A 50,050-nucleotide genomic window follows, 5' to 3' on the forward strand; every position below is an offset into this window, starting at 1 on the left:
GCGGACATCGCTCCGCTCAAGGAGCTGGGCGTGGCGGAGATCTTCACTCCGGGCGCGACGACGGCGTCCATCGTGGAGTGGGTCAACGCCAATGTCCGGCAGGTGCCGGCCTGAGCGCTCCGCTGAACGTCCGGTAGGCCGCCCGACTGCACGTCGTCGTGGCTGATCGCGCTGTTCCCCGCGCCCTTTCAAAGCGCCGCCCCACCGCACCGGACTTCACCGAGCCCGCGGGAGTGCGTAGAACCGCCGAAGGGGGAGAGGCCGGTGGCTCGGTCCGAGCGCGAGCGGGGCCGGGCCGGATCGGTCCGGGCGGCGGACCGGATGGCTGCCGGCGTGTTCGTCGACGCGCTTGGACGAGCGAGCGCCCTCGGCGCCCCGGTGCACGTACGCCACGGGCATTACGGGCCGGTGGGCGCCGCGCGGCGGTCCGGCGTGAGCTCCCGGCGCATGGTGGCGCGCAGGCGCAAGGTGCCGACCAGGCGTTGGAAAGCCTCCGACCAGTAGCCGGCCGCTCCGGGCGAACCGTTCTCGGGCTCGTCCGGCTGGGCGGTCAGCACCTCCAGCCGGTCGGCCTGGTCCGGGTCGAGGCACCGCTCGGCCAGCCCCATCACTCCGCTGAAACTCCATGGATAGCTCCCCGCGTCCCTGGCGATGTCGAGTGCGTCCACGACGGCTCTCCCCAGCGGCTCCGACCACGGCACCGCGCACACCCCGAGAAGGCGGAACGCCTCGGAGAGCCCGTGCACTGATATGAACGCCGCGACCCACGCCGCCCGTTCATCGGGCGGCAGCGCCGACAGCAGCTTCGCCGGGTCCCGCCAGGACGCCTCGGCCCCGGCGGGCGGCGAGGCCGGGGGGCCGAGCAGCGCGCGGGACCACTCGGCGTTCCGCTGCCGAGCGGCCGCCCGGCACCAGGCGGCGTGCAGGTCGGGCTGCCAGCCGTCGGCGACCGGCAGCGCCACGATCTCGGCGGCGGACCGTGCCCCGAACCGCTCGCTCCACTCGGAGAGCGGCGCGGCCTCCACCAACTGGCCGAGCCACCACGACCGTTCGCCGCGTCCTGAAGGCGGCTTCGCCACGATGCCGTCCCGCTGCATGGCGCTGTCGCACTCGTGCGGGGCTTCGACGACGATGCGCGGGGCGCTGAAGTCCAGGGCGAGGCAGGACCGTGCCCGGCCTGCCATCCGGGCGGCCAGCGCGGAGCCCGGCAGTCCGGAGAGGAGTTCGGCGGAGGTGGCCCGTACATTGCGGCTGCGATCGGCGAGGGCCTGTTCCAGGAACGGCTCGTCCTGCGCCGAAAGCCCCTCGCGCAGGGAGTCCAGGAACATCAGCCGGTCCTCGGCCCGCTCAGTGGACCACGTGGTGGCGAGCAGCGTGCGCGCGGCGTCGGGGTCGTGGCGGCGCAGGGCCGACAGCAGTGCCACGCGCTCCGCGAACAGCCCCTCCTGCCAGATCCGTTCGGCCGCTTCCGCTTCGTTGGAGCCGCGGCCTTCGTCGCTCTCTTCGCTGCCGCTGCCGCTGCTGCTGCCGCTCGGGGCGGGATGGGCGGCGGCCGGTGTCCAGTCGCCTGCCGGGCTGCCGCGCAGGGCGAACTTCCACTGCGGATTGAGCCTCGCCAGCCAGAGCGCGCGCGGCCCGGCCAGCGCCAGGGCCTCGGGGCGCAGGTCGGTACGGCCCCGGGCCGTGTCCAGCAGCGCGGGCAGCAGCGCGGCCGGGGCGCGGTAGCCGTACTGGTTGGCCGCCGTCAGCCACTGCGGAAGCAGCTCGGTCAGATCCGGCGCGGTGCCGCGCCGGCTGCCGCCTGCCGGACCGGACCGGTCGGCGAGGAGCATGGCGAGCCGCGCGCGGGCCGCGGGCGGCAGCGGGGGCCGTCGGTCCGCCGGTGCGGTGGGCGGGCGATGGCGGGCTACGGCGGGCAGCAGGCCGGCCCGCCCCCGTACCGTCTGGATCGCGGCGGCGTCCAGGAGGGCCGTCGCCGCGTCCTGGCCGGGGCGAGGTGTTACGGGCGGGGTGCGCCGCCCGGTGCCGAGCAGTGCGGCGGCGACGAGTTCGTCCCAGGCGGGTGTGGTCATGGTGGCCATGTAGGAGTCAGTCCCTTCCGTGCAAGGCCCGTCGGGGCCCGTTCGGCGGCTCCGCGTGCGGGCGGGAACCGGGGCCGTGGGGTGGGTGGGTGTGGTTGGGCGCGGCCCCAGAGCAGCGCTGAATCAGAACTGGAGCCGTCCTGGAGTAGTACCGAAGCAGTCCTGAAGCCGTCCTAGAGAGGGACCGCCTCGGGCGCCCACGTGGTCAGCGGGGTGAAGCCGGCGTGGCCGCAGTCGCCGAAGACCGTGACCGGTTCACCGCCCGAGACCGCGAGGAGCTGCCACAGGCCCGTACGGTCCGTGCAGCGCGGGTCGACGGGCAGCGCCGCCTCGGTACGTGCGTCGGCCAACTGCCAGCCCAGCTCGGCGTCCGGGGCCGGTATCACGTCGGCGAGGACGACCGGCCACACATCGAGCCATGGGTCTGCGCGCAGCGCGTCCCCGTAGCGGGCGAGGGCGGTCGCGACGTCCGTGCCGGGGGGTGGTTCGCCCGTGGTCCGAGGCGGTGCGTGGCGCGACGCGACGGCGGCCCGCAGGGGGAGGGCGGCCGGGTAGTAGACGAGGTCGGCGTCGAGAGAGAGGCCGACGGGGAGGGTGAGTTCGGGGGCTCTGCCCGCGGCTCCGTAGGACAGCAGCAGAGCCATGCGGCCGGTTTTCCGGCCGTGCAGCCAGATGCGGCGGGTGGTCAGCCGGCCGTCTTCGGCGTCCCGCTGGGCGAGGATCAGCCAGTCGTCGCGGACCGGCTCCCCGGTGGCGAGCAGTTCGGCGGTGTCTGTGGTGAGCCCGGCGCGCGAGCGGACCGTGGCGGCCAGCGGCTCCGGTAGTCCGTCGAGATGGAGAAAGCCCTGGTTGAGGGTGTGCAGCAGCGCGCACTCCGCCAGCATCCGGGACGGCCAGCCCTCGCCTGACGCGGGGGCCGCCGCCAACTCGCGTACGCGCGCGGCAAGGCCGGGGGCCTGCGCGTCGACCATGCGGGCCGCCGTCTCCTCCCACTGCCCGTAACCACCTCGGTCGGCCGAGGCCAGACCGCTTCGCAGCAGGTCGGCCAGCCGGTCCTCCAACTCCCGCGCCCCGTCCGCCATGCGCCGCGCGCGCTGCTCGGCGCGTCGGCGGGCAGCGGCCTGGCCCGCCGACGATCCGGCGGCAGCCGCGTCCCCGTCCCCCTCTGCCTCTGCCTCTGCCTCTACGGTCGAGGGGCCCGCTGTCACGGTCGCGGTGGCGGTGCGTGCGGCCCGCTGGCGCCGTCCGGTCAGCCACGTCCGAGCCCAGTCCGGCGGCTCGCCTCCGGCCCGTACGGCCTCCTCGTCCGAGGCATGCAGCAGGAGGAGCCCGAGCGCGTGCTTGCACGGGAACTTGCGGCTCGGGCAGGAGCAGTTGGACGCCGGTCCGTCCGTGCCGGACAGATCGACGACCGTGCGGTACGGCGTGCTGCCGCTGCCCGCGCACAGCCCCCACACCGCGCACTCGCCCGCCCCCGTGCCCGACCATGATCCGGGCGCCGCGAGCCTGCTGCCCGCCTTGCGTGACGCAGCGTCAGGTGCGAGCGCGAGCACCTGCTCCGCCGTCGAGAACTCCCCCTGCGAATTCATACCGACGAAACTACGGCCTGCCACTGACAATCGCCTTGACCTGCGGCTTTGTTGGCTCCAGGTCGATTGTCAGTGGTGTGGTGCAGTGTGGTTCCCGCATCCCGAAACCGCGTGATGAGGGGGGACCTGTGACCGTGCCCGGAATCGAGAACGAGCCCGCGAGCACCGCCGACGCCGCCACCGATATTGGTGCCACCACCGATATTGGTGCCGGTGCCGGTGCCGGTGCCGGTGCCGGTGCCGGTGGCCGCGCCGATGTCGGCGGTGAGCCGCTGCGGCCGCACGCCGAAGTCGTCTTCGCCGACGAGCTCAAGGCCCTGACCGCCGCCGACGACCGGCCGAGGCCCGTCAGATGGCGGCTGTCGCCGTGGGCCGTGGCGACCTATCTCCTCGGCGGAGTGCTGCCCGACGGCACCGTCATCACGCCGAAGTACGTGGGGCCGCGGCGCATCGTCGAGGTCGCCGTCACCACTCTCGCGACCGACCGGGCCCTGCTGCTGCTCGGAGTGCCCGGCACGGCCAAGACCTGGGTGTCCGAGCACCTGGCCGCCGCCGTCAGCGGCGACTCGACCCTGCTCGTGCAGGGCACGGCGGGCACGCCGGAGGAGGCCATCCGGTACGGCTGGAACTACGCGCAGTTGCTCGCGCACGGTCCGAGCCGGGACGCGCTCGTGCCCAGTCCCGTCATGCGGGCCATGGCCGACGGCATGACGGCGCGGGTCGAGGAGCTGACGCGCATCCCGGCCGACGTGCAGGACACCCTCATCACCGTGCTGTCCGAGAAGACCCTGCCCATCCCCGAGCTGGGGCAGGAGGTGCAGGCTGTCGGCGGCTTCAACCTGATCGCCACGGCCAACGACCGCGACCGGGGCGTCAACGAACTGTCGAGCGCGCTGCGCCGCCGCTTCAACACGGTCGTGCTCCCGCTCCCGGCCACCCCGGAGGCCGAGGTCGACATCGTCGCCCGGCGCGTCGACCAGATCGGCCGCTCGCTCGCCCTGCCCGCCGTGCCGGAAGGCGTCGACGAGATCCGACGAGTCGTCACAGTCTTCCGTGAACTGCGCGACGGCGTCACCGCCGACGGCCGCACCAAGCTCAAATCCCCCTCCGGCACGCTCTCCACCGCCGAAGCGATATCCGTGGTCACCGGCGGCCTGGCCCTGGCCGCCCACTTCGGCGACGGCGTGCTGAGGGCGGGCGACATCGCCGCCGGCATCCTCGGCGCGGTCGTCCGCGACCCGGCGGCGGACCGCGTCGTATGGCAGGAGTACCTGGAGACGGTGGTCCGGGAGCGGGAGGGCTGGAAGGACTTCTACCGCGCCTGCCGCGAGGTCTCGGCGTGACCAAGGGGCCGGGGTGCCTTGAGGGGAGGGGCGAGTTCGGGGGCGGCGGCCGCGACAGGGGGGCGGACGTGACGGGGGATTCGGTGGGGACACGGAGCGAGGGGGCTGTGGGTGTACGGGGGCGGAGGGGGACTGGCAGGGCTGTGCCGAGCGGCGGGGCGGGGGAGTTCGTATGACTGTGGATAAGGGGCGTCGGGGGCGGTCGGTATGAGAGGGGACAGGGGGGCGACGGGGATGGCCGGGGTACGGGGTGGTGGGCCGGTGTTGTTGGGGGTGCGGCATCACGGGCCTGGGTCCGCGCGAGCCGTACGGGCGGCGCTCGACGCGTGCGAGCCGCCGGCCGTGCTCATCGAGGGGCCGCCGGAGGCCGATGCCGTCATCGGGCTGGCGGCGGAGGAGGACATGCGGCCGCCCGTGGCGTTGCTGGCGCATGCCGTGGACGATCCGGGGCGCGCGGCGTTCTGGCCGCTGGCCGGGTTCTCCCCGGAGTGGGTGGCGATCAGGTGGGCGCTGGCCCGAGGCGTGCCGGTGCGGTTCATCGACCTGCCCGCGGCCGTATCGCTGGCCATGGACGATGGCGTCCGGGCGATGGACGAAGCCCCGCCCGAAGCGCTTCCCGACGCACCCCCCGACGCATCACCCGACGCGGCGCAATTGCGCGTCGACCCCCTGGCCGTACTCGCCGAGACGGCCGGGCACGACGACCCGGAGCGCTGGTGGGAGGACGTCGTCGAGCACCGTGGCGGCGGCACGGGCCGCCCCGGGGCCTCGGGGGCCGGTGACGCGACCATGGGGATCGCGCTCGCGCCGTTCGAGGCGCTCGCCGATGCCATGGCCGCGCTCCGGGAGGAGTACGGGCACGGCGGACACGAGAGGGACTTGGTGCGCGAGGCGCACATGCGGCTGCGGCTGCGGGAGGCGCGGCGGGAGTTCGGGGACGGCGTGGCCGTCGTCTGCGGCGCGTGGCACGTTCCGGCGCTCGCGGAGACGGTGCCGGTCGCCGCCGACCGGCAGCGGCTCAAGGGCCTCCCCAAGGTGAAGGCCGAACTGAGCTGGGTTCCCTGGACGCACCGCCGGCTCTCCCGCCACAGCGGTTACGGAGCCGGGATCGCCTCACCCGGTTGGTACGGGCACCTCTTCGACGTCCCCGACCGGCCCATAGAGCGCTGGATGACCAAGGTCGCCGGGCTGCTGCGCGACGAGGACCAGCCCGTGTCCTCCGCACACGTCATCGAGGCCGTGCGGCTCGCCGACGCCCTCGCCACGATGCGCGGACGCCCGCTCGCGGGGCTCGCCGAGACCACCGACGCCATACGGGCCGTGCTGTGCGAGGGCTCCGACGTGCCGCTCGCGCTCGTCCGGGACAGGCTCGTCGTGGGCGACGCGCTGGGCGAGGTGCCGGAGTCGGCCCCGGCCACGCCCCTGCAACGCGATCTCGGCCGGATCCAGCGCTCCCTTCGACTCAAACCGGAGGCCGCGGAGCGGAAGTTGGAGCTGGACCTGCGCAAGGAGACCGACGCTGCGCGCAGCCGTCTGCTGCACCGGCTGCGCCTCCTCGCCATCGACTGGGGCGAGGCGACCCGCTCGCGCGACGGACTCGGCACGTTCCGCGAGACCTGGCGGCTCCGCTGGGAACCGGAGCTGTCCGTCAAGGTCGCGGAGGCCGGGGTGTGGGGCACGACCGTGCTCGCCGCCGCCACCGCGAAGGCCGAGTCCCAGGCGGCCGGGGCCCAGGCACTGGCCGACGTCACCGGCCTCGCCGAACAGTGCCTGCTCGCCGGGCTCACGGACGCCCTCCCCGTGGTGCTGCGCGCCCTGGCCGACCGCGCCGCGCTCGACGCGGACGTCGGCAACCTGGCCCGGGCCCTGCCCGCTCTCGTCCGCTCGGTGCGCTACGGAGACGTACGGCGTACGGACGCGAACGCACTCGGCGAGGTGGCGGCCGGGCTCGCCGAGCGCGTCTTCGTGGGCCTGCCGCCCGCCTGCGCCGGCCTCGACGCGGACGCGTCCGCGACGATGCGCGGCCACTTGGACGGCGTCCACACGTCGGTCGGCCTGCTGGCGGAAGCGACAGAGGCGGCAGCGACTCCCCAGGTGACCGAAGCGCCCGAGCCGGCAGAAGCAACAGGAACGACAGAGGCGAAGGAGCCGACAAGTGCGCCCGTAGCGGCCGGGAAGGCGGCGGCGCCCGGAATACGGGAGCGCTGGTCCGCCGTCCTGCGCGGGCTCTCCGGCCGGGACGGCATACCGGGGCTGATACGCGGCCGCGCCGTCAGGCTGCTGCTCGACGACGGCCGACTGGCGGACGGCGAGGCGGCCCGACTCATGGGCCTCGCGCTCTCGCCGGGCACCGAGCCGCCCGATGCGGCGGCCTGGATCGAGGGGTTCGTCGGGAGCGGCGGTTCCGGCGGCATGCTCCTCGTGCACGACGAACGCCTCCTCGCCCTGGTGGACGGCTGGCTCACGCGCGTACCGGCCGACGCCTTCACGGGCGTACTGCCGCTGCTGCGGCGCACCTTCGGCTCGTACGACCCGGGGGTCCGCCGCACCCTCGGCGAGCTGGTGCGCCGGGGCGGGCCGGGCGCGCCCCCGCCGGTGCGCAGCGCCGGAGCGCCGGGCTTCGGTCCGGGGCTGGACGCCGAGCGCGCGGCGGCCGTACTGCCGACGCTGCACGCGCTGCTGGGGACGGGAACTTGAGCCACCGCACGTATCACGTATCAACTCACGGGAGGGGAAGAGCTGATGGGCGACGCGAACGGCGCATCCGACGTAATCGGGTCCGACGCCATCGGGTCCGACGCCATCGGGTCCGGTGACGAGCGGTTGCGGCGCTGGCGGCTCGTGCTCGGGGGCGAGCGCGGGGGAGAGGGGACCGGGTGCGTCCTCGCGGGAGCGGACGCCGGTATGGACGCCGCGCTCGGCGCGCTCTACGGCGGTGACGGGAAGAACGGCGACACCTCCCGTAACGACGCCTCCCGTACGGGCGGGCTCGGTGCGTCCGCGCCCGGTGTCGCGCGCTGGCTCGGGGACATCCGCACGTACTTCCCCGCCCCCGTGGTGCAGGTGATGCAGCGCGACGCGATCGACCGGCTCGGGCTGGCCGCCCTGCTGCTGGAGCCCGAGATGCTGGAGGCCGTCGAGGCGGACGTGCACCTGGTCGGGACGTTGCTGTCGCTCAACAAGGCGATGCCCGAGACGACGCGGAACACCGCGCGGGCCGTCGTGCGCAAGGTGGTCGAGGACCTGGAGAAGCGCCTGGCGACCCGTACGCGCGCCGCGCTCACCGGAGCGCTCGACCGTTCCGCCCGTATCAACCGCCCGCGCCACCACGACATCGACTGGAACCGGACCATCCGGGCCAACCTCAAGCACTACGTGCCGGAGTACCGGACCATCGTGCCGGAGCGGCTCATCGGGTACGGCCGGGCGGCGCAGGCGGTGAAGAAGGAAGTCGTCCTGTGCGTCGACCAGTCGGGTTCGATGGCGTCGTCCGTCGTCTACGCGTCCGTGTTCGGCGCGGTGCTGGCCTCGATGCGCTCCCTCGCGACCCGGCTCGTCGTCTTCGACACGGCGGTCGTCGACCTCACGGAGGAACTCGCCGACCCGGTCGACGTGTTGTTCGGCACCCAGCTCGGCGGCGGCACGGACATCAACCGCGCGCTCGCCTACTGCCAGTCGCGCATCACCCGCCCCGCGGACACCATCGTCGTGCTGATCAGCGACCTCTACGAGGGCGGCATACGGAACGAGATGCTGGCGCGGGTCGCCGCGATGCAGGCGTCGGGCGTGCGGTTCGTGACGCTGCTCGCGCTGTCGGACGAGGGCGCGCCCGCGTACGACCACGAGCACGCGGCGGCGCTCGCCGCACTCGGCGCGCCCGCCTTCGCCTGCACTCCGGACCTCTTCCCGGAGGTGATGGCGGCGGCGATAGAGAAGCGGCCGCTGCCGGTGCCGGACAAGGAGGCCGGGCGATGACGACGGACGAGGACGGGCGGCGAGAGGCTACGGACGACGAGTGGCTACGGGCGGCGAGCGGCTACGGGCGGCGGAGGGTCACGGCGGCCACGGACGAGGGCGAGGGCGAAGACGAGGGCGAAGACGACCGGCCACGGAAAATGGTGAGCAATAACGCTCGGTAGTTGGCCTCAGTGCCGAATCAGGGCATTCGGGTGAGCGCCGGCCGGCCCCGCCGTGTAGCCGCCCGTACGTATATACAAGCCGCCACGTGGCGATCTGTGAGGGTAATCACGGCTCAACTGTGATCTGTGATTTAGGGACCTACCGCCCTCGGGGATAACCTGCGAGACGGACATGCCGCGTACCCGGCGCACGTGTGCCGCCCTCGTAAAAGATCGCGTCCTCACGCTGCTCCCGCGGCACGCCCGCGCAGACAACGAACCGCGATATCCATGGAAAAGGGACGGACGCGCGTGGACCTGTTCGAGTACCAGGCGAGGGACCTCTTCGCCAAGCACGGTGTACCGGTGCTGGCCGGTGAAGTCATTGACACGCCTGAGGCGGCGCGCGAGGTGACCGAGCGTCTGGGCGGCAAGGCCGTCGTCAAGGCGCAGGTCAAGGTCGGTGGCCGCGGTAAGGCCGGTGGCGTGAAGCTTGCTTCCGGCGCCGACGACGCGGTCGAGAAGGCCGGTCAGATCCTGGGCATGGACATCAAGGGCCACACGGTCCACAAGGTGATGCTCGCCCAGACCGCGGACATCAAGGAGGAGTACTACGTCTCCTTCCTGCTGGACCGCACCAACCGCAACTTCCTCGCCATGGCGTCCGTCGAGGGCGGCGTGGAGATCGAGGTCGTCGCGGAGCAGAACCCCGACGCGCTCGCCAAGATCCCGGTGGACGCCAACGAGGGCTGCACCCCGGAGAAGGCCGCCGAGATCGTCGCGGCCGCCAAGTTCCCGGCCGAGATCGCGGACCAGGTCGCCGAGACCCTGCAGAAGCTGTGGACCGTCTTCATCAAGGAAGACGCCCTCCTCGTCGAGGTCAACCCGCTGGTCAAGACCGGTGACGGCAAGATCATCGCGCTTGACGGCAAGGTCTCGCTCGACGAGAACGCCGCCTTCCGCCAGCCCGAGCACGAGGCGCTGGAGGACAAGGCCGCGGCCAACCCGCTGGAGGCGGCGGCCAAGGCCAAGGGCCTCAACTACGTCAAGCTCGAAGGCGAGGTCGGCATCATCGGCAACGGCGCGGGTCTCGTGATGAGCACCCTGGACGTCGTCGCGTACGCCGGTGAGAAGCACGGCAACGTGAAGCCGGCCAACTTCCTCGACATCGGCGGCGGCGCGTCCGCCGAGGTGATGGCGAACGGCCTGGAGATCATCCTCGGCGACCCGGACGTCAAGTCCGTCTTCGTCAACGTCTTCGGCGGCATCACCGCCTGCGACGAGGTCGCCAACGGCATCGTCCAGGCCCTTGAGCTGCTCAAGTCCAAGGGTGAGGACGTCTCGAAGCCGCTGGTCGTCCGCCTCGACGGCAACAACGCGGAGCTGGGTCGCAAGATCCTGTCCGACGCCAACCACCCGCTGGTGCAGCGCGTGGACACCATGGACGGCGCGGCCGACAAGGCCGCCGAGCTCGCGGCTGCGAAGTAAGGGACGAGGGACTCCAACACCATGGCTATCTTCCTCACCAAGGACAGCAAGGTCATCGTCCAGGGGATGACCGGCGGCACGGGCATGAAGCACACCAAGCTCATGCTCGCCGACGGCACCAACATCGTGGGCGGCGTCAACCCGCGCAAGGCCGGCACGAGCGTCGACTTCGACGGCACCGAGGTGCCCGTCTTCGGCTCCGTCGCCGAGGCGATGGAGAAGACCGGGGCCGACGTCTCCGTCATCTTCGTTCCGGAGAAGTTCACCAAGGCCGCCGTCGTCGAGGCGATCGACGCCGAGATCCCGCTGGCCGTCGTGATCACCGAGGGCGTCGCGGTGCACGACTCCGCGTCCTTCTGGGCGTACGCCGGCGAGAAGGGCAACAAGACCCGGATCATCGGCCCGAACTGCCCCGGCCTGATCACCCCCGGCCAGTCCAACGCCGGCATCATCCCGGGCGACATCACCAAGCCCGGCCGCATCGGTCTCGTGTCGAAGTCCGGCACGCTGACCTACCAGATGATGTACGAGCTCCGTGACATCGGCTTCTCCTCGGCCGTCGGCATCGGTGGCGACCCGATCATCGGCACCACGCACATCGACGCCCTGGCCGCCTTCCAGGCCGACCCCGACACCGACCTGATCGTCATGATCGGCGAGATCGGCGGCGACGCGGAGGAGCGGGCCGCGGACTACATCAAGGCCAACGTCACCAAGCCGGTCGTCGGCTACGTGGCGGGCTTCACCGCGCCCGAGGGCAAGACGATGGGCCACGCCGGTGCGATCGTGTCCGGTTCGTCCGGTACCGCGCAGGCGAAGAAGGAGGCCCTTGAGGCCGCGGGCGTGAAGGTCGGCAAGACCCCGTCCGAGACGGCGCGCCTGGCGCGTGCCGCGCTCGCCGGCTGAGACCGGTACCGCGCCGCGGGCCCGCACCCTTCACGGGGTGCGGGCCCGCGCCTGTTTTGGGCACGGTGGCGGTGCGGGGGCTGCCGACCGTACGGGTGCCTTGGCCGGACGGGCGCGCCGCCCTCGGATAGCTCCCCGGGCGGCCGCCCCGGATGTACGCGCGCCCCTGCTCGTACAGGGCGCGCCCCTGCTCGTACAGGGCGCGTCCCGGATGTACGGGCGTCCCGGGCCGGACGTGCACGCCCCCGCCCGTACGGTCTCAGGGCGAGTACGGCCGCTCAGCGTCCGTACGGCCCCTCAGGGCTAGTCCGGTCCCTCAGCGCTCGTATGGCTGCTCGGAGCGCCTTCGGTCCCTCAGCGCGAGTCCGGTACGAGCCGGCCCGACCGGGGCAGGCCGCGCAGCTCGGCGTCGGCCTGCCGTTCGGCGGCCTTCCTGGCCTTCCCGGTGGCGGGCTGCTGCGTCGCCGGGGCGGTCGCCGCGGGCTGGACCTGCCTGGGCCGGGGCGGTACGGGGCCCTCCGAGGTGAGCAGCGTGAACGCCGTCGCCACCGCGATCACCGCCGTGATCCCGAACGCCGCCCGCGTCGACCGGCGCGTGAGGCGTTCCCCGTCGGCCCGTACGAGCCGGGCGGCCGTCACTGTGCCGGGCAGCGTCGCGGCGAGCGCGCTGAAACGTTCCCCCAGGGCCGTGCCCTGATCGGCGGGGGCCAGGTCGCGCAGCTCCGGCAGCCGCTCGGCGACGGCGGACCGGGCGTGCCTGAGCCGGTTCGCGGCGGCGGGGGTCGTCGCCTCCGTCTCGGCGGCGGTCTCCGGGAGGCCGAGCCCGACCCCGTCGTGCAGCAGCAGCGTGCGGCGGTACGAACCGGGGAGGCTCACCATCGCGCGCAGCAGCGCGGCATCCCGTTCCCGCTCCGGCTCCGCAGGCGGCTCGTCGCCGCCGGGGCGCAGCCGGTGCCACGGCGACAGCGCGTGCTCGTACGCTGCCGCGCGCACCCAACCGGCCGGGTCCCGGTCCACGGCGACGGCCGGCCACTGCTCCCACGCCAGCTGAAAGGCCCGCTCGACGGCGCGCCGACCGAGCTGGGGGCGGCCGGTGAGCAGGTAGGTCTGCCGGGCGAGCGGCGCGGCGTGCCGCTCGTAGAGGGCGTCGAAGGCGTCGGCGGGGGTGACGCGGGCAGCGGCCGCGGCCGCCGGTTCGTCGGTCGGGCGCGGGGTGCGGGGCTTGGCCTGCCGAGTCCTGGACCTGTCGGCCGCGCGGTTGTCGTCCGCACGCCTCTCGCGCGTACGGCCGGCGGCTGGGTCGCGCTCCTGGGCCCGTGCCCAGCTCGGCACGTGGCCGCGCTTCCGCTCGCGGGGCGGTCCGGTCGGCGTGCCGGTGAGCGTCAGGGCAGGGGCGGGGGCCATCTCGTCCGCTGCGGGGCCCGTCGGCTGCTTCCGCGTCCAGCTCGGCGGTCGGCGGGGCTCCTTGCGCCGGGGCGGCCCGGACCGCGTGCCGCTCGGATCGGGAGCTGGGGCGGACGCCGAGCCCGTTTTCCCGGGCGGCGGTCCGGCCTCCGCGTGACTGGGCGACGGGTCGTGCGACGGGCTCCGCGACGCGGCGCGACGATCCGTCTCGTCGGACGCCCGGCCCGGCTCGGTCTGTATGCCCATGGGGCTCGGGCCGGGGGGCTCGGGCTGTTCGCCGTTCGCCGGGAGGGCCGAGGCGGCGCCCGTACCGGGCGGTGCGGTGAAAGCCTCGATCAGGAGGCGTTGGACCGCGTGCGTCGCGGCGGAGGCGCCGGCCGCGGGGGTCGGCGGCGAGGGCGGCGTACCGTCGCGCCCTGTGTCTCTCGCACCTCCCACGTCCACTGCGCCCCCCACGTCTCCCGTATTTCTCGCGTCCCCCGTCGGCTCTTCCAGCGGGAGTCCTGCCTCCAAGCGGGCGAGTATCCGCGCGTACGCCGAGCGCTTGCGGCCGCGCGGGCTGGTGCGGCCGGTTTCCCAGGAGCGTACGGTCGCGGTCGTGACGCCGACCGCGGTCGCGAGCTGTTCGCGTGTCACCGAACGTGCCACGCGCAGTGCACGGCCCTTGTGTGCGGGCGGCAAGGTGGCATTGGATTCCTCAAGCCTTTCGGGGCCGGACCGCGTCATGCCTCTCGTCGCCTCTCCACTCGTCAATGCCGGTCGTCAATGCCGGTCGTCGAAGCCGGTCGTCGAAGCCAGTCGTTCATGCCCGGTCGTTCAGCTAGCGAAGCATCAAAAATGACATAAACATACATTGAGCGACACGGCGACCAAATGCCCGCTACAGGTAGGAATGGCCTGTTCTTGGCAGCATGACTACGTGACGCAATTGACCGAGCGCAGCGAGTCGTCCCCGACCGCCGGACGGGCCGCCGTCACCATCCGGCCCTCGTCCTCGGCCGGCGAACTCGCCTTCGGCGGAGCGGTCGCGGCCGGCCTCGGGCTCGGGGTGCTCGCCGTGGTCGTACTCCTGTTGTGGATCTCCTCGCCCTACCCCGGCGGCGGCCCCGGCACCGCCCTCCACCACGCCGCCGACCTGTGGCTTCTGGCGCACGGCGCGGACCTCGTACGGACCAGAACGCTGTCCGGCGGCCCCGCCCCCCTCGGCCTCACGCCGCTGCTCCTCGCGGCCCTGCCGTGCTGGCTGCTCTACCGGGCGGCGTCGCACCTGCTGGGCGACCGTGAGGACGCGGACGAGGCCGACGGTCAGGGGCAGCTCCCCACAGCCCATGGGCAGCCCCGGTTCGCCGAGCAGCAGCAGCCGCGGTTCGCCGCCGGAGCGCTGCTCGGCGGCTACCTGCTCGTCGGCGTGTGCGCGACCGTGTACTCCTCGTACGGCGATCTGCGCGCAGCGCCGCTCTCGGCGCTGTTCCACCTGCCGCTCGTGGCGGGGGCCGCCGTCGCGGCCGGGGCGTGGCGGGCCTCCTACCGGCCCGGCAACCCGCTCCCCGCGGTCGTCGACTTCGTGGCGGCCACCGTCCCACCGCGCCTATGGACCGGGCTCGCGCGCCTCCGCCACAGCCCCGCGGCCCGCCGCCACGGTCCCGCGCTCCTCCGCCGAGGCCGTGCGCTACGGGCCTGGCTCGTCCGCCTCCGCGCCGGCGCCGCCCTACGGGCCGGGGCCGCCGCCACCGCCGTACTGCTCGGGGGTGGCGCCCTGCTCGTCGCGGTGTCCCTGATCGGGCACATGGGCGCGGCGCGGGCGTCGTTCGGGCAGCTCGCGGACGTGGCGTCGGGACAGTTCGCGGTCCTGCTGGTCAGCCTGGCGCTGCTGCCGAACGCCGTCGTCTGGGGAGCCGCGTACGGGCTCGGCCCCGGTTTCACGATCGGCGCGGCCAGCGCGGTGAGCCCCCAGGGCGCCGCCGGCTACCCCGTACTGCCGCGCTTCCCGCTCCTCGCCGCCCTCCCCGACGAGGGCCCGGCCGCGCTGCTGACGTGGCTCGTGGCGGGCGCGATTCCGGTGGGCGCGGGGCTGGCGGCGGCGTGGTTCGTGGCGGGGGCGTCGATCCCGCGCCGGCGTTCGGGCGGGTCCGGCGGGTCCGGCGCGACCGGCCAGGACGGGGAGGCCGAACGAGGCGAGGAGGGCGAAGGGGCGCGGGAATCCGCCGCAACGGCAGCCTGGTCCTGGTGGGACACCGCCCTGACGGCGGTCCTCGCCGCCGTCGTCTGCGGCGTCGCGGTGGCACTCCTCACCGCCGCCGCGTCCGGCCCTCTTGGCAACGAGGCCCTGGCCCGCTTCGGCCCCGCCTGGGTGCTCACCGGCCCGGCCGCGGCGGCCTGGACAGCGGTGATCGCGCCCCCGCTCGCGCTGGTGCTCCGCTGGTGGCGGGCGCGGGAGGCGGCGCGGGCCGAGGCCCGGGCCTCGGCCCGGAGGACAGCGAGCACGCCCGCCGGCCGTCGCGGACACCGACGGCCCGGCGCCGCCGGTGCGGCGGCGGTCGTCCGTCAGGCCGTCGAGACGCGAGGCGAGGCGGGCGAGAGCGCAGCTGCCGACCGACCGCAACGCCGACGTAAAGGCAGCTCCTCGCAGAGCCTCGCGGCCGCGGGCCGCCGGCAGCTCAGGCGGGCCCGAGCGGGCGGCCGGGCGGCGGTACGGCGCTCACTGGGCGGACACGGACACGGACACGGACAGGGACACGGACAGGGACAGGGACAGGGAGACGGCCCGGCCGAGACGGCGGCTGTCCCCGCAGGTACGAAGCAGGGCGGGCCCACGCGGGCCCGGCACCGCCGACCGGCCGCGCCCGCCGCTCAGGCCGAGGCCCCCCGGTGGTGGCGGCGCGAGCGCCGCCCGCGCCCCGACCGCGAGCGCGGCCACTCCGAAGGCTGGAAGCTGACGGTACGTACGGCCTGGAGCCCGCCTCCCGCGGCGCGGCCCGAAGGGTCCTGGCACGACACCGGCGCCCGCCAGGCCCGCTGGGCGGCGCTCAAGGACTCCGGCGGCGGCTTGATGCCGGACTTCGAACCGCACGACTTCACCAAGCCCGCCGACTCCGACTAGGGCCGACGACTCCGGCTAGGGCCGCCGAGCCGGACCGACCGTTCTGCCGCCGACCGTTTCCGCGTGCTCAGTTCCGTGTACTCAGTTCCACGAGCTCAGTTCTGCGTGCTCAGCAGCGGGCGGAGCTGCTTGGGCAGGAGGTCTTCGCAGGAGTGGCGGGAGGTCTGGGTCAGGGCGTCGTCCACGCACGAGTAGTAGTCGCTGTAGACGGCCTGGAAGGCGAAGGTCGCAGCGACGATGGCCAGGGCGACGGCGCCCGCGATCAGGCCGCTGACCGCGGCCGTCGTCTGCGGCTTGCGGGCGGGGTCCTGCTGCCCGGCAGAGGGCTGTCCGGCGGCGGGCTGTCCGGCGGCGGGTTGCGCGGCACCGGCGTCGGGGGTGCGCGGCTTGGGCTTCGCCCGGAGCGAGCTGATCGCCCAGTAGACCGACAGGGCGCCGAGCAACAGCGCGACCTGCGGAATGCTGAAGAGGGCGAAGAAGAAGGCCCACATGCCGGCGAGCAGGGAGTACCGCGCGCGCCGCTGCGCCGGGTCGGTGGGGTCCCAGCGCAGGCCGCCGGGGCCGCCGCCCGGACCGCCCTGGTTGCCCGGGCCGCCCGGACCCTCCGGACCGCCGCTCGGCTTCTGCTGCTGCGGGCTGCCGCCGAAGCCGCCGCCCTGGGGGCCCGGCTGCCGGCTGCTCCACTGGCTGCCCCACGCCGGGGGCCGCTCCCCCTGCCCGCCCCGCTCGTCTTCCTTCGGGCCCTCGGTGCCGCCTTCCCCGGAGGAGCCGTCGGCGGAATCTTCCGAGGAGCCGGAAGAAGCAGGTGTACGGCGGGGCTGCCACGGCTGGTCCGCGTGCCCCTCCGGCGGCGGCGCGAAGGGGTTGTCGTCCTGCGGCGAGGACGACGACGGTGACTTCCGCTCCGACCGCTCCGACCGCTCCGACCGCTCTGAACGCTCGGACCGTTCCGATCGCTCTGACCGCACTGAACCCTCTGACATGCGGGCGTACCTCATCGCTGCCCTCCGGTGGATGCGGCGGGCAACAGGAGGCGGTGAGCCGCGGTGCGGCGTCGGTCCGGCATGTGGAGTGTGTCTTCCCCTTGTGTCGTCTTCCGGCAGGTCTCACACCAAGTGTCGTGCCACTTCATGTGTCGTGCCCGGAACCCGGCCATGGATGCGCTGTGTCCAGACGCTACCTCCCGCGTGCGCCCCCGTCCCGTGGGGGCCGTTCGGTGTGCCGGTATCGTTGCTGACGGTCGGCGGCTTCGTAGAGTTCCCTGGTTCCGAGGGTGCCGCTCACTCGTACGACCATACAAACTCGCACTGCCCGCGAGCCCGGGTCTGTCGCCAGAAAGGGTCCCGCCGTGGCCTCCCCACCCCCCGCCCGCATCGTCGCGCTCGTCTCCGGCTCCGGTACGAACCTGCAGGCCCTCCTCGACGCCATCGCCGCCGACCCGGACGGCTACGGGGCCCGGATCGTGGCCGTGGGCGCCGACCGGACCGGCATCGCGGGGCTGGAGCGCGCCGAACGCACCGGACTGCCGACCTTCGTGTGCCGGGTCAAGGACCACGCCGGGCGCGAGGAGTGGGACCGCGCGCTGGCCGAGGCCACGGCCGCGTACGAGCCGGACCTGGTGGTCTCCGCCGGGTTCATGAAGATCGTGGGCAAGGATTTCCTGGCCCGCTTCGGGGGGCGCCTGATCAATACGCACCCCGCCTTGCTGCCCAGTTTTCCGGGCACTCATGGCGTACGTGACGCACTCGCGTACGGCGCGAAGGTGACCGGCTGCACAGTCCACTTCGTCGACGACGGCGTCGACACCGGCCCGATCATCGCCCAGGGCGTGGTCGAGGTGCGGGACGAGGACGACGAATCCGCCCTGCACGAGCGGATCAAGGAAGTCGAGCGAACGCTGCTCGTCGATGTCGTGGGGCGCCTCGCGCGCGACGGCTATCGCATCGAGGGAAGAAAGGTACTGATCCCGTGACCGCCGAAGGTACGAAGCGGCCCATCCGCCGCGCTCTCATCAGCGTCTACGACAAGACGGGTCTTGAGGAGCTGGCCCAGGGCCTGCACGCAGCGGGCGTCCAGCTCGTCTCCACCGGCTCCACGGCCGGGCGGATCGCCGCCGCGGGCGTGCCGGTGACCAAGGTGGAGGAGCTGACCGGCTTCCCCGAGTGCCTCGACGGGCGCGTGAAGACCCTGCACCCCCGCGTGCACGCCGGCATCCTCGCCGACCAGCGGCTCGACGACCACCGCGCCCAGCTCGCCGAACTCGGCGTGGACCCCTTCGAGCTGGTGATCGTCAACCTCTACCCGTTCAGCGAGACCGTCGCGTCCGGCGCGTCCCCCGACGAGTGCGTGGAACAGATCGACATCGGCGGCCCGTCGATGGTCCGCGCCGCCGCCAAGAACCACCCCTCCGTCGCGGTCGTCGTCAGCCCCGCCCGCTACGACGACGTCCTCAAGGCCGTCGCCGACGGCGGGTTCGACCTCGCCGCCCGCAAGCGGCTGGCCGCCGAGGCGTTCCGGCACACCGCCGCGTACGACGTGGCCGTCGCCTCCTGGTTCGCGGCCGACTACGCGGGCGACGGCGAGGCGTTCCCCGACTTCGTCGGCGTCACGTACGAGCGCAAGAACGTCCTGCGCTACGGCGAGAACCCGCACCAGGGCGCCGCCCTCTACACCGGCGGCCGCGGGGGCCTGGCCGAGGCCGAGCAACTGCACGGCAAGGAGATGTCCTACAACAACTACACGGACACCGACGCCGCGCGCCGGGCCGCGTACGACCACGACGAGCCCTGCGTCGCGATCATCAAGCACGCCAACCCCTGCGGGATCGCGATCGGTTCGGACGTCGCCGAGGCGCACCGCAAGGCGCACGCGTGCGACTCGCTCTCCGCCTTCGGCGGCGTGATCGCCGTCAACCGGCCGGTCTCGGTCGAACTGGCCGAGCAGGTCGCGGAGATCTTCACCGAGGTCATCGTCGCGCCCGCATACGAGGACGGCGCCGTCGAGGTGCTGGCCCGCAAGAAGAACATCCGGGTGCTGCGCTGTGCCGACGCGCCGCAGGCGCCGGCCGAGTTCAAGCCGATCGACGGCGGCGGGCTCGCGCAGGTCAAGGACGTCCTCCAGGCCGACGGCGACGACCCGGCCAACTGGACGCTCGCCGCGGGCGAGGCACTGTCCGCCGACGAACTCGCCGAACTCGCCTTCGCGTGGCGCGCCTCGCGCGCCGTGAAGTCCAACGCCATTCTGCTGGCGCAGGGCGGGGCCACGGTGGGTGTCGGGATGGGGCAGGTCAACCGCGTCGACTCCGCGAAGCTGGCGGTGCAGCGGGCGGGGGAGGAGCGGGCGCGCGGTTCGTACGCCGCTTCTGACGCCTTTTTCCCGTTCCCGGATGGGTTGGAGGTGCTGCTTGAGGCGGGTGTGAAGGCAGTGGTGCAGCCGGGGGGGTCGGTGCGGGATGACGCGGTGATTTCCGCGGCCAAGGCTTCTGGCGTGACGATGTATCTGACCGGTACGCGGCACTTCTTCCACTGACGTCGGCTTGCCGACGCGGCCCGCCTGGCCCTCAAACGCCGGGCGGGCTTTTTGTCCTCAAGCGCCGGACGGGCTGGGGTGGGTGGCCCTCGCCGGCTGCGGGCTTTGCCCTCAAACGCCGGACGGGCTGGATCGGCCGGTCGTGTCGGTGTCCTCAAGCGCCGGACGGGCTTGATGGGGCGGGGCTCGTCGGGGTGTCGTCGAGTGGCGGACGGGCTTGATGGGCCGGGGGCTCGTCCGGGCGTCCTCAAACGCCGGACGGGCTGGATCGGCCGGCCGTGCCGGTGTCCTCAAGCGCCGGACGGGCTGGATGGGGCGGGACTCGTCGGGGTGTCGTCAAGTGGCGGACGGGCTTGATGGGCCGGGGGTTCGTCCGGGTGTCCTCAAGCGCCGGACGGGCTGAATTAGTGGGCCGGGCCGGGCTGGGGCTACGGGTGTTGGGGGCGAGTGGGTTGTCGGCGGGTGGCGTTGAGGGGGGCGAGTAGGGAGAGGGCCTGGGCGCTGGGGCTGGCTGGTTCGGCGTGGTAGATGACGAGTTGTTGGCCGGGGGCGTCGCGGACGTCGAAGGCCTGGTAGGTGAGGGTGAGCGGGCCGACGTCGGGGTGGTCGAGCTGCTTGGCCTCGCGGGTTTTGCCGCGCACGGTGTGGGCCTGCCACAGGGCGGCGAATTCGGGGCTCTGGTCGGTCAGTGTCTCGACGAGTTCGCGCAGCCGGGGGTTGTCGGGGTCCAGGCCGGCCGTTTGGCGCAGGTTGGCCACGACGGCTTGCGCACTCCATTCCCAGCGGACGAAGAAGTGGCGGCCGGCCGGGTCGAGGAAGGTCATCCGGGCGAGGTTGTCGGCGGGGTCGAAAGGCGAGTACAGCGCGTCGGCCAGGGCGTTGCGCGCCAGGATGTCCAGGGTGCCGTTGATGACGAACGCAGGGGTGTTGGGGTAGCCGTCCATGAGCTGCCGCAGTGACGGGCTGACCGCGTCCCGCCGTGGTGCCGGCCGGTCGGCCGGTGCGGTGCCGGCCAGGCGGTAGGCGTGCGCGAGGGCGTCGGCGTCGAGGTGCAGGGCGCGGCCGAGGGCGTCGAGGACCTGGGCGGAGGGGTGGCGCTCGCGGCCCTGTTCGAGGCGGGTGTAGTAGTCGGCGTTCACTCCGGCCAGTACCGCGACCTCCTCGCGCCGCAGTCCGGCGACCCTTCGTACGCCGTAGCTCGCCATACCGACGTCCTCGGGCCGCAGGCCGGAGCGTCGGGCGCGCAGGAAGTCTCCCAGGGCGTTCTCAGACATGTCCCCAGGTTAGGTCTCGTCGGCGCAGGGCTGCCTGGGTGCGCGGCACCCAGGCAACGTACGTCCTGGTAGGCGGCCTGCGGCGTGTCCAGACTCGGCCGGAGGGGGACGGCACGCACCGCCGCCGAGGCGCTGCCCCGCCGTCCGCCCGCCGACCTCAGCGGACCCCTGGGGAGGGAAAGGGAGAGCAGCGATGACGACAGACACGGGACGGCACATCACGCCGGATGGCGACGGCTTGCGGGACACGGTGGCGGTGGTGACCGGCGCCGCGCGCGGCGTCGGCCGGGCCGCTGTGGCGTGGCTGCACGCCCGCGGGGTGCGGGTGCTGGCCGAGGACATCCGGCCCGAGGTGGAGGACCTGACCGCGGAGTTCGACGGCGTGGCCGCCTTGGTCGGCGACGTCTCCCGGGAGGAGACGGCGCTACGGGCGGTGGAACTGGCCCGCCAGCGCTTCGGCCGGCTGGACATCCTGGTCAACAACGCGGGGCGGACGCTGAACAGTCCGTTCGTCGAGACCACCGCGGAGGACTGGGACGAGCTGATGGCCATCAACGCCCGCGGCGCGTTCCTCCACGCGCGAGAGGCGTTCCGCGCCATGCGCGAGTACGGACGCGGCGGGTCGATCGTCAACGTCGGCTCCTACACCTGCACGGTCGGGCTGCCCGAGGGCTCGGCCTACACCGCGTCGAAGGGTGCCCTGGCCCAGCTGACGAAGGTCATCGCCCTGGAGGGCGGCCCGCACGGCATCCGGGCCAACGTCGTGGCGCCGGGCGTGATCGAGACCGACATGCTCGACAACTTCCGCGACGACAGCCGCGCCTACCTGCGTTCCTTCGCCGCCGCGCATCCGCTGGGCCGGGTCGCGCAGCCGGCGGAGATCGCCGAGATCATCGGGTTTCTCGCCTCGGCGCGCTCCAGCTTCATGACCGGCGCGGTCGTCGCCGCCGACGGCGGCCTCACCGCGGCCTGAACCGAATCGAGAAAGAGAGAGCCCCACCATGACCACTGGACGACGACTCGACGGCAAGGTCGCGCTGATCACCGGCGCGACAGGCGGAATCGGCGCGGCGACCGCCGAGCTGTTCGCCCGCGAAGGCGCGCGCCTGGTCCTCGCCGACGTGGCCGAGGAGCCCCTCGGCGCGCTGGCCCGGCGGATCGAGGAGACCGGCGCGGAGGCGATGACCGCGGTGCTGGACGTCTCCTCCGCCCGCGAGTGGGAGCAGGTGATCAGCGCCGTACGCGAGCGGTTCGGCGCGCTGCACGTTCTCGTCAACCTCGCGGGCATCGTGGACTGGCCGGGCATCGAGGACACCCGGGAAGAGGCGTGGGACCGGGTCATCGACGTCAACCAGAAAGGGACCTGGCTCGGGATGCGGGCCGCCATGCCGCTGCTCCGCGCCGGCGGCAACGCCTCGGTGATCAACACGTCGTCCGTACTGGGGATCGTGGGCAGCGGGGCGGCCGCCGCCTACCAGGCGTCCAAGGGCGCCGTGCGGCTGCTGAGCAAGACCGCCGCCGTCGAGTACGCGCGTCAGGGCGTGCGGGTCAACTCCATCCACCCCGGTGTCATCGCCACGCCCATGATCCAGGAGCTCCTGGACGAGCAGGGCGACCGGCAGCCGGACATCGTGCGCACTCCTATGCGCCGCGCGGGCCGCGCCGAGGAGGTCGCCTCGGCCGTGCTGTTCCTCGCCGGCGACGAGTCGTCGTTCGTCACCGGTTCCGAGCTCGTGATCGACGGCGGGCTCACCGCCCACTGAGCGCTGACCACAGGGCGCTCGTACTCATGCGGAAGGCCGGTGCCCCCATCCACGTGGGCACCGGCCTCGCTTGTGTTCGCAGCATCGCGGCATCGCAGCGTCGTGCTGTCGCGCTCTCCCGCCACCGTTCTTCTGTTCTGCCGGCCGGACGGCCCCAGGCTCCCCCGTTATGGCCTGGGGGCGTCCGCCTTGCTCGCCTGCTTCCCCCGTTCAGCAGGCGATGGCTCTACTTTGGCCCCTCGTCCCGTCTCCGCATACCTCGCAACTCTCAGGGTGGCGAAGGCGGGAACCTCATACTTCTCAGGGTCACGAACGGGCCGTGGGGGTGTACTCCTTCAAGTAGTGCGCGATCCGGTCCGTTACGGGTCGCTGCTTGGGCGGGACGCCGCCAGCGTTGTTCACCTTCGAGAACGACGAGAGATAGGCGGCGGCGACGAGCACTCGGCGGTCGCCGGGAAGGGTGGACCACAGCTGCGGCGAGATGTAGCAGAGGTAGCGGCCGACCGCGGGGATCGAGACGGCCGGCGGGAACGGCGGCCGAGGGTTGCCCGTCTTGGGGCGCTGGGCGTCCGGCAGGTAGTAGCGCAGTACGCGCGGGGTCCAGCGGGCGATCCCGTACTCGTCCTTCGCGGGGTCGGAGAGGTTCGGGTCGAAGTCGCTCTCGACCTTGAGGAGCGCGGCGATCAGGGCCGGGGTGACGGCGGATTCGGAGCAGTCATGTGCGGAGTCCACGATCAGCTTGCGGTACTCGGCGGGGACGCCCTTGTCCGTGCGGAGTTCGCTCGCCCCGTACGAGGCGGGCGTGACGGGCTTGCTGTCTTTCCCGCCGGACGACGGTCCGGTGTCGATGAGGGTGATGCCGTAGCCGATCGAGGCGACGGCGGCCGCCGCGACGACGGCGCTGAGGATACGGCCGGGCTTGCGGCGCGGCCGCAGCCGCGGCAGGCGCGGCGCGGGTTCCGCGCCGGCCGCCGCCTCCACGCGCCGCAGCAGGGCCGTACCGCTGTGTTCGGCGCGCTCCTCGTGCGTACGGGCCAGGCAGTCGGCGATGATCTCACGCCAGGCGGCGGGGAGTTCGGGGGAGAGGCGCAGCTCCTCGTCGCCGCGCGCGTACCGCAGCAACGTGTCGCGGCGGGCGGCGCGGCCGGCGCCGGGGAGCGGGAGGGCGCCGGTGAGCAGCAGGTGGGCGACGGTGCCGAAGGCCCAGATGTCGGCGGTGGGGCGGATGAGCTGGCCGCGCTCGCCGACCTCGGACCACAGCAGCTCGGGCGGCGTGTAGTCGGGCGTGGAGAAGGCGGGGGAGTAGGCGTGGGTGCCCTCCATCTCGGCGGCGAGGTTGAAGTCGCCGAGCCGGACGCTGCCGTCGGGCATCAGCAGCACGTTCGCGGGTTTGAGGTCGCCGTGCACCCAGCCCGCGTGGTGGAGCTGCGTCAGCCCTTCGCAGATCTGGGCGAGGAGGGCCGGGGCGCCGGGGACGGGGCCGGGCGCGGAGCGTTCGACGAGTTGGTCGAGGGAGCCCTCGGCGCGTTCGAGTACGAGCACGGTGGCGCCGTCGAGCGCCGAGTCGCCCGGGTCGTCGATCGTCACGGCCTCGTACATGCGGATCAGGCGCGGGCGGCGCAGCTTGCGGTGCAGGGTCAGCTCGCGGTGGGCGAGGTCCTTGAGGTGGCGGAGCTGGCGGGGCGTGCGGGTGCCCGTCGGGAGGAATTTGAGCGCCGCGCGCTCGGGCAGGTCCTCGGGGTCGCCCGTTTCGGGCGGGCCGACGCGCCGGGCCTCGTACACGCTGCCGAACGCGCCTGTGGCGAGCGGTTCGCGCACCTCCCAGCGGCCGACCCGGTAGCCGCGGCTCACTTGGACGGTGAAGGGCCGCGGCCCCTCTTCAGTCACTGCTGCGGCCCCTTGTCGATGACGTCGAGTTCGTCTTCCCGTACGAGGTCGAAGCGTAGCGCGAGAGAGACGAGAGATTCCTTCTTGCCGTTCAACCTCGCGCCGGACAGGGCGACTTCGGGAGGTGGTTTGAGCCGCAGCTTCACGGCGAGGTAGTCGATGTTCCACTGCACGGAGGTACGGCTGATGGCCGGCCAGATCGGGCGCAGCCGGTCTATGACCTGTTCGACGGTGGGCAGCGGCGCGTGCGGTTCGCCGCGCAGGCGCGGTTCGCAGAGCGCAGCGAGGACCAGGAAGTAGCGCTTGGAGCGGTCGAGCGGGAAGGAGAGCGCGGTCGGCTCCCCGGCGTCGGCCTCGTGGTCGTCGAGATAGTCGTGGCGCGGCGCCCAGACGTCGAAGCCCAGGAGCTCGTCGCCCGCCGGTATGACCAGGCGCGAGAACTCGAACGGTACGGGCGCGTCGACCCGGCCGGGCGCGATCTTGATGTGCTCGCCCGCGCCTTCGGGGTTCTCCACCACGTACGTCTGGTGACGGCTGAGGTTGGTCAGCGTCCAGAATGTCGCGGTGGCGGTGATCTGTCCCGCGGAGCGTGAGACTCCGGGGTGTTCGATGACGAGGCCCGGCCCCGTACGGCCGAAGCGCAGGCTCTGGCCGGGTTGCAGGCGGAACTGCCCGTCCGGACCACGGCAGTCGGCGGGTACCACGATGACGCTGAACACTTGCTGTTCCTCCCCCAGGACCGACCAGAATCGACCGCGTTCAGGCTACGTACGGAATGTAGCGCTCCGCAACGGAGAGGCAACTACTACGACAACCACCGGCGCGGCCGGGGACCTGATTGGAACGAGGGCCGCCCCATCCGCGAGGATGGGCCCATGACCGCCCAGATTCTCGATGGCAAGGCCACCGCAGCCGCGATCAAGTCCGAACTCGCCGTCCGCGTGGAGGCGCTGAAGGCCAAGGGCAGCACGCCCGGCCTGGGCACTCTCCTCGTCGGCGACGACCCGGGCAGCAAGTGGTACGTCGCCGGCAAGCACCGCGACTGTGCCCAGGTCGGCATCGGCTCCATCCAGCGCGAGCTGCCCGACACCGCCACGCAGGAGGAGATCGAGGCGGTCGTACGGGAGCTCAACGACAACCCTGAGTGCACGGGGTACATCGTCCAACTGCCGCTCCCCAAGGGCATCGACACCAACCGCGTCCTGGAGCTGATGGACCCGGCCAAGGACGCCGACGGGCTGCACCCCGTGAGCCTCGGCCGCCTCGTACTGAACGAGCGCGCCCCGCTGCCCTGCACCCCGTACGGCATCATCCAGCTGCTCCGCCACCACGGCGTGGAGATCAACGGCGCGCACGTGGTCGTGGTCGGCCGCGGCATCACCGTCGGCCGCTCCATCCCGCTGCTGCTGACGCGCAAGTCCGAGAACGCCACGGTCACGCAGTGTCACACCGGCACCCGCGACCTGTCCGCGCAGCTGCGCCAGGCCGACATCATCGTGGCCGCCGCCGGCGTGCCGCACATCATCAAGCCCGAGGACGTGAAGCCGGGCGCGGCCGTCCTCGACGTGGGCGTCAGCCGGGACGAGAACGGCAAGATCGTCGGGGACGTGCACCCGGGCGTGGCCGAGGTCGCGGGCTGGCTCTCCCCGAACCCGGGCGGCGTCGGCCCGATGACGCGTGCGCAACTGCTGGTCAATGTGGTGGAGGCCGCCGAACTCGCCCTCGCCGCTGACGCCGACGCCGGCGCCGCCGCCGCTGGCTGAGCGGGCAGGGCTGTCACCCATGTCTGCGTCTGCGGGCGCCCGCGCCTGTGCCCGGGGTCACGCCCGTGGCGGTGCCGGGGCGCCCGCTCCCGTACGACCTGGGGCTGTGTTCATCACGTTCACCGAAACCCGGACCGCGGCGGCGGTCGGCGGTACCGCTTGCGAGAGGACGACTGGTCATGGGCGCTGAGACCCACTCGGGGGAGGCTTCGGGAAAGCCTTCGGGCGCGGTCTCGGAGGAGGCTACGGGCGAGGGCCCGGGGGAGACTCCGGGCGGGGGGCTGGAGGGGGAGAAGGGGCTGACGGGCTCGGAGGGTTCGAAGGCGTCGGGCAGCTCGAAGAGCCTGAAGGCTCCGGAGGGCTCGAAGGGCTCGAAGGGTTCGAAGACTCCGGAGGGCTCGGAGGGCTCGAAGGGTCGTAAGGACTCGGGGAGTGCGGCGGGCGAGGGTTCGGAGCCGGATTCGGAGCGGGCTTCGGGCCCGGATTCAGACCCGGATTCGGATCAGGCTTCGAAGTCGGGCGCGGCCGACGTTCCGGCCGACGCCACAGCCGACACCGCGGCTGACACCACGGCCGACGCCCCGGCGGGCGAGGCTTCGAGCGAGGCCGAGCAAGGCGCTGAGGCCGAGCAAGGCGCTGAGGCCGAGCAGGGCGCTGAGGCCGAGCAAGGCGCTGAGGCCGAGCAGGGCGCTGAAGCCGAGCAAGGCACCGAGGCCGAGGGGCAGGGCGCCGAGGCCGAGCAGGCCGTGGAGCCCAGGCAGGGTTCGTCGCGCGTATCGCGCGTATCGCGCGTATCGCGGCGCTTCCCCTCCCTGACGCGGGACATCGCGCGCCCCGAGGGCGGTGGGCGTGCCGCCGCCGGGGACGCTCCGGCCCCGGCGCGGCAGTGGCCGTTGCTCTCCGTGCTCGGCGGCACCGGCCTCGGGCTCCTGATCGTCGCGTTCGACGCCTTCCGGGCGGGGACGATCATCATCGGGCTGGCACTGATCGCGGGCGCGGCACTGCGCTGGGCGCTGCCGTCCGTCGGCATGCTGGCCGTACGGTCGCGCTTCACGGACATGGTGATCTACGGAGCGCTCGGCGTCGCCATCGTGCTGCTGTCGATGATGGCGCAGCCGCATCCGTGGCTGAAGATCCCGTTCTTGGAGGATTTGCTCCACTTCACGGTGAAGTAGCGCGGCCGGGCCGCCCTGGCACCCGGCCGGCTCTCACGGCTCTCTCGCAGCCCTTGTCGATCTCGCAGCCGAATATCTTGATGTCGAGAGAAATTCAGCTATCTTGATGTCGAGATACATCGGTGAGGCATGTCGCCGTCCTCTCCTGCCCGCATGCGGAGGGGAGGCTCCGATTTCGCGCGAGAGGGGCGCTTTACCTCATGGCCAAGATCAAGGCAGTCAACCCCGTCGTCGAGCTCGACGGCGACGAGATGACCCGTGTCATCTGGTCCTCCATCAAGGACAAGTTGATCCTTCCGTACCTCGATGTCGACTTGAAGTACTTCGACCTGGGCCTCGAACACCGCGACGCCACGGACGACCAGGTCACCGTGGACGCCGCCAACGCGATCAAGAAGTACGGCGTCGGCGTCAAGTGCGCCACGATCACGCCGGACGAGGGGCGCGTGGAGGAGTTCGGCCTCAAGACGATGCTCCGCTCGCCGAACGGCACCATCCGCAACATCCTCGGCGGCGTCGCCTTCCGCGAGCCGATCATCATGGCCAACGTGCCGCGTCTCATCCCCGGCTGGACCGACCCGATCATCGTCGGCCGCCACGCCTTCGGAGACCAGTACCGGGCGACCGAGATGAAGGTGCCGGGGCCGGGCACGCTCACCATGACCTTCACCCCGAAGGGCGGCGCGGAACCCGTCGAGCTGGAGGTCCACGAGTTCCCGGGCGCCGGAGTGGCGCTGTCCATGTACAACCACGACGAGTCGATCCGCGACTTCGCGCGCGCCTCGTTCCGGTACGGGCTGGCCCGTACGTACCCGGTGTACCTGTCGACGAAGAACACGGTGTTGAAGAAGTACGACGGCCGCTTCAAGGACCTCTTCCAGGAGGTCTTCGACGCCGAGTTCAAGGCCGATTTCGATGCGAAGGGCCTGACGTACGAGCACCGGCTCATCGACGACATGGTCGCCTCGGCGCTCAAGTGGTCCGGCGGCTACGTCTGGGCCTGCAAGAACTACGACGGCGACGTCCAGTCCGACATCGTCGCCCAGGGCTTCGGCTCGCCCGGCCTGATGACCTCGATCCTCATATCGCCCGACGGCCGGACCGTGGAGACCGAGGCCGCACACGGCACGGTCACCCGCCACTACCGGCAGCACCAGCAGGGCAAAGAGACCTCGACCAACCCGCTGGCCTCCATCTTCGCCTGGACCCGCGGCCTCGCCCACCGGGGCCGGCTGGACGGCACCCCGGAGGTCACGCGGTTCGCGGAGACCCTGGAGCGGGTCTGCGTCGAGACCGTGGAGAGCGGACGGATGACGAAGGACTTGGCGCGGCTCATCTCGGCGGACGCGCCTTGGCTGACGACGGAGGAGTTTCTGGGGGCGGTGGAGGACAACCTCCGTGCTGCGATGTCGAACTGACGCCCCGTCCGGTACGCAGACGTGACGGTGACCCGCCCTCTCCCCCGTGAGAGGACGGATCACCGTGAATGTGCGGCGGATCAGCGGATCGACATGGTCACTTGGGCGTCAACCCCGTTGTGCCACCCGGAACGGGCCCCGTTGACGTTGTGGTTCTTGGGGCACGCCTTGTAGGTGTGGCTCCACTTGGCGATCTTCACCTTGCCGTAGACGCACTTGCCGTCGGACTTCTTGTCGTACACCCAGATCTGGGTGCTGGCCTGCTTCTTGCCCTTGTACGTGCGGTGGCACTCGTTGTATGCGACGGCGCCCCGGTCGGAGGGGACGGTGATGCTGTGCTTCTTGCAGGTCTGGGCCACGGAGGTGGTGGCCGAACTCGCCGGAGCCGCGAAGGCTCCCGCCGCCGGTGCGAGCGCCAGGCCGGCGCCCAGGAGTGCGGTGCTCGTGGCGAGACCGATGCGCTTGTGTGCGTTCACAGTCCTCAGTCCTTCCCAGTGGATGGCGGGCGGCGCGGGGTGGACCGCGCCGCCCGTTGGTGCTGCACCACAGGTTGCTGGCGGGCCTGCCGTGGCCGCCAGAAAGATCGGGCAGTTGGGGAGACCCTGGGACGAGCCCCGCTCCGACCTGCTGGGATGCGGGAGATCGTGGGAGGTGCTGGGAGGGCGGCCGGCCCGGGGCGGCGGGAGCGGGACGCGGTACGGGCCCGTGAAGATGTCGACGAACTTCGTGAATGACCGGGAACCGGCGCCGGGGATCGGCCCATGATGGCTCCAGGGAGGCCGCAATGCCTCGGGGGACAACAGGACGCGGATGGGGTGGACATGTCGCGTTGGAAGAAGCTGCCGGAACCGCTCGACCAGCGGGTTCGGCAACTCGTCGTACAGATGCGGAGATTGAAGGATCACAGCGGGCTGAGCCTGGAGGCGCTCGCGGCGCGTACGGCGTACAGCAGCTCGTCGTGGGAGCGCTACCTCAACGGGAAGAAGCTTCCGCCGCGGCAGGCGGTGGTGGAGCTGGCGCGGATAGCGGAGACCGATCCGACGCGGTTACTGGTCCTGCATGAACTGGCGGAGGAGGCATGGGGAAAGCCGGACGCGCCCGCGGCCTCCGACGTGGTTCCCGGCGAAGCACCGGATTCGGCCGCTGATTCGCCCGTGGCCGATCCCCCGCCGCGCCGTCGCCGCCGGGCCGGGGTGCTGATCGGCGCCGGAGGCGCCCTCGTGGCCGTGCTCGCCGTGGTGGTCGCCGTCACCGAACCCTGGTCGGACGGGGGAAGTTCGCACGCGAGCGGCAGCGCCGCCTCGACCGGCCCGGCCGCCACCGAGGCCGCCCCGCACTACGACTGCAAGGTGAAGCGTGAGAACGGCCGGCTGTACGCGGGCAACAGCCGGACCAGCGTCGCCATCATCCAGCTGGGCATGGTCGGGCCGGAGGTCGCCGAGGCGCAGTGCCTGCTGAAGCACGCCGGTTATGAACTCGGCGCGGTCGACGGCAGGTTCGGCAATATGACGGAACGGTCCGTCAAGCGCGCCCAGAAGAAGGGCGACGTCGTGGCCGACGGCAAGGTCGGCCCGGACACCTGGCCGGTGCTGCGCCGATGACCGGCCCGGAGCGGGGGACCGGGACCGGATCGGGATCGGGATCGGGACCAGGGCCGGGTTCGGGATCGGGGCCTGGTTTACCGGGTCCGGACGCGCGTACAGGTGTCGGCTCCGGCGGAGGCACGGGTATCGCCCCCGGCGGTCGTACGGGTACGGGCCCCGGCGTACGCACGGACGCCGGCGGATCTACGGGCGGGGCCCCTGCCGCCGCCCCCGAATGCGCGCGGCTCGCGGAATCATTGCGGCGGCTCAAGGCGCGTACGGGCCTGAGTCTGGCCGGGCTCGCGGCGAAGACGGCGTACAGCCGTTCTTCGTGGGAGCGCTACCTCAACGGCAAGAAGCTCCCGCCCCGGCAGGCAGTGGAGGCGCTGTGCCGGCTGGCGGGCGAGCCCCTGGGGCGGACGGTCGCCTTGTGGGAGCTGGCGGAACTGGAGTGGAGCGGCCGTGCCGCGCGCGCGGAGCCGGTGGGCCGGGCCGCGCAGACAGCCCCCGGCTCGCAGTCCCCGTCCATGGGGGCCCCGGTCACGCAGCCGCCACCGTCTGCCTCGGGCCGTCGCCGCCGGAACGCGCGTCTCCTCCTGGGGGTGGCCGCCTGCGGTGTGCTCGGCTTCGCGGCCGTCGCCGCGTGGCCGACATCGCAGGAGGGGGCGAGCGGGGCGAGCGGCAAGGCGTCGTCCGCGAGCACGGCCCCGTACTCGAACGCCTTTCCCGATCCGGATACGGAGGCGAGGTGCCGCGGTGCGGAGTGCACCGGCCGGAATCCGGAGACGATGGCGTGTCTTGATCCCGGCACGATCGGCTCCTGGCGGGCCGAGAACGGCCAGCGCGTGGAGATTCGCTATAGCAAGGTGTGCGGCGCGGGGTGGGCCAAGATCTCGAAGTCACGGGTCGGGGACCGGCTCTCGATCTCCTTGGTGAACCGGCCCGCAGGACGTTCGGGGAGCCCGTCCGGGCGTCTCGCGTCGGGGCGGGCGGAGGAGAGCACTCAGCGCGCCGTGGTACGCGACGAGTTGGACTCATTGGATTATCTGTCCACTCCCATGGTCGCCACCGATGCGCCGTCCGAGCTGCGGCTCTGCCTGGAGTCTGCGGGGGGTGGGGCGAAGGAGTGTTTCGGCCGGTGAGGACGGTTCCGTAGCGGCTGGAAGTCGAGGGGGCGTGCGCGAGGGGCGCGCTCGTACCCCGGTTGCACCCATGCGCCCTCAACTCAGGAACTGACATGCTGACTTGAGGCATCCCCATGGGTAGCCGGTACTGGCCGTAGAGGGGCCGAAGAAGGGTCGTAGAGGGGCCGCAAGGGGGGCGGCGAGGTGCCGTGCCGGATAACCATGGGGGACGACCGCAGTCCGTTCGGGGGGACAGGGGGAGGCAATGCCTCGCTGGAAAGCGCTACCGGAGGAACTCGATCCACAATTACGGGAGTTCGCGAACCAGTTGCGCAGGCTGGTCGAGCGGAGCGGGCTCAGCCTGTCCGCCATCGCGGACCGTACGGGCTACAGCAAGACGTCCTGGGAACGCTATCTGAACGGGCGGCTGCTGCCGCCCCGCGGAGCCGCCGAGGCGCTGGCCGAGGCGACCGGAACCAGCGCCGTCCATCTGGGGACGATGTGGGAGCTGGCGGAACGGGCCTGGTCCCGGTCGGAGATGCGGCACGACGTGACGATGGAGGCGATGCGGGTCGCCCAGGCCCGCGCCGCGCTGGGGGAGTTCGGCCCGCCGCCTCCGAAACCGGCCAAGAACGGGGGGAGGCGGCAGACGCCGTCGCCCGGGTCGGGCGGGATATCCGGCCCGGGGGAGGGGGACTTAGGGAGCGCGGCCGTACCGCCGCCCTCGCGTCCGAAGCCGCCTACCTCGACACCCGGCCACTCAGGCTCCACGGACAAGAGCGATCGCACCGACCGCAATGACCGTACCGACCGCACCAGCTATTCAGCCCACTCCGCTCCCTCCGCCCACTCGGGATACACGCCCCGCTCGGGCACTCCCCGCCCCGGCCACTCGGACGACTCGAGCAGCCCTCCCGGCCAGCCGTCCGGCGCGAAAGCCTCGCCGTCCGGCGCCGGAGTCCCGCCGTCCGGTCCCCGCGGCGGCGGCCCGTCTCCCGCCGCCTCCGACGCGCAGCGGCGCCGCCGCCGGGTCACGATGTTCCTCGCCGGTCTGGTCGGCACGCTGCTCGTCATCGCCGCCGCCGTGCTCCTGATCGGTGTGGGCGGCGACAGCGGGGACGGTGCGAAATCCGCCGAATCCGCCTCGCCGAGCGCGAGCGCGAAGCCGAAACTGCCCGCCGGGGTGAAGTGCGTCGGCCAGGACTGCACCGGGAAGGATCCGGAGGCCATGGGGTGCGGCGGCGCGTCCGCCACCACGTCCGCCTCCGCGACGATCGGCTCCACCTACGTCGAGGTCCGCTACAGCAAGGTGTGCGGCGCGTACTGGGCCCGCATCACGCAGGCGGTACCGGGGGACACGGTGCAGGTCGCGGCGGCGGCCGGGACCGCGGGGAAAGCACGTACCGAGAACGGCAAGGTCGAGCGGGACGCCGACGCCTATACGCCCATGGTCGCCGCGAGCGCGCCGCTCCGGATCAAGGCGTGCGCGACCCTCGCCACGGGGGAGAAGGGGTGCACACCGGCGACCGCGGCACCGCCCTCACCTGCGGGTTCCCCGGTTGGGTAAAGGCTGGGCAAAGCCATAGCATGCCCGTCGCGAGGGCGGGCAAGTGAACTTCAACCCCCCACGGGTGTGGCGCACACCGGGCGGGTACCCGCGCTCCCCCTCCTAGAGCGGGTACCCGCCCGGTGCTGCGTCCGGATGCATCGCATCCGTGCCGGGTCCGCCCGCCTGCGCCCGCCCGCCTGCGCGGGCGGCGGTCACGCACGGAGCGGTGAGCAGTCACACACAGGGGCGGCGCACCGCGCCCGGGGCGGTCCGATAGCCTGACGCAGGGTCTCTTGACAACGAGAGATCTCGGATAAAAAAGGGCAGGGACGCCCACCGCCGCCTTGGGGGTCTGGGGGCCCGCCCCCGGCAAACACTGCGCAGGAGATCGCCATGACCCGCACTCCCGTCAACGTCACCGTCACCGGCGCGGCCGGCCAGATCGGCTACGCCCTGCTCTTCCGCATCGCCTCGGGCCACCTGCTCGGCGCGGATGTGCCGGTCAAGCTGCGCCTGCTGGAGATCCCGCAGGGGCTCAAGGCCGCCGAGGGCACCGCCATGGAGCTCGACGACTGTGCCTTCCCGCTGCTTCAGGGCATCGACATCTCCGACGACCCGAACGTCGCGTTCGACGGCGCGAACGTCGCACTGCTCGTAGGCGCCCGCCCCCGCACCAAGGGCATGGAGCGCGGCGACCTGCTGGAGGCCAACGGCGGCATCTTCAAGCCGCAGGGCAAGGCCATCAACGACCACGCCGCCGACGACATCAAGGTCCTCGTCGTCGGCAACCCGGCCAACACCAACGCCCGCATCGCCCAGGCCGCCGCGCCGGACGTGCCGATCGAGCGCTTCACCGCCATGACGCGCCTCGACCACAACCGCGCCGTCACGCAGCTCGCGAAGAAGACCGGCGTCACGGTCGCCGACGTCAAGAAGCTGACGATCTGGGGCAACCACTCCGCCACGCAGTACCCGGACATCTTCCACGCCGAGGTCGCGGGCAAGAACGCCGCCGAGACCGTCAACGACGAGGCCTGGCTGGCCGACACGTTCATCCCGACCGTGGCCAAGCGCGGCGCGGCCATCATCGAGGCGCGCGGCGCGTCCTCCGCGGCCTCCGCCGCCAACGCCGCCATCGACCACGTCCACACCTGGGTCAACGGCACCGCCGCCGGCGACTGGACCTCGATGGGCATCCCGTCCGACGGCTCGTACGGCGTGCCGGAGGGCATCATCTCCTCCTTCCCCGTCACCACGAAGGACGGCAAGTACGAGATCGTCCAGGGCCTGGAGATCAACGACTTCTCGCGTCAGCGCATCGACGCCACGGTCGCCGAACTGGTCGAGGAGCGCGAGGCCGTGAAGGGTCTCGGCCTCATCTGATCAGCGCCTGAGCCAGTTGGATGGGCTCCGTTCCGGCAGGTGATTCCTGCGGGGGCGGGGCCCATTTGCGTACGTACGCCACCCCGCCCGCGCCCGCTAGATGCCCCCGCGGCAGTCGCGGCAGCGGCCGGGCGAGGGCGAACGGAAGGCCCGGTCACAGCCGTTGCAGTTCTGGAGGGGCGCGGGGTGGCGGCTCGCCGTGGGCGGCGGGGCGTCGGCGGGCGAGCTGGGCGGCAGCACCGGGGGCAGCCATTGCGTGAGGCGGTAGTGCAGCACCTTCGACGGCCAGGTGATCACGCCGGGCGGGAGGGAGCCGGAGAGCGTGCAGAACACCTGCTCGGGCGGCACGCCCCGGTCGAGCCACCGCGCGACGCCGGGCACGAGGAACGCGATGTCGCGTTCGGACAGCACCAGCCGGGCGTCTTTGGCGCGCAGCCCGGCGAGGATGGCGGTGGCGGCGCGGCGGAGGCGAGGGGAGATGGCGGGGGCGGCGGTCGGTGCGGGCGGTACGGGCTTCTTCGTCAGCACCACGGGCGGGCTCACGGGCGAGTTCACGGGCGCGCTCCCGGGCGGGCCGGGGAGCGGGACTTCTCGCGGAGCTTCCGGGACCGGGGCCGGGACGGGGACCGGTTCCGGAGCCGGTACCGGTCGCGCTTTCGCGGCCCTGGCGGCCCTGGCGGCCGTCGGGTGCTCGAAGTAGGTCGTACGGGTCACGATCCGCTGTCCCACGGCCCGCTCTTTCTTACGGGCGAGGTACCCGGCCTCCTCCAACTCCTGAAGGGCCCGCGCGATGCGCCCCTCGCCCTCCGGGAACTGCGCCGCCAGGACCTTGACGCCGACCTTCGCCCCGTCCGGCAGCGACTGGATCCGTACGGCCACCCCGATCGCGACGGCGGACAGCGTGGGGTGCTGGGCGAGATGGTTGCCGACCACGGTGAACTGCGACTCGTGGCGGTGCCGGATGTGCGTCACACCGGCGAGCGGGCGACGGGTGCGCGGAGAACGGCGCGCGCTAAACTGCCGTGAGGTCATTGGGAAGGTCTTGCTTCCTGGTGATTAGGCCCTCGGATTGGGACTGCCATCCCGCCGGGGGCCGACGTATGTGCTGACGTGTGCGTGGTGCTGCTCGGCGCGACCGTACCCCGCCCGATCGCGTGTCTGCCACCTCGTCACCCGATGGTGTGACAACGGGAGTTGCGAGATCGGTCAGGTGCTTTCCCCAATCCTAAAAAGGGGATCGCGGGCCACCGCGACGCGATCCACCGGGTCGCGGCAACCGCGATCCGGCCAGATACGTTCCGTGAGGACAGCAGCGGCGATGAACGGCGACAACCCCCGTAGGACCACGTTCCTCTTCTCCCCGCCGGTGAACGATGCCCTGGCCTGGAACCTGAGGCTCGATGATCTCGCGGAGCGCATCGAGCGGGGATTTCCGGGCTCGTCCACCGACCTGGAGCACGGCCTGGGGCCGCGCGGTGCGGACGCCCTGTCGTTCGAGGTGGAGGTCGGCGAGGGGGTCTGGCTGGATGGGCTGGCCACGACGCCTTTCGAAGGGATGGGGACGGTGATGGCCCTCCTCGCCTCCGCCCGCGAAGCGGCCGTCCTCGCCGCGTGGCTGCGGGACTCCTTCATTCCGTCGCCCGAGCTGATCGAGTTCTCCAGCGAGGCCGCTATGGACGGTGGCGAGGAGGCGTCGTGGCGACTGCCGCTGTCCGGCTCGGTGGAGGAGATCGCCGAGACCCTTCAGCGGCACCTCGACTCGGCCGAAGCGCTTTGAGCGACTGCCCATTCGGGCCTATGGGTTATCGCCGATGATCTAACGGGCGTTGGATATCCACGCAGGGATCGCTCCGCGACCCGGGCGGCCGTTGACGTGGGCGGCAGGGGAACTCTTCAGTTGACGTCCACGTCCTCGAAGAGTTCCAGCATCCGCGTCAACACCCTTACACACGTGGCGACATCGGCGTCCGTGAGGTCGCCGCCGACCCGGCGCAGCAGTTCGTGTTCGCGCGTCGTCACGGCCGTGATGACGGCCTCGCCCTTTCCCGTGAGGCTGAAGAGCGGGGAGCGGCGGTGTGCCGGGTTGGGGGTGGGTTCGACCAGGTGCTGTGCGGTCGCGTCGTTGACCATGCGCTGGACGAACTGGCGGCTCAGCGCCTGGGCTCGGCCCATCTGGGGGACGGTCATGGGGCCGTGTTCGCGCAGCAGGTCCAGTACGGCGCGTACGCCGACGGACAGGCCCTCGATCGGCGCGGCCTGCTCCACCTTCCGCTGTACGCGGCGGTAGAGGGGGCCGACCAGGGTGAATACCTCCATGAGGCGGGGGCCCAGGGTGTCGGGCGCGAGCGGTGTATCGGTGTCGTTCACCTCACCAGGATGACATCCACTATGACACCTCGGTTGCCAACCCAACCCGAAAGTGACACCTTGGTTGTCATGACTCAGGCTTCTGACGTGTACTTCTTCGAGTCCGGAGACGGCCGCCTCGCCTACCGCGACATCGGCTCCGGCCGGCCGCTGGTGCTGCTGCACGGGGGGTTCCTGGACCACCGCATGTGGGACGAGCAGGTCGCGGTCCTCTCGCCCGTATACCGGGTGATCGTGCCCGACGCCCGGGGCCACGGTCTGTCCGCCAACGCGAGCGGCCCCTACCGGCAGACCGACGACCTCGCCGCCCTGCTGCGCCACCTGGGCACCGAACCCGCCGTCCTCGTCGGCCTGTCGATGGGCGGCGGCATCGCCGTCGACACCGTGCTGGAACACCCCGAGCTGGTGCGCGCGCTGGTCGTCAGCGGGGTCGGGACCAGCGAGGCCGAGTTCAAGGACCCCTGGGTCGCCGGCATCCAGGCCGAGTTGGCCCGCACGATGGCCTCGGGCGACGCCGCCGGATGGGTCGACGCGTTCGTCCGCTACACCACCGGGCCGCACCGCTCCCTCGACGACGTCGACGGCGAAGTGCTGCGGCGCATACGGGAGATGGCCGAGCGTACGGTGGCCAAGCACGTCGGCTCCGTGCCCGTGCTCCCCACGCCCGTCACCGACACCTGGGCGCGCGCCACGAAGATCGCGATCCCGGTGCTGGCCATCAACGGCGGCCTCGATTCCGACGACTGCGTCGGTATGGCCGAACGCCTCGTCTCCGGCGTCGCCGACGGCCGTACGGCCACCGTCGAAGGCGTCGGCCACTACCCCAACATGGAGCGGCCCGGCCTCTTCAACGAGTATCTCTGGGACTTCCTCTGCAACCTCTTCACCGAGCGGGGGTGACGCCTCACAGCCAGCGTTCCGCCGCCTCCACGCTCGTACCGCTGCTGGTGTTGAAGGCGATAGCGGCCTGCGGCGCGTGCTCCCGGACCAGGTTCACGACCTTCTCGAAGAACGTCAGCAGCTGTTCCGGCTTGCGGATCCCGCCCCCGATCACCACGACGTCCCACTTGCGCGCGGCCAGCGCCTCGGCGGCCGTGGGACCGGCCGTCTCGTCCGGTTGCAACAGCGTCATGGACGCGTCGACGCCGTGTTCGCCGAAGCGGACCAATTCGTTGTCCAGGACCGTGTGGAAGGCCGCCGCGTCGGCGCCGGGGACTGCCTGGGGATCGAAACCAAGCACAAGAACTGAAGGCATTTGGTCAGATTACTTCCACCCGAACCGTCCTCGGCTCGCCCGGTCGCACCGTCAGCGTCGTGCCGGTGCGGCCGTCGCCCGTCCCGAACCGGTCCGCCGGGAGATCCACGCCGTCGACCAGCACCCGGCGGTACGTACCGGGGAACCGCGCCTCCCACCGGTAATGCGTGCCGGGGGCCGCGTACAGCGTGAGGGTGGTGCTGGTGTTGCCGTCGTGGCGCAGTGTGAAGCGGTCGCCGCCGAGGGGGATGTCTGCCGCCTCCACCCACTGGACGCTCTCCTCCGGGCCGCCGCCGACGGGCAGCCGCGGGAACGTGGTCAGGGCGTGCCGCGCCGCGTCCGGCTCGACGCCCATCAGCCCCTCGACGAGCTGGGATACGAGGGTGAACGACAGTTCGGGGTAGTCGCCGTTGACGAAGCGCTTGGTGGCGTGCCGTTTGTCGCGCTCGTTGTAGATGTGCCGCATCCACTGCCACGCCGTCTCGCTCCGGCCGTGCCGGAAGAAGGCGTCGGGCAGGTAGGTGAGGGCTTCGGCGTTCCCGGGCCGGCCCTCGGCGGACAGCGCCTGGCGCTGGATGAAGTCGAGGCAGGCGTCGTTGCGCGCGCCGCTCTCCAGGACGCCCTTCAGCGGCAGGAACCAGCTGTTCTCCTTCCCCCAGCCGCTGACGGCCGTCCCGTCGGCGCGGTACGCGCGGGTCATCGCCGCCCCCGAACCCGGCCCCGTCCAGCCGCTGTTGACGTACGCGCGCAGCCTGGCGGCGCGGGCCCGGCACGCGCGTACCAGTTCGGTGTCGTCCCTGGCGTCGGCGAGCGCGGCCACCGCGAGATAGGCCCGGTACTGCGTCGCGACGGCGTCCCCGGCCTCGACCAGCCGCTCGCCGCTCTCGTTGTACGTGGCCACCTCGTCGAAGATGTGCGTCCCCGCCGCCCCCGCGACCGGCACCGGCCGGCCCGCCAGCCGTCCCGCCTGCTGGGCGACGAAGTCCTCGGTCGTACGGCGGCAGAAGTCCCACAGCACGCCGTCGAGATAGCGGCGGTCGCCGCTCCAGCGGAAGGCCGCGGCGCACTTCTCGACCAGCTCGAAGGGGGCGGGCAGCTCCCGTACGAACTCCTGGGCGCTGCGGTAGTCGATGGCCAGCGGCGTCCGCGCGTCGAAGTTGACGGCCCACACCGGCCAGTGCCGGTGCTCGGCGGTCGCCGACGCCGCGAAGGACCGCAGCATCGTGTGGTTCTCGGCGTCCAGGCCCAGGATGTGGGCGCCGCTGACCTGGTGGGCGGTGTCGCGCGCGTAATAGCCCGTACGGTCCGGATAGCCCGCCCAGTACGAGGGGGCGTACTCGGCCTCGGCGGCGGGCGGGCGGTGGCTGGTCTCGTCCATGTCCAGCGGGCCCGGCGCACCGCACTGCTGGACCCAGCCCGCCGCCTTCCCCTTCGCCCAGTCGAAGATCTCGACCACCTCGCGGCTGGACGAGGCGACCCTCGGACGGGCCGGCAGCCCCGGCGAGACCATGACGCCGTCGACGGCGACCCACCCCGAGTCCGTATCGCCGCCGGACGCCTCGAACGCGATCTCCAGCCGGTCCTCGGCGTGCAGCTCCACGTCCGTGAGGGTCCAGCGGCGGTAGTCGCCGTCGAAGACGGGGGACACGGCGGCGACGGTCCTGCCGTTGCGGCGCAGGACGAAGCGGGCGTTGGCGTCCTCCCCGGCCACCCAGGCCGACAGGGAGTAGACGCCGTTCGCGGCGGCGGTCACCGTCTGGGCGGCCGAGGTGATCCCCCGCTGGCCGATACGGGCGTCGAGGCAGGCGTGGAGCGCACCGCTGAACGGCTTGCTCCGGCCCACCCCGCTGCGCGCCTCACCGCCGCCGTCGACCGGGGCCCCCTTGAACGTCCAGCCCTTGGCCCCGTCCTCGAAACCGGGGTTGACGACGATGAGCGGAGCGGTGTGCCGGCCCATGAGATTCCCCTTTGCCCACGCCCCCACGTTCGGCCACAGAGGCCAAACCCCTAGGAGCAAGCTAGGAGGCATCCCCACGGAGCGAAAGTGGAACACCGGAACCGGCGAGCGCGCCCGCCCGTTCGCCAGGGGCCCATTCGCCACGGGTGCTGTCGGTGTTCTCCCCACTGGCGCGGCGGCGGGGGCGGACGACGGGCGGACCGCCCCCGGCCCTCTGGCCGGAGAAAGCCCGCGTGCCGGAGAAAGTCCGTGTGCCGGAGAAAGTCCGCGTGCCGGGGCGGTCGGCCCCGAAGCCGTTTTCGGTGGATTTGTGAGTAGGTCGCCCGCGTGCCCAGAGCTATGGGCGGCCCCCGGCGTCAGCCCTTCTGCACGGCCTTCTTGAACTCGTCGACGCTCATGGACTCCTTCTCCGACGGCGGGTTCACCGCGACCGGCTTCCCGTAGTCCGTGAATTCCATGGTGCTCGTCTTGCCGTTCTGCTTCGAGGCGATCTTCAGGAGCTGGGGCTTGCCCTCGGCGGCCACATAGATCGTGCTTTCCGCGCCGTCCTTGCCTTTCGCGGTGAGCGGCACGACCCGCTTGCCGCCGAGGGTGGTCTCCTCGCCCTTCTTGAGCTTCTCGTCGCCCGCGTTGTCGCCCGCGATCTTCTTCTGGAAGGTCTTCAGGTCGTCGCAGGACGAAGCCATCTGCTTCAGCAGGGCCTCGCTGGTCTTGCCGTGCAGGTAGCGGCCCTTCGCCGCCTTGGCGGCGAGCGCGCCCTTCTTCGGGTCGCCGGTCGCGGCGGTCCACACATCGGTGTCCGGCTTCAGCCACACCTCGTCGCCGCGCTTGACGACCTCGACGGAGCCCTTGCCGGTCGGGGGGCTCGTGGTGCCGGCGCAGTTGTTCTTGTCGTCCGCGGCGATGTCCATCTTCGCGGACGCCGTGCCCGCCGCCGCGTCCATCTTCATGCGCAGCGAGGAGGCGGAGCTCAGCTCGCCGCGCGCCTTCTTCGAAATCTCCTGGGCGGAGAGTCCGTCCAGTTCCCCCTTGCCCTTCGCGCTGTCGGAGTTATCGGATCCGCAGCCGGCGACGCCCACTGTCGCGGCCGCGCAGATCGCTGCGGCCCACATGCCGTATCGCTTGGTCATTCAGCTCGCGCTAACAACCCGGCGGCAACAAATGGGGCAGAACGGGAGAGGACAGTGACTCGGACCACTCTTGGCGGCGAATGAGGAATACGTTCGGATCTTCCGGTTAGGGGTCCCTGTTGCTGGCGTGACCAGCGGAACTTTTCAGTGATCGGAAGGCAGTACGACGTGTCGGCAGCAGTCGAGACCATTCATGTGGACGGGGTGTGGCGTGAGGCCGCATCCGGCGCGCAGCGGGAGGTCCTCGACCCCGCAGACGCCCGGCCCCTCGCGACCGTGGCCGAAGGCGGAACGGACGACACCGACGCGGCCGTCGCCGCCGCCCGGCGGGCCTTCGACTCCGGCCCGTGGCCCGGCACGCCCGTCGCCGAGCGGGCCGCGCTGCTGCGCCGCGTCGCGGACCTGCTCCAGCGCGACCGCGAGGAGATCGCGCTGACCGAGAGCCGGGACACCGGCAAGACCCTCGAAGAGGGCCGCGTCGACGTCGACGACGTGACCAACGCCTTCCGCTACTTCGCCGACCTCGTCATGAACGAGAGCGGCGGGCGCGTCGTGGACGCGGGCAGCCCCGAGGTGCACAGCGTCGTCGTGCACGAGCCGGTCGGCGTGTGCGCGCTGATCACGCCCTGGAACTACCCGCTGCTCCAGGCCAGCTGGAAGGTGGCCCCGGCGCTCGCCGCGGGCAACACCTTCGTCCTCAAGCCGAGCGAGGTCACCCCGCTCTCCACCGTGCACCTGATCAAGCTGCTGGTGGAGGCCGGGCTCCCGGCGGGCGTCGCGAACATCGTCACCGGCGCGGGCGTCCCGGTCGGCCAGCGCCTCGCCGAGCACCCGGACGTGGACCTGTTCTCCTTCACCGGCGGCCTGGCCAGCGGCACCAAGGCGGGCGCCGCCGCCGTCGCGGGGGCCAAGAAGATAGCCCTGGAGCTGGGCGGCAAGAACCCCAACGTGGTCTTCGCCGACGCCTGCGCCACCGAAGAGGGCTTCGACACCGCCGTCGACCAGGCGCTGAACGCCGGTTTCGCGCACAGCGGCCAGGTCTGCTCGGCCGGCGCGCGGCTGATCATCGAGGAGTCGGTCAGCGACCGGTTCGTCGCCGAGCTGGCCCGCCGCGCCGAGAAGATCAAGCTGGGCCGGGGCACCGAGAAGGGCGTCGAGTGCGGCCCGCTCGTCTCCGAGCAGCAGCTCGCCAAGGTCGAGGCGTACGTCACCTCCGCGCTGGCCGAGGGCGCCGCGCTGCGCTGCGGCGGCTCCCGCCCCAAGCCGTCGAAGGTCCGCCCCGAGACCGGCTACTTCTACTCGCCGACCGTCCTCGACCAGTGCCACCGGGGGATGCGCGTGGTGCGGGAGGAGACCTTCGGGCCGATCGTCACCGTCGAGACGTTCCGCACCGAGGACGAGGCCGTCGAGCTGGCCAACGACACCGAGTACGGACTCGCCGGCGCCGTGTGGACCTCCGACGCGGGGCGCGCGCGGCGCGTCGCCGGGCGGCTGCGCCACGGCACCGTATGGATCAACGACTACCACCCCTACCTGCCGCAGGCGGAGTGGGGCGGCTTCGGCAAGTCCGGCATCGGCCGGGAGCTGGGCCCCGCGGGGCTGGCCGAGTACCGCGAGTCCAAGCACATCTACCAGAACCTCGAACCGAAGGCGGTGCGCTGGTTCGCCGGCTGACCGCGCCCGTACCCGTCCCGTACAGCGCGTTCCACGGCCCGTTCGACCCTCGGTTCAACCAGCCCACTCTTCACGCGCAGAACCTTCAGCAGTAGCAGCAGAGGAGCACCCCCCATGCCCGTGTACGACTACGTCGTGATCGGCGGCGGCACCGCCGGATCGGTCATCGCGTCCCGCCTCACCGAGAACCCCGACATCACGGTCGCCGTCATCGAGGGCGGGCCCACCGACATCGACCGGGAGGACGTCCTCACGCTCCGCAGATGGCTGGGGCTGCTAGGCGGCGACCTGGACTACGACTACCCGACGGTCGAGCAGCCGCGCGGCAACTCCCACATCCGGCACAGCCGGGCGCGCGTGCTGGGCGGGTGCTCCTCGCACAACACCCTGATCTCCTTCAAGCCGCTGCCCGGCGACTGGGACGAGTGGGCGACGGCCGGGGCCGAGGGCTGGGACGCCGAGTCCATGGACCCGTACTTCTACCGGCTGCGCAACAACATCGTCGCGGTGGACGAGAAGGACCGCAACGCCATCGCGAGCGACTTCGTGCAGGCCGCGAAGGCGGCCACCGGCGTGCCGCGCGTGGAGGGCTTCAACAAGAAGCCGTTCCACGAGGGCGTGGGCTTCTTCGACCTCTCGTACCACCCCGAGAACAACAAGCGCTCCTCCGCGTCGGTCGCCTACCTGCACCCGTTCCTCGACCGCCCGAACCTGCACATCATGCTGGAGACCTGGGCGCACAAGCTGGAGCTGGACGGCACCCGGGCGACCGGCGTGCACGTGCGGACCAAGGACGGCGAGGAGATCCTCGTCGAGGCGTCCAACGAGGTGCTGGTCTGCGCGGGCGCGGTCGACACCCCGCGGCTGCTGATGCACTCCGGCATCGGCCCGCGCAAGGACCTCGAAGCGCTCGGCATCCCCGTCGTCCACGACCTGCCGGGCGTCGGCGAGAACCTCCTCGACCACCCCGAGTCGGTCATCGTCTGGGAGACCGACGGGCCCATCCCGGAGAACTCGGCGATGGACTCCGACGCCGGGCTGTTCATCCAGCGGGACCCCGCGGCCAACGGCCCGGACCTGATGTTCCACTTCTACCAAATCCCGTTCACCGACAACCCGGAGCGGCTCGGCTACGAGAAGCCCGAGCACGGCGTGTCGATGACGCCCAACATCCCCAAGCCGCACAGCCGCGGCCGGCTCTACCTGACCAGCGCCGACCCCGAGGTCAAGCCCGCCCTCGACTTCCGGTACTTCACCGACGAGGACGACTACGACGGCCGCACCCTCGTCGACGGCATCCGCATCGCGCGCGAGATCGCCAAGACGGAGCCGCTCGCCGGCTGGCTCAAGCGCGAGGTCTGCCCGGGCCCGGAGGTCACCTCCGACGAGGACATCAGCGAGTACGCGCGCAAGGTCGCGCACACCGTGTACCACCCGGCCGGCACCTGCCGAATGGGCGCTTCCGATGATGAACTCGCGGTCGTGGACCCGAACTTGAACATCCGTGGCATGCAGAACATCCGTATCGCCGACGCATCGGTCTTCCCGACGATGCCCGCCGTGAACCCGATGATCGGAGTCCTGATGGTGGGGGAGAAGTGCGCCGAAATGCTTGCCGCGGCCTCGACACCCGGGGGTGATCGAGCATGACCAGCACCGTACCGGCGCCCCGCGAAGCGGTGGACGGCCCGAAACCCGACGGCGAGCCCGTCTTCTCCGTACGCAACCTGTGGAAGGTCTTCGGCCCCAAGCCGGAGCGCGTGCCGGGCAGCCCGCTCGCCGAGCTTCCCGCGGACGAGCTGCGCAGCGAGTCCGGCTGCACCGTCGCCGTCCGCGACGTCTCCTTCGACGTCCGCCAGGGCGAGGTCTTCGTCGTCATGGGCCTCTCCGGCTCCGGCAAGTCCACGCTGGTCCGCTGCCTGACCCGGCTCATCGAGCCGACCAGCGGCGAGATAGCCATCGACGGCGAGGACGTGTGCGGCATGGACCGCGGCCGGCTGCGCGACCTGCGCCGGCACCGCGCCGCCATGGTCTTCCAGCACTTCGGCCTGCTCCCGCACCGCACCGTGCTCGACAACGTCGCCTACGGGCTCGAAATCCAGGGCATGGGCAAGGCCGAACGGCGCGCCAAGGCCGGCGAGATCGTCGCCAAGGTCGGCCTCGCCGGACTCGAATCCCGCCGCCCCGGCCAGCTCTCCGGCGGCCAGCAGCAGCGCGTCGGCCTCGCCCGCGCCCTCGCCGCCGACCCCGAAGTCCTCCTGTTCGACGAGCCGTTCAGCGCACTCGACCCGCTGATCCGCCGCGACATGCAGGAAGAGGTCGTCCGCCTGCACCGCGACGAGGGCCGCACCATGGTCTTCATCACCCACGACCTCAGCGAGGCGCTGCGCGTCGGCGACCGCATCGCGCTGATGCGCGACGGTCGCATCGTGCAGTGCGGCACCCCCGAGGAGATCGTCGGCTCGCCCGCCGACGACTACGTGCGCGACTTCGTCCGCGACGTGCCGCGCGAGCAGGTGCTGACCGTACGCCGCGCCATGCGGCCGGTCGCGAAGACCGACGCGAAGGACGGCGCGACGCTCGCGCCCGACACCACCGTCTCCGACGCGATCGAGGCCGTGGCGCGCAGCGGCGGCCCGCTGCGGGTCGTCGACGACGGGCGCTGCGTCGGCGTCATCGATTACGAGTGCCTGCTGGGCGTAGTGGCTGGACTGGACCGTGGAGAGGCAGCGGCGGCATGAGCGCGATGTACGACAGCACGGTGTCGGCGGCGAACGCCGCCGTCGCGGCTGAAGAGACCCGAGCCGGCTCCGGTTCCGACTCCGGTTCCGGTTCCGGCGACGTCACGGGCCGGGTCGGGAAGGCCGCGGCCGGCGCCGTGGGCGCCGCCCCGCGCTCCGGGGCCGCCGCCGTCGGCGCCCTCGCGAGCGCCGCGCTGCGCGCGGGCGCGGCCTCCCGCAAGGGCACGGACGACGAGCGGCCGACCGCCGGACGCAGGCTCGCGGCCTGGGCCTCGCGCGCCGGATCCGCCGTCGCCGACGCGCTCCGCCCCGAGGTGGCCACCGTCGGCAGCGCCGCCCGCACCGCGCCGCTGCCCGTCGTGCGCCCCGTCGGCGGCTGGTCCGCCGCGGCCGGCCGCACGGCCGCGACCGCCGGTCCGCCCGGCCGCGCCGTCCGCGGGAGGCGCGTGTGAGCGTCGCCACCTCCGCCGCCCCCGAAGCGGCCCCGGCGCCGGTCCTCAGATCGGCCCTGCGGCATCCCGCCGTCCGTAAGCTCCTGCTGCTCGCCGTCCTCGCGGCGGTGCTCGTGCCCATCGTCAACGCCAAATGGGCCAGCGGCAGTTGGCCCCACGCGCTGACCGTCGACGCGTCCGGCCCGCTCGGCAAGGCCAGCGACTGGATCATCGACAACCGGGACAGCCACTGGCTGTTCCTCTACTTCTTCGGCCACGTCAGCAACGCCATCGTCATCTCGGTGCGCGCCGTCTACCTCGTCCTCCTCGCACTCGGCTGGGCCGGCGTGACCGCCGCCGCCACCCTCGTCGCCTGGCGCGTCGCGGGCGTGCGGATCGCCGTCACCGCCCTCGTGTCCTTCGCCGTGACCGGCCTCCTCGACATGTGGGTGCCGGGCATGCAGACGCTCGCCCTGATGGTCGTGGCCGTCCTCGCGTCCGTCGTCATCGGCGCGCTGCTCGGGCTCGCGGGCGGGCTGTCGGACCGGATGTTCCGCGTACTGCGGCCCGTACTGGACACCATGCAGGTGCTGCCCGCCTTCGCGTACCTGCTCCCCGTCGTGATGGTCTTCGGCATCGGCGTGCCGTCCGCGGTCATCGCGACCGTCATCTACGCCGCGCCGCCCATGGCCCGGCTCACCGCGCTCGGACTGCGCGGCGCGGACAAGGGCGTCCTGGAGGCCGTCGAATCGCTCGGCGCCACCGGCCGGCAGCGGCTGCTGACCGCCCGGCTGCCGCTGGCCCGCAAGGAACTGCTGCTCGGCCTCAACCAGACCATCATGATGGCGCTGTCCATGGCCGTGATCGCCTCGATGATCGGCGCGGCCGGCCTCGGCGACCGCGTCTACCAGGCGCTGTCCGCCGTCGACGTCGGCGCGGCCCTCGCCGCGGGCATCCCCATCGTCCTCCTCGCCATCGTCATGGACCGTACGACCGGCGCCGCCGGAGAGCGCATGGGCGCCGAACCGAGCGGCCCCAAGTGGCTGCGCGGCAAGGCGGCTTGGGCGGGCGTCGCGCTCGTCACCGTCGTGGTCGCCGTCGTCGGCCGGCTCGCCGGCTCGCAGATCTGGCCCGCGAGCTGGACCGTGGCCATCGCCGCGCCCGTCAACGACGCCAAGAACTGGATGGTCGACCACCTCTACTCCGGCGTCCCCGTCGTCGGCGGCACCAACGACTGGGCCGGGCACTTCACGACCTGGGTGCTCGACCCGATCCGCGACGGCCTCCAGTCCGCGCCGTGGTGGGGCGTCCTGCTCGTCGTCGCCGCGCTCGCCTGGCTGATCGGCACCTGGGCCACCGCCCTGACCTCCGTCCTCGCGATGGCCGCGATCGGCGTGCTGGGACTGTGGCAGCCGTCCATGGACACCCTGTCCCAGGTGCTGGCCGCGCTCGTCGTGACGCTCGTCGTCGGCTTCGCCGTCGGCGTCGCCGCCGCCCGCAGCCGCCGCCTGGAGGCCGTGCTGCGGCCGATCCTGGACGTGTTCCAGACCATGCCGCAGTTCGTCTACCTCATCCCCGTGGTCGCGCTGTTCAGCGTCGGCCGCGCACCGGGCGTCGCCGCCGCCGTGATCTACGCGCTGCCCGCCGTCATCCGCATCACCACCCAGGGCATCAAGCAGGTCGACCCCTCCGCCATGGAGTCCGCCCGCTCGCTCGGCGCGACCAGCGGCCAGCAGCTCCGGCAGGTCCAACTGCCCCTCGCACGGCCCGCGTTGCTGCTCGCCGCCAACCAGGGCGTGGTGCTCGTACTCGCCGTCGTCACCATCGCCGCCCTCGTCGGCTCCGGAGCCCTCGGCTACGACGTCGTCACCGGCCTCGCCAAGGGCGACCTCGCCACCGGCCTGCCCGCCGGCGTCGCGATCGTCTGCCTCGGCCTGATGCTCGACCGGGTCACCCAGCCGACGGCGCGACGCGCGCGGAAGGGGGCCTGACATGGCTCGTCATCTCATGGGTCGTACGAACACGCGCCGACGGGCCCTGCTCGCCGCCGCCTCCGGGATCGGGCTGCTCGCCGCCACCGGCTGCGGCGCCGCCGACATGACCAAGCAGTCCTCGCCCTACGTCAACGCCCAGGGCGCGAAGACCGTGACCCTCTCCGTACAGACCTGGGTCGGCGCCCAGGCGGACGTCGCGGTCGCCAAGTACCTGCTGGAGAACAAGCTCGACTACCGCGTCGACACCGTCCAGGTCGACGAGGTCCCCGCGTGGGACGCGCTCAGCCAGGGCCGCGTCGACGCCATCATGGAGGACTGGGGCCACCCCGAGCAGGAGCAGCGGTACGTCAAGGACAAGAAGACGATCACCCCGGCCGGCGGGGTCGGCGTCATCGGGCACATCGGCTGGTTCGTACCGAAGTACTGGGCGGACAAGCACCCCGAGGTCACCGACTGGAAGAACCTCAACAAGTACGCCCAGCAGCTGCGCACCCCCGAAAGCGGCAGCAAGGGGCAGTTGCTCGACGGATCGCCGTCGTACGTCACCAACGACAAGGCCCTCGTGAAGAACCTCGACCTGGACTACCAGGTCGTCTTCGCGGGGTCGGAAGCCGCGCAGATCACCCAGATCCAGCAGTTCGCGAAGCAGAAGAAGCCGTTTCTGACGTACTGGTACGAACCGCAGTGGCTCTTCAACGAGGTGCCGATGGTGGAGGTGAAGCTGCCCAAGTACACCGACGAGTGCGGGGACAAGGGGGCGGCCGATCCGACGACGGTGGACTGCGAATACCCGACCACGCCGCTTCAGAAGTACCTCAACACGAACTTCGTGAAGCACGGCGGGGACGCGGCGACGTTCCTGAAGAAGTTCAAGTGGTCGAAGGACGAGCAGAACCAGGTGTCGGAGATGATCGCCTCGGAGAAGCTGTCGCCGGAGGCCGCCGCCAAGAAGTGGGTGGAGAAGAACCCTTCTGTCTGGAAGGCGTGGATGCCGTAGCCCTGCGGGCTGGCTGTCGTCCTTTGGGGGCTCGGCTTCGGGGTGGTTTCGTGCCGCCCCGGGGCCGGGCCCTTTTTCGGGGCGCTGCCCCGGGCCCCGGTCCTCAATCGCCGGACGGGCTGGATTGGCTCGGCCTTCGGGTGTCCTCAATCTCCCCCAGCTACCGCTGGGAGGTGCCTCCTGACGGGCTGGTTTTGGATCGGCTTCGGGTGCACTCAAGTAACCGGGACTTCAACCCAGAAACAGCCTCTGACCTCCGACGATGCCTGTCTTTGGGTGTTCGCGGCCAGCTCCTGTGAAGCCCCTAATGCTCCAGCTGTAGATCGTGATCTTGCTGGTCGGGGCCAGTGCGGAGACGGGTGCGGCCACCGTTGATCATCGTGACTTGCGTGGAGTGACGATGAGACGGTGGCCGCAGGTCACAGAATAGAACCCGTCCGTTGGCGGGAGGGCGTTCGCGGTGGTCATGGGCCGGATCGCGGGCCGGTTCACCCGGGTCGAACCACGGCTGCGGACCGGGCGGTTGGTGCTGGGCCTGCTGTCGGACCTGCCGCGCAAGAACTGCTGGACGATTGCGGAATGGGCCGGGGAGGCCAGCCCGCACGGCATGCGGCATCTGCTGTGCCGGGCCGTCTGGGATGCCGATGGCGTCCGTGATGACGTGCGCGAATACGTCGTCGAGCACCTCTATGACGAGGCCGCGGTCCTGGTGGTCGACGAGACCGGCGACGTGAAGAAGGGCACCCACACGGTCGGGGTCCAGCGCCAGTACACCGGAACGGCTGGACGGATCGAGGACTCCCAGGTCGCGGTCTACCTGGTCTACGCCGGCGAGCGTGGGCACGCGGCGGTGGACCGGGAGTTGTACATCCCGCGCTCCTGGACGTGCGCCCCGGACCGCTGCCGGGCAGCCGGACTCGGTGAGGACACCGACTTCGCGACCAAGCCGGAACTGGCCCGCACGATGATCGAACGGTTCCTGGATGCCGGACACCACGTCGGCTGGGTCACCGGGGACGAGGTCTACG

General features: G+C 72.0%; 41 protein-coding genes (1 of these 41 cut by a window edge). 28 read left to right on the forward strand and 13 right to left on the reverse strand.

Annotation, left to right across the window (positions count from 1 at the left end; translation table 11 throughout):
- Window positions 1–114, forward strand: the 3' end of a protein-coding gene (locus AB0I22_RS17515) for a cobalamin B12-binding domain-containing protein (protein ID WP_363131659.1). It extends 297 nt beyond the left edge of the window; the window shows 114 of its 411 coding nt (coding positions 298–411); its start codon lies off the left edge, out of view; the stop codon is at window positions 112–114.
- Window positions 115–398: 284 nt separating this feature from the next.
- Here the strand turns inward: AB0I22_RS17515 and AB0I22_RS17520 are convergent, their stop codons facing one another.
- Both AB0I22_RS17520 and AB0I22_RS17525 read right to left on the reverse strand, forming a co-directional pair.
- On the reverse strand, window positions 399–2,081 hold the full coding sequence (locus tag AB0I22_RS17520) for a DUF5691 domain-containing protein (protein WP_363131660.1): 1,683 nt from the start codon (window positions 2,079–2,081) through the stop codon (window positions 399–401).
- 173 nt (window positions 2,082–2,254) lie between these two features.
- Window positions 2,255–3,670, reverse strand: a complete 1,416-nt coding sequence (locus AB0I22_RS17525) for an SWIM zinc finger family protein (protein WP_363131661.1) — start codon at window positions 3,668–3,670, stop codon at window positions 2,255–2,257.
- Between the two features lie 203 nt (window positions 3,671–3,873).
- Between AB0I22_RS17525 and AB0I22_RS17530 the strand changes: the two genes are divergently transcribed.
- The 6 genes from AB0I22_RS17530 (at window position 3,874) to sucD (ending at window position 11,525) form a co-directional block, all read left to right on the forward strand.
- Window positions 3,874–5,013 carry an AAA family ATPase gene (locus AB0I22_RS17530; RefSeq protein WP_363131710.1) on the forward strand — a complete coding sequence of 380 codons (1,140 nt, stop codon included), beginning with the start codon at window positions 3,874–3,876 and terminating at the stop codon, window positions 5,011–5,013.
- A gap of 234 nt (window positions 5,014–5,247) precedes the next feature.
- Entirely contained in the window at window positions 5,248–7,710 is a 2,463-nt protein-coding gene (locus tag AB0I22_RS17535; RefSeq protein ID WP_363131662.1) for a DUF5682 family protein, read from the forward strand.
- Between the two features lie 45 nt (window positions 7,711–7,755).
- Complete coding sequence (locus AB0I22_RS17540; RefSeq protein WP_363131663.1) at window positions 7,756–8,988, forward strand: VWA domain-containing protein; 1,233 nt, start codon at window positions 7,756–7,758, stop codon at window positions 8,986–8,988.
- A complete protein-coding gene (locus tag AB0I22_RS17545; RefSeq protein WP_363131664.1) occupies window positions 8,985–9,152 on the forward strand; it encodes a hypothetical protein in 168 nt (55 codons plus the stop codon). The genes AB0I22_RS17540 and AB0I22_RS17545 overlap by 4 nt, the downstream gene beginning before the upstream one ends.
- A 291-nt stretch (window positions 9,153–9,443) precedes the next feature.
- Window positions 9,444–10,619, forward strand: a complete 1,176-nt coding sequence (sucC, locus tag AB0I22_RS17550; protein WP_363131665.1) for an ADP-forming succinate--CoA ligase subunit beta — start codon at window positions 9,444–9,446, stop codon at window positions 10,617–10,619.
- 21 nt (window positions 10,620–10,640) lie between these two features.
- Window positions 10,641–11,525, forward strand: coding sequence for a succinate--CoA ligase subunit alpha (sucD, locus tag AB0I22_RS17555; protein WP_363131666.1), 885 nt, complete (start codon window positions 10,641–10,643; stop codon window positions 11,523–11,525).
- A 354-nt stretch (window positions 11,526–11,879) separates the two neighbouring features.
- On the opposite strand, the gene AB0I22_RS17560 is transcribed toward sucD, so the two are convergent.
- Complete coding sequence (locus tag AB0I22_RS17560; RefSeq protein ID WP_363131667.1) at window positions 11,880–13,655, reverse strand: helix-turn-helix domain-containing protein; 1,776 nt, start codon at window positions 13,653–13,655, stop codon at window positions 11,880–11,882.
- Between the two features lie 193 nt (window positions 13,656–13,848).
- Here AB0I22_RS17560 and AB0I22_RS17565 point away from each other — a divergent pair, with 193 nt between their 5' ends.
- Window positions 13,849–16,029: a DUF6350 family protein gene (locus AB0I22_RS17565; RefSeq protein ID WP_363131668.1), complete on the forward strand. Its 2,181-nt coding sequence runs from the start codon at window positions 13,849–13,851 to the stop codon at window positions 16,027–16,029.
- A 95-nt stretch (window positions 16,030–16,124) separates the two neighbouring features.
- Here AB0I22_RS17565 and AB0I22_RS17570 read toward each other — a convergent pair whose 3' ends face one another.
- Complete coding sequence (locus tag AB0I22_RS17570) at window positions 16,125–17,012, reverse strand: hypothetical protein (RefSeq protein ID WP_363131669.1); 888 nt, start codon at window positions 17,010–17,012, stop codon at window positions 16,125–16,127.
- 365 nt (window positions 17,013–17,377) lie between these two features.
- On the opposite strand from AB0I22_RS17570, the gene purN reads away from it, so the two are divergent.
- Together purN and purH are read left to right on the forward strand one after the other, a co-directional pair.
- Entirely contained in the window at window positions 17,378–18,001 is a 624-nt protein-coding gene (purN, locus tag AB0I22_RS17575) for a phosphoribosylglycinamide formyltransferase (RefSeq protein ID WP_363131670.1), read from the forward strand.
- Window positions 17,998–19,557 (forward strand): bifunctional phosphoribosylaminoimidazolecarboxamide formyltransferase/IMP cyclohydrolase, encoded by a 1,560-nt coding sequence (purH, locus tag AB0I22_RS17580; protein WP_363131671.1) that lies wholly within the window; start codon window positions 17,998–18,000, stop codon window positions 19,555–19,557. The genes purN and purH overlap by 4 nt, the downstream gene beginning before the upstream one ends.
- A 428-nt stretch (window positions 19,558–19,985) precedes the next feature.
- On the opposite strand, the gene AB0I22_RS17585 is transcribed toward purH, so the two are convergent.
- Entirely contained in the window at window positions 19,986–20,831 is an 846-nt protein-coding gene (locus AB0I22_RS17585; RefSeq protein ID WP_363131672.1) for a helix-turn-helix transcriptional regulator, read from the reverse strand.
- Between the two features lie 193 nt (window positions 20,832–21,024).
- Here AB0I22_RS17585 and AB0I22_RS17590 point away from each other — a divergent pair, with 193 nt between their 5' ends.
- Window positions 21,025–21,804, forward strand: coding sequence for an SDR family oxidoreductase (locus tag AB0I22_RS17590; RefSeq protein ID WP_363131673.1), 780 nt, complete (start codon window positions 21,025–21,027; stop codon window positions 21,802–21,804).
- 28 nt (window positions 21,805–21,832) lie between these two features.
- Window positions 21,833–22,594 carry a glucose 1-dehydrogenase gene (locus AB0I22_RS17595; protein WP_363131674.1) on the forward strand — a complete coding sequence of 254 codons (762 nt, stop codon included), beginning with the start codon at window positions 21,833–21,835 and terminating at the stop codon, window positions 22,592–22,594.
- A gap of 306 nt (window positions 22,595–22,900) precedes the next feature.
- On the opposite strand, the gene AB0I22_RS17600 is transcribed toward AB0I22_RS17595, so the two are convergent.
- Together AB0I22_RS17600 and AB0I22_RS17605 are read right to left on the reverse strand one after the other, a co-directional pair.
- Window positions 22,901–24,481, reverse strand: a complete 1,581-nt coding sequence (locus tag AB0I22_RS17600; RefSeq protein ID WP_363131675.1) for a protein kinase — start codon at window positions 24,479–24,481, stop codon at window positions 22,901–22,903.
- Window positions 24,478–25,200: an FHA domain-containing protein gene (locus AB0I22_RS17605; RefSeq protein WP_363131676.1), complete on the reverse strand. Its 723-nt coding sequence runs from the start codon at window positions 25,198–25,200 to the stop codon at window positions 24,478–24,480. Before AB0I22_RS17605 ends, AB0I22_RS17600 begins: the two co-directional genes overlap by 4 nt.
- A 156-nt stretch (window positions 25,201–25,356) precedes the next feature.
- Between AB0I22_RS17605 and AB0I22_RS17610 the strand changes: the two genes are divergently transcribed.
- The 3 genes from AB0I22_RS17610 to AB0I22_RS17620 all read left to right on the forward strand — a co-directional run bounded on the left by AB0I22_RS17610 (window position 25,357) and on the right by AB0I22_RS17620 (window position 28,837).
- Complete coding sequence (locus tag AB0I22_RS17610) at window positions 25,357–26,244, forward strand: bifunctional methylenetetrahydrofolate dehydrogenase/methenyltetrahydrofolate cyclohydrolase (RefSeq protein WP_363131677.1); 888 nt, start codon at window positions 25,357–25,359, stop codon at window positions 26,242–26,244.
- Between the two features lie 179 nt (window positions 26,245–26,423).
- Window positions 26,424–27,419: a DUF3017 domain-containing protein gene (locus AB0I22_RS17615; protein WP_363131678.1), complete on the forward strand. Its 996-nt coding sequence runs from the start codon at window positions 26,424–26,426 to the stop codon at window positions 27,417–27,419.
- A gap of 200 nt (window positions 27,420–27,619) precedes the next feature.
- The gene (locus AB0I22_RS17620; protein WP_363131679.1) at window positions 27,620–28,837 is read left to right on the forward strand and encodes an NADP-dependent isocitrate dehydrogenase; all 1,218 of its coding nucleotides are present in this window, start codon (window positions 27,620–27,622) and stop codon (window positions 28,835–28,837) included.
- Window positions 28,838–28,917: 80 nt separating this feature from the next.
- Here AB0I22_RS17620 and AB0I22_RS17625 read toward each other — a convergent pair whose 3' ends face one another.
- Window positions 28,918–29,313: a hypothetical protein gene (locus AB0I22_RS17625; RefSeq protein ID WP_363131680.1), complete on the reverse strand. Its 396-nt coding sequence runs from the start codon at window positions 29,311–29,313 to the stop codon at window positions 28,918–28,920.
- A 345-nt stretch (window positions 29,314–29,658) separates the two neighbouring features.
- Here AB0I22_RS17625 and AB0I22_RS17630 point away from each other — a divergent pair, with 345 nt between their 5' ends.
- The 4 genes from AB0I22_RS17630 (at window position 29,659) to AB0I22_RS17645 (ending at window position 34,476) form a co-directional block, all read left to right on the forward strand.
- Complete coding sequence (locus AB0I22_RS17630; protein WP_363131681.1) at window positions 29,659–30,438, forward strand: peptidoglycan-binding protein; 780 nt, start codon at window positions 29,659–29,661, stop codon at window positions 30,436–30,438.
- Window positions 30,435–31,562, forward strand: a complete 1,128-nt coding sequence (locus AB0I22_RS17635) for a helix-turn-helix domain-containing protein (protein ID WP_363131682.1) — start codon at window positions 30,435–30,437, stop codon at window positions 31,560–31,562. Before AB0I22_RS17630 ends, AB0I22_RS17635 begins: the two co-directional genes overlap by 4 nt.
- A 247-nt stretch (window positions 31,563–31,809) precedes the next feature.
- On the forward strand, window positions 31,810–33,111 hold the full coding sequence (locus AB0I22_RS17640) for a DUF2690 domain-containing protein (protein WP_363131683.1): 1,302 nt from the start codon (window positions 31,810–31,812) through the stop codon (window positions 33,109–33,111).
- 375 nt (window positions 33,112–33,486) lie between these two features.
- Complete coding sequence (locus tag AB0I22_RS17645; protein WP_363131684.1) at window positions 33,487–34,476, forward strand: malate dehydrogenase; 990 nt, start codon at window positions 33,487–33,489, stop codon at window positions 34,474–34,476.
- 96 nt (window positions 34,477–34,572) lie between these two features.
- Here the strand turns inward: AB0I22_RS17645 and AB0I22_RS17650 are convergent, their stop codons facing one another.
- Window positions 34,573–35,448, reverse strand: coding sequence for a helix-turn-helix domain-containing protein (locus AB0I22_RS17650; protein WP_363131685.1), 876 nt, complete (start codon window positions 35,446–35,448; stop codon window positions 34,573–34,575).
- A 328-nt stretch (window positions 35,449–35,776) separates the two neighbouring features.
- Here AB0I22_RS17650 and AB0I22_RS17655 point away from each other — a divergent pair, with 328 nt between their 5' ends.
- Window positions 35,777–36,253, forward strand: coding sequence for a hypothetical protein (locus tag AB0I22_RS17655; RefSeq protein ID WP_363131686.1), 477 nt, complete (start codon window positions 35,777–35,779; stop codon window positions 36,251–36,253).
- A gap of 116 nt (window positions 36,254–36,369) precedes the next feature.
- Here AB0I22_RS17655 and AB0I22_RS17660 read toward each other — a convergent pair whose 3' ends face one another.
- Complete coding sequence (locus tag AB0I22_RS17660) at window positions 36,370–36,843, reverse strand: MarR family winged helix-turn-helix transcriptional regulator (RefSeq protein WP_363131687.1); 474 nt, start codon at window positions 36,841–36,843, stop codon at window positions 36,370–36,372.
- Between the two features lie 69 nt (window positions 36,844–36,912).
- On the opposite strand from AB0I22_RS17660, the gene AB0I22_RS17665 reads away from it, so the two are divergent.
- Complete coding sequence (locus AB0I22_RS17665; RefSeq protein ID WP_363131688.1) at window positions 36,913–37,743, forward strand: alpha/beta hydrolase; 831 nt, start codon at window positions 36,913–36,915, stop codon at window positions 37,741–37,743.
- Between the two features lie 4 nt (window positions 37,744–37,747).
- Here the strand turns inward: AB0I22_RS17665 and AB0I22_RS17670 are convergent, their stop codons facing one another.
- The 3 genes from AB0I22_RS17670 to AB0I22_RS17680 form a co-directional block, all read right to left on the reverse strand.
- The gene (locus AB0I22_RS17670; protein WP_363131689.1) at window positions 37,748–38,098 is read right to left on the reverse strand and encodes a hypothetical protein; all 351 of its coding nucleotides are present in this window, start codon (window positions 38,096–38,098) and stop codon (window positions 37,748–37,750) included.
- A gap of 4 nt (window positions 38,099–38,102) precedes the next feature.
- Window positions 38,103–40,055, reverse strand: a complete 1,953-nt coding sequence (locus AB0I22_RS17675) for a hypothetical protein (RefSeq protein WP_363131690.1) — start codon at window positions 40,053–40,055, stop codon at window positions 38,103–38,105.
- A gap of 356 nt (window positions 40,056–40,411) precedes the next feature.
- A complete protein-coding gene (locus AB0I22_RS17680; RefSeq protein ID WP_363131691.1) occupies window positions 40,412–41,185 on the reverse strand; it encodes a hypothetical protein in 774 nt (257 codons plus the stop codon).
- A 204-nt stretch (window positions 41,186–41,389) separates the two neighbouring features.
- Between AB0I22_RS17680 and AB0I22_RS17685 the strand changes: the two genes are divergently transcribed.
- From AB0I22_RS17685 to AB0I22_RS17715, 7 genes are all read left to right on the forward strand, one after another.
- Window positions 41,390–42,859, forward strand: a complete 1,470-nt coding sequence (locus tag AB0I22_RS17685) for an aldehyde dehydrogenase family protein (RefSeq protein WP_363131711.1) — start codon at window positions 41,390–41,392, stop codon at window positions 42,857–42,859.
- Window positions 42,860–42,973: 114 nt separating this feature from the next.
- Window positions 42,974–44,509 (forward strand): GMC oxidoreductase, encoded by a 1,536-nt coding sequence (locus AB0I22_RS17690; RefSeq protein WP_363131692.1) that lies wholly within the window; start codon window positions 42,974–42,976, stop codon window positions 44,507–44,509.
- The gene (locus tag AB0I22_RS17695) at window positions 44,506–45,600 is read left to right on the forward strand and encodes a betaine/proline/choline family ABC transporter ATP-binding protein (protein ID WP_363131693.1); all 1,095 of its coding nucleotides are present in this window, start codon (window positions 44,506–44,508) and stop codon (window positions 45,598–45,600) included. Before AB0I22_RS17690 ends, AB0I22_RS17695 begins: the two co-directional genes overlap by 4 nt.
- On the forward strand, window positions 45,597–46,052 hold the full coding sequence (locus tag AB0I22_RS17700) for a hypothetical protein (RefSeq protein WP_363131694.1): 456 nt from the start codon (window positions 45,597–45,599) through the stop codon (window positions 46,050–46,052). Before AB0I22_RS17695 ends, AB0I22_RS17700 begins: the two co-directional genes overlap by 4 nt.
- Before the next feature lie 56 nt (window positions 46,053–46,108).
- On the forward strand, window positions 46,109–48,022 hold the full coding sequence (locus tag AB0I22_RS17705) for an ABC transporter permease subunit (RefSeq protein ID WP_363131712.1): 1,914 nt from the start codon (window positions 46,109–46,111) through the stop codon (window positions 48,020–48,022).
- A 16-nt stretch (window positions 48,023–48,038) separates the two neighbouring features.
- Complete coding sequence (locus AB0I22_RS17710) at window positions 48,039–49,022, forward strand: ABC transporter substrate-binding protein (protein WP_363131713.1); 984 nt, start codon at window positions 48,039–48,041, stop codon at window positions 49,020–49,022.
- A gap of 466 nt (window positions 49,023–49,488) precedes the next feature.
- Window positions 49,489–50,050, forward strand: a 562-nt coding sequence (locus AB0I22_RS17715; RefSeq protein WP_363131714.1) for an IS701 family transposase, incomplete at its 3' end; no start/stop codon positions are given.

This window comes from Streptomyces sp. NPDC050610 (assembly GCF_040654875.1).
In the GTDB taxonomy this organism is placed as follows: Bacteria; Actinomycetota; Actinomycetes; order Streptomycetales; family Streptomycetaceae; genus Streptomyces.

What these genes read in the sequence shown, in the direction of transcription:
- AB0I22_RS17525 (WP_363131661.1), bottom strand. Translation starts at nt 3,670, where the DNA reads ATGAATTCGCAGGGGGAGTTCTCGACGGCGGAGCAGGTGCTCGCGCTC.
- AB0I22_RS17680 (WP_363131691.1), bottom strand. Translation starts at nt 41,185, where the DNA reads ATGACCAAGCGATACGGCATGTGGGCCGCAGCGATCTGCGCGGCCGCG.
- AB0I22_RS17640 (WP_363131683.1), top strand. Translation starts at nt 31,810, where the DNA reads ATGCCTCGCTGGAAAGCGCTACCGGAGGAACTCGATCCACAATTACGG.
- AB0I22_RS17595 (WP_363131674.1), top strand. Translation starts at nt 21,833, where the DNA reads ATGACCACTGGACGACGACTCGACGGCAAGGTCGCGCTGATCACCGGC.
- AB0I22_RS17540 (WP_363131663.1), top strand. Translation starts at nt 7,756, where the DNA reads ATGGGCGACGCGAACGGCGCATCCGACGTAATCGGGTCCGACGCCATC.
- AB0I22_RS17645 (WP_363131684.1), top strand. Translation starts at nt 33,487, where the DNA reads ATGACCCGCACTCCCGTCAACGTCACCGTCACCGGCGCGGCCGGCCAG.
- AB0I22_RS17535 (WP_363131662.1), top strand. Translation starts at nt 5,248, where the DNA reads ATGGCCGGGGTACGGGGTGGTGGGCCGGTGTTGTTGGGGGTGCGGCAT.
- AB0I22_RS17675 (WP_363131690.1), bottom strand. Translation starts at nt 40,055, where the DNA reads ATGGGCCGGCACACCGCTCCGCTCATCGTCGTCAACCCCGGTTTCGAG.
- AB0I22_RS17520 (WP_363131660.1), bottom strand. Translation starts at nt 2,081, where the DNA reads ATGGCCACCATGACCACACCCGCCTGGGACGAACTCGTCGCCGCCGCA.
- AB0I22_RS17700 (WP_363131694.1), top strand. Translation starts at nt 45,597, where the DNA reads ATGAGCGCGATGTACGACAGCACGGTGTCGGCGGCGAACGCCGCCGTC.
- AB0I22_RS17590 (WP_363131673.1), top strand. Translation starts at nt 21,025, where the DNA reads ATGACGACAGACACGGGACGGCACATCACGCCGGATGGCGACGGCTTG.
- AB0I22_RS17635 (WP_363131682.1), top strand. Translation starts at nt 30,435, where the DNA reads ATGACCGGCCCGGAGCGGGGGACCGGGACCGGATCGGGATCGGGATCG.
- AB0I22_RS17610 (WP_363131677.1), top strand. Translation starts at nt 25,357, where the DNA reads ATGACCGCCCAGATTCTCGATGGCAAGGCCACCGCAGCCGCGATCAAG.
- AB0I22_RS17695 (WP_363131693.1), top strand. Translation starts at nt 44,506, where the DNA reads ATGACCAGCACCGTACCGGCGCCCCGCGAAGCGGTGGACGGCCCGAAA.
- AB0I22_RS17670 (WP_363131689.1), bottom strand. Translation starts at nt 38,098, where the DNA reads ATGCCTTCAGTTCTTGTGCTTGGTTTCGATCCCCAGGCAGTCCCCGGC.
- sucD (WP_363131666.1), top strand. Translation starts at nt 10,641, where the DNA reads ATGGCTATCTTCCTCACCAAGGACAGCAAGGTCATCGTCCAGGGGATG.
- AB0I22_RS17585 (WP_363131672.1), bottom strand. Translation starts at nt 20,831, where the DNA reads ATGTCTGAGAACGCCCTGGGAGACTTCCTGCGCGCCCGACGCTCCGGC.
- AB0I22_RS17630 (WP_363131681.1), top strand. Translation starts at nt 29,659, where the DNA reads ATGTCGCGTTGGAAGAAGCTGCCGGAACCGCTCGACCAGCGGGTTCGG.
- AB0I22_RS17665 (WP_363131688.1), top strand. Translation starts at nt 36,913, where the DNA reads ATGACTCAGGCTTCTGACGTGTACTTCTTCGAGTCCGGAGACGGCCGC.
- AB0I22_RS17690 (WP_363131692.1), top strand. Translation starts at nt 42,974, where the DNA reads ATGCCCGTGTACGACTACGTCGTGATCGGCGGCGGCACCGCCGGATCG.
- AB0I22_RS17710 (WP_363131713.1), top strand. Translation starts at nt 48,039, where the DNA reads ATGGGTCGTACGAACACGCGCCGACGGGCCCTGCTCGCCGCCGCCTCC.
- AB0I22_RS17615 (WP_363131678.1), top strand. Translation starts at nt 26,424, where the DNA reads ATGGGCGCTGAGACCCACTCGGGGGAGGCTTCGGGAAAGCCTTCGGGC.
- AB0I22_RS17560 (WP_363131667.1), bottom strand. Translation starts at nt 13,655, where the DNA reads ATGACGCGGTCCGGCCCCGAAAGGCTTGAGGAATCCAATGCCACCTTG.
- AB0I22_RS17570 (WP_363131669.1), bottom strand. Translation starts at nt 17,012, where the DNA reads ATGTCAGAGGGTTCAGTGCGGTCAGAGCGATCGGAACGGTCCGAGCGT.
- AB0I22_RS17545 (WP_363131664.1), top strand. Translation starts at nt 8,985, where the DNA reads ATGACGACGGACGAGGACGGGCGGCGAGAGGCTACGGACGACGAGTGG.
- AB0I22_RS17620 (WP_363131679.1), top strand. Translation starts at nt 27,620, where the DNA reads ATGGCCAAGATCAAGGCAGTCAACCCCGTCGTCGAGCTCGACGGCGAC.